We start from the raw sequence: 43,026 nt of genomic DNA, 5'->3' as shown, positions 1-43,026 counted from the left end.
CTACGGCGGCGGCAGACCTCCCGGTCCCGGTGGACCCGGCGGTAGAGGACCTGTAGCGCCCCCAGCTTTTGAACCAAGCCGAGGTGATAGACGAGCATCTGACCGTGAGCGTGACCAAGCTCGCGAAAAAGCGCGTGAAACCCAATTTGAACGCGATGGCAGCGGCGCGAGACGCAATAAAGATGCCGGTGGCGCTAGATTCGGTGTGGGCGGCAGAGCGGGTGTAATGAACGCTACGACTGCACCTAAGCAATCCCGAACTGGTATTCGCCGCATGGTCGAAATCTATGAGCTTCCTCCTACCCTAACCGTAAAAGAACTAGCGGATGAGTTGGGGGTTGGACCTAACGACATCATACGCGAGCTTATTAAAAACGGCGTAATGGCGAGCATCAATCAGGTGATTGATTATGATACCGCCGAGATTGTTTCGGGTGAACTTGGCTTTGAAACCCGTGAGGTTGTGCCAATTAAAGAAGATTCTCAGGAATTGCATATTCCTACCAAAGAGGAAATAACGCAAGACCCTGAAGCCGAATTGCGCCCACCGGTGGTTACAATCATGGGTCACGTTGACCATGGTAAAACCAAATTGCTCGATGCGATACGTTCTACCAACGTAGCGGCAGGGGAAGCCGGCGGTATTACTCAACATATCGGTGCGTATCAGGTTGAAATTAGCGGTAAAAAAATCACCTTCCTAGATACTCCCGGTCACGAAGCCTTTACCCAAATGCGTGCGCGTGGCGCACAAGTCACCGACATTGCCATTCTGGTAGTGGCGGCGGATGACGGCGTAATGCCCCAAACGCTAGAAGCATTAAGCCATGCTAAGGCGGCGGGTGTCTCGATTATTGTTGCTATAAACAAAATCGACCGTGAAGGCGCAAATATTGATAGGGTAATGAGCCAGTTGAACGAAGCTGGATTGATACCGGAAGAATGGGGCGGTGAAACGCCTTTCGTAAAGGTATCTGCTAAAAATAGAATCGGTATTGACGACTTGCTGGAAATGATTCTAATGGTATCCGAGTTGGCAGAATGGAAAGCCAATCCCAATAAAGATGCAATTGGAACAATTATCGAGGCAGAGTTGGACAAGAATCGGGGACCTATCGCTACCGTACTGATACAAAACGGTACGCTCAACGTAAAGGATTACGTGGTAGTAGGCACTGTAATGGGGCGCGTCAAGGCATTGATGGATGACAAAGGTCGCCGTATTAAACGCGCCGAGCCAAGTACCCCTGCCGAGATTCTAGGTCTGGAAGGCGTGCCTATCGCGGGTGATATTCTAATAGCAGTTGGCGATGAAAAGACTGCCCGTGATTTGGTAGAAATGCGCTCTCGCCAGAAATCGCAGGACAGCCAAGAAGTCACTCAGGCTATTACCTTGGATGACCTGTTCAGCCAGATTCAAGCGGGTAAAGTCAAAGAATTACGCATTATTCTCAAAGCAGACGTGCAGGGTTCAGTGGAAGCTATCCGAACTTCGCTGGAAAAACTCTCCAACGAGAAGGTCAAAATTAAAATCCTGTTCTCCGGTACAGGCGCAATTACAGAGTCGGACGTTATGTTGGCAGCGGCAGACCGCAGCGCTATCATTATCGGCTTCAATGTGCGCCCGGACGTAGCCGCCAAACGTGCCTCCGATAAATCTAAGGTGGACATCCGCTTCTACAACATCATTTACAACTTGATTGATGAGGTGAAGCTGGCAATGGAGGGTATGCTCGAACCGACCTTCCAAGATGTCACCGATGGTTATGCCGAAGTGCGACAGGTCTTTAAGGTTGGCAAGAGCGACGCTTTCGCCGGCTTGTTTGTTACCGATGGCAAATTGTTGCGCGGCGACAAAGTGCGGGTATTACGCAATGGTACTGTTATGTACGATGGCGGCGTATCCTCGCTCAAACGCTTCAAAGATGACGTGCGTGAAGTGGCAGCCGGGTACGAATGCGGTATCGGTCTGGATGACTTCAACGACTTCCAAGAAGGGGACGCTTTGGAGTTTTACCACAAGGAACAGGTCAAAACCCTGCTCAATTAAACCGATACGGGCGAGGTTTGCCCTTCTTCTGATAGAGAAAAATCCTCTAGCTTCCGGGTTAGAGGATTTTTGATTTTCACTACTCCGCCCCTACGGGAACGGGTAGCGGGGGTTCTGTAGGAGCAACCGCTATGTTGCGACAAAATACGCCCCTACTATTTTTTATGGTAAAATGGCAAACAAGCTGAAAAAGCTAACGCGCGTTTTATAAGTGAAGAATGCGCTGCCATCAAAAAAGAGGTGTCATGAGTTATTACGTAATAGAAGGCGGCAAGCCGCTCAAGGGGCGCGTGCGAGTAGCCGGCGCAAAAAATGCCGCTACCAAGCAAATTGTAGCAAGCCTCCTGACCGGAGAAGATGTAGTATTGAGCAATGTTCCGCGCATCGGAGATACCGATGTAACCCTCAATGTTTGTAAAAGCATTGGCTTGAAATATAAATGGCAAGATACTACTACTCTAAAGCTTTCCACCCCCCAAATACTAACCCCCGAAGTGCCGCTTGCCTTTAGCGGGCTTAACCGTATCCCCATACTATTATTAGGACCTTTACTGCATCGCTACGGCAAAGCGGTAATACCTATGTTGGGCGGTTGTAACATCGGGGAACGCCCGGTAGATTTTCACGTACAGGCATTGGAAAAACTTGGGGCGAAAATCGTTTACCAAGAAGGGCGCTATTACGCCGTTGCCGATAAATTACAGGGTACAATGCTAGAATTGCCCTATCCGAGCGTGGGCGCAACCGAAAATATCTTGCTCAGTAGCGTATTGGCGCAAGGGCGAACTGTAATTAAAAACGCTGCCATCGAACCGGAAGTGATTGATTTGGTAATGATGCTCCAGAAAATGGGCGCAATCATTTTCGTGGATACCGCTCGAACCATCGAAATCGAGGGGGTAGATGAATTACATGGAGCGTCACACACCGTTATCAATGACCGTATCGAAGCAGCCAGTTTCGCGGTAGCCGGTGTCATAACCGGAGGTGATGTAATTGTGGAAGGCGCAGAGCAACACCATATGCTCACCTTCCTTAACAAATTACGGCAGGTTGGCGCAAACTTTGAAGTTTTGGATAAAGCCATTCGCTTTTACCATCCCGGCGGCGCTCTTAAACCGATTGCCCTCGAAACCGATGTGCATCCCGGCTTTATGACCGATTGGCAGCAGCCAATGGTAATGTTGATGACCCAAATTGAAGGGCTTTCGGTGGTGCATGAAACCGTTTATGAAAAACGCTTTGGCTACACCGAAGACCTAAAGCGGATGGGCGCAGAAATTCAGCTTTATAAAACCTGTCTTGGCGAAAAAGCGTGCCGTTTCAAAAGCCTTGACCATGCTCATAGCTGTGTAATAAAAGGCTCTACGCCCTTGCACGCCGCCGATATTACTATCCCTGACCTTCGCGCCGGTTTCAGTTACCTGATTGCAGCCGCGGTGGCAAAGGGCGTGTCAAAGGTACGCGGTATCCAGTATGTAGAGCGTGGCTATTCCAACATCCTGAGCAAATTCCAATCGCTAGATGCTAATATGCGTCTGGTAGAGGAGTAAAAATCTAAACTGTAACGGCGGCGGGTGTGGCATTGCCCGCCGTTTTTATATTGGGGAAAAGAAGCTACTCAAGCATCCGCCGCATAGTTGGTAACGGCGGTTTCCTCCCGCGATTCGCGCTCTCCGGCATCCAGCGCATCTTTCTGTTTCTTCAAGCCAAATACGATAAGACCGTTTACAATGGTGAGCGCTCCTTCTGCAATTCCATGCAAGTAATCAACATGCGCCAATGTAGAGGCATTGATTACTTTTAGCGCAATTGCGCCCGCCACTGCCGTTACCATGATAAAGCCTATCATCGAGCAGAAACCGATGAAAGTAAACTTATTAATTAAGCGGGGGTCATGCTTACGGATTCGCCAAATGAGAAACAGGAACAGCATATAGGGAATGAGAGAACCCGACATGAAAATTTTATCCACGAGATGCCCCCTTGCTTTTTGAAGTATCCGTTACCGAGCGCAAGAACAGGAACGCCCACAACGCGAAACTACAACTCCCGAAAAATGTTAGATAGCTCTGCAATTCATTCAAGCCAACCCATGTATCTTCTGTTATATGATATATGAGGGCGCAAAAGCCGCTCAGCATGTAGGGTATCATCACAAGGGGCATGCGCTTGAACCATACATTATTCATGCGTTTCCCTATCGTATAGAAAAGTATCATAGCAAGCGACCACTCTATCACGCTGCTAAAGTGGACTATCCACGTAGGGATGGAAAGCAAACCAATCATACATAAACTCCATAAAAAGCCCTGCTCGGTAGCGAGCATAGGAACAAGGATTATTGTTTAACCTTCCAACGCCAGAGTCGGGCTAGGCTTGGGGCGCAATACCGGCACGTACCAACGCGCAAAGTTGAAAGCCATTTTGCCGAATATTCTCAAACCGCTGGTAACGGGCAGTTTTGCCATCTCTTTGTGTAGGTAGCTATCAAAGGTAAGACGCTGCACATCCACATCACGGCACATCTGAGTAAAAACCTCAAACTTGCGATTATCTCCAAAATAAATATTCTGCAAGCGGTCGAGGAAGCGATACATTGTGCCGTATTGCTTTTTCCAAATTTTCTCGTATTCGCTCAGGTTTGCGGCAACCGGATTATCCTGAAACTTGAGCAGCGTTTCGGCAGCGATTTTGCCGCTTTTCATCGCCCAATAAATACCCTCGCCGCTGGTACTAACCACCATACCGGCGGCATCGCCAATCAGCATTGCGCGGTCGTAAGCAAGTTTTTTCTGGTGGCGCATCGGCAAAGCGTGGGCTTCAGTGGCATAGATTTTGCCATCCTTTAGCTTAGTTCCGGCACGTTCTACCAGATTATTCAGATAGCTGCGAACTTTGGTGGAATGTTCGGGTCCTGCGCCAACCCCAACCGAAAGATGGTCATGTTTGGGGAAAATCCAGCCGTAGAAATCGGGCGAAACCTCATCGCCAAGATACAATTCGGCAGTTTCGCGCCATTCCTGCATCTGGCTTTCGGGCAAGCGGATACGATATTGCATCGCCACGCATTGCGGGACACGCGGAGCGCCCAACGCCCGCGCCACCATCGAATATGCGCCATCCGCGCCGATAACGGCAGCCGCTTCTATTTTCTTCTCCACCCCTTTTTCTTCGTAAACCGCTTTCACGCCCTCCGGCGTTACCTTGATAGAGAGCAACTTAGCTTCAATTACTTCCGCGCCCGCTTTGGCAGCCTGTTCCCGCAAATAATTGTCGTAAACTTCACGGCGCACCATTCCGATAAAATCCTTATCAGTGGGCTTGCTACCAAGCACCGCTATATCGGTTTCGCGCCCGGTAGGGGAATAGATGGTGGTATATTTCATGCGGCAATCTATAATTTCGGGGGGGATACCAAACTCATTGATTACCAGTGGGGGAATTGCGCCGCCACAGGGCTTGGCTCTGCTAAAGCTTCTTTCCAACACCAAAACGTCCGCGCCGCCTTCCGCCAAGGTACGCGCTGCCGTTGCCCCACCGGGCCCACCGCCTACCACCAAAATCTTTGGCTTCGCCATCGTGCCGAACCTCCCAATCTATTTTTCCAGCATAAAAAAAACACGCTCCACCGCTTTAACAGGATTATAAAGAGTGGCAACCATTCCCTCAGTAGCCCTAACTACAGCTAACCCGCAGGCTTTAGCTTTTGGGGGAAGGGCATCTCCAGCGTCGCCCCTACGGGTTAATTCTCTTGATATTGGTTCGAGGGTTTTAATTCGTAGGGGCGCAGCGGAATGCGCTCTCGTTCGATGGGGGCAATCGGGGGGGAAATTGGAAAGGGCGTATTCAAATACGCCTCTACGGGAACGGGTTCGGGGCGTTGGCATGACTCTAAAATGTTACGAAAAAGAAAAGAAAAGTAGCTAGATTTCCCCCTTATTTTCTCATATTATATAATATTGGTATAATCCTAAAGCGGAAAATATACCAATGCGCCTCCGCTTGACTCCATATCTCTGGCGAGCTACTTTCCCTAATGCGAGGGGTCTTTTATAATAAATAAGGAAGTTATTTGATGCCACATCGTTTTACTACTACAAATTCGGATGCCACCTACAGCGATATTTTCTACAACGCGCCTTATTCTATGTTTATCATTGACCGGGATTTCAAGCTAACCGCGCTTAACAATCGGGCAACCGAGTATATCCAGTTGGTATTGGGCTATGTACCCGCGCTTGGTGTGGATGTGCGCCCCATCGGGGCTTTCTTTAATCTCACGGATTTTGAAAAGCATATGGAAGAAGCTTTCGCCGGCAAGCTCCTTACGCTGGAACAGCCCTTTAGTAGCCCGCTTGTTAGCTGGAATTGGCTTGAGACTAGCTATATTCCCCTAAAAAATGGGCAAGGCGCTGTTACTTCGGTTTGTTTTGCTGTTCGTGATATTTCGCAACGTAAATATACAGAAGCTGCGCTGAGTAAGAGCCTTTCCTTCAATCGCGCTTTTGTTAACGCCATCCCGGATATACTTTTGCGAATAGACCGGGATGGGAGCTTTGCAAACTATCATGCGGAAGAATCGGACAGCCCCTTACAAGCGAAACATGTTGAAAATGCAAAGGCGTATCTAACGCTAACCTTGAATAGCGGCAAGCCCCAAGTGTTTGAAAGCAAACTGGAGATTGACGGTAGCCCCTACTATTTTGAAACCCGCCTGATAGCCAGCAACGAAAATGAAGTGCTGGCGATTGTGCGGGATATTACCGAGAGTAAAATTGGCGAAGAAAAACTTAAACTATATATTCAGGAAGCGTATGACCTGTACCAACACGCGCCCTGCGGTTATCATTCGCTGGATAAAGACGGCATATTTATCAATATCAATGATACCGAATTAGGCTGGTTGGGCTACACCCGCGAAGAGGTGATTGGCAAACTCAAAATAAGCGACCTGTTTACCCCCCAATCTCTGGAAACCTATCTAACAAATTATCCCCTACTTATGAAGCAGGGTTGGCTTAAAGACGTTGAGATTGAAATCATTCGGAAAGATGGGCGACCTCTCCATGTGCTGGTAAACAGTACCGCTATAAAGGATGAGGCGGGAAACTTTCTCAAAACCCAAACCGTGCTGTATGACATTACCGAACGCAAGGAGGCGCAACAAGCCCTACGCGAAAGCGAGCAACGCTATCGTATGCTGGCGGAAAACATCAGCGATATGGTAGTGGTCTTAGGTTTTCAGTCAAAATACCTCTACGTTTCTCCTTCTTGTGAAGGGGTTCTCGGCTACACCTCAGAAGAATTGCTTGGGAAAACCGGCTTGGATTTTATTCACCCTGATGACAGAGCTAATGCACGCAACGCGCTTACTAATGTTCGTGAAAAACATGAGCGTGACGACCAATTATTGGCGCGTTTCCGGCATAAAGCGGGGTATTATGTTTGGCTGGAAGGGCGGGGGCAAACTCGCTTCTCCCCAGAAACGGGAGAGCCGCTAGAATTCATTGGTAGCATGCGAGACGTAACCGCGCAAGTTGAAGCGGAAACAGCCCTGCGCGAAAGCGAGCAACGCTATCGTTTGCTGGCGGAAAATATCACCGATGTGATAATGTCGCTAAATTTCAAAGGTGACTACACCTATGCCTCCCCCTCCGCTAAAATGGTTCTCGGCTATACCCCAGAGGAGTTGCTTGGGCAAAACGGTTTGGCTTTTATGCACCCTGATGATACCCCCAAAGCAATTGCCACTCTCAGAGATTCGCGGGACAACCACGAGGATTATAATAACGTAGCATTTCGCTATCGGCATAAAGCGGGGCATTATATTTGGGTGGAAGGGCGGGGGCAAACTCTTTTCTCCCCAGAAACGGGAGAGCCGCTGGAGTATATTACCAGCGTGCGAGACGTAACCGCGCAAGTTGTGGCGGAAACAGCCCTGCGCGAAAGCGAGCAACGCTATCGTTTGCTGGCGGAAAATATCACCGATGTAGTAACTATAACAAACGGTTTGGGCGAATACATCTATATTTCCCCCTCCGCTAAAGCGGTTATCGGCTATGACCCTGTGGAACTGCTCGGAAAAGCTTCAGGGGATTTCCTCCATCCCGAAGATTTGCCGCTCGCGATTGCCGCTACTAGGGAGTCGAACGCTGAAAACACAGCCTATACTGACTTAGTGATACGCTACCGACATAAAGCGGGGCATTATATCTGGGTGGAAATACAAGTATTAAAACAGAAGAGACATAATGCTGGTGAGGACATCCATAAAGCGGGGCATTATATCTGGGTGGAAATACAAGGGCAAAAAAGCCGCGTAACCGACGAAACGGGGGAGCCGCTGGAGTATATTGCCAGCTTGCGGGATATAACCCAAAGGGTTGTGGCGGAAGCAGCTATGCGCGAAAGCGAGCAACGCTATCGCTTGCTGGCGGAAAATATCGTTGACGTGGTTATAGCCTTAGATAAAGATAATATATACAACTACGCCTCCCCCTCTTGCGAGAAAGTGCTAGGCTACACTTCGGATGAGCTAAAAACGCTTTGGGGTCCGGGCTTGATACATCCCGATGACGTGCCAATACTGCACGCTTCAATAGCAAGAAGCCGGGCTTCCCAAACTGTTTATGAGTCGATTTCTGTCCGCTTTCGGCATAAGCAAGGGCATTATATCTGGCTTGAGCTTGGCGGGCAGTCGGTATTTTCAAAGCTAACCGGAAAATTAGAAAGCCTAATTATTACCCTACGCGATGTTACGGCGCGTAAAATGGCGGAAACAGCCCTACGCGAAAGCGAGCAGCGCTATCGTTTGCTGGCAGACAACGTCATTGATGTGGTTATAGCTCTAACGAAGGATAGCCAATACCTCTACGCTTCCCCCTCTTGCAAAAGGACGCTAGGCTACACTTCGGATGAGCTAAAAACGCTTTGGGGTCCGGGCTTGATACATCCCGATGACGTACAGATAATTGCTACCTCAAAGTTGAGTAACCGGGTTTTGCCTGCCGATTACGAGCTAATATTTGTCCGCTTTCTGCACAAGCAAGGGCATTATATCTGGCTTGAGATTGGCGGACAGTCGGTATTTTCAGAGCTAACCGGAGAATTAGAAAGCATAATTATTACCCTGCACGATGTTACGGCGCAGAAGATGGCGGAAGATACGCTAAAGCGCAGTCATGCGTTTGAAAAGCTTGTCGCTGACATTTCTTCCAAATTACTGAGGGCTAACTTTGAAAATACTGAGGCTGAGATAAGCCAAGCCCTTAGCGAGGTCGGGCAGTTTCTGGAAGTAGAACGCAGCTACATTTATATTTACACCGATAATGGCAATAGTATAATCAGAAGTTTTGAATGGCACGCCGAAGGTATCGCTTCGATTGATAAAAATCGGGTAAAAATTAACCGCCCAATAGAATCATGGGCTGATTTCCGCACCAAAAACGGGAAAGCTATACGCCTGAACACTCTGGCAGATTTGCCCGAAGAAGCAAACGTGTTCCGGGCATTGCTGGAACATGCAAGTATCCAATCAATTGTGCAGTTTCCCTTGATGCTAGAACAGGAAGTTATAGGCTTCATCACCTTTGAAACCGTAACTAGGCAAATGTCTTGGGGCGAAGACGATATAGTGTTGCTACAAGTAGTGGCGGAAGTTTTCGCAGGCTCATTTAAACGCCGGGAAGTGGAACGCGCCCTAATCGAGCAACGCGATTTCGCGCAGTTGGTGATGGACAATATGGGGCAAGGGTTAGCGGTTTCGTGGAAAGGAAGCGACCTTAGCTATATTAATCCGGCTTTAGTCAAACTTATGGGCTATTCAGCCGAAGAAATGAAAGGCAAATCCCCGCTGGGATACACCAGCCCGGACTACCTACAGGAAGTGCAGGAAGTTCGGCAACAGTGGTTTAACGGTAAAGCCGCTACGGTTGAATGTAAGTTGCTGACAAAAGGTGGGTCAAATACCTATGTTTCAATCTCCGGCAACCCTTTCTATAATAAGGGCGAACTGGCAGGGGTTATCGCCGTTATCACCGATTTGACCGGACGGCGCAAAGCCGAAGAAGCCTTGCGAAATAGCGAGCGGCTTTTGAGAACGGTGGTTTCAAACGCGCCGCTGATTCTGTTTGCCTTTGACACTAACAGTACGCTCACTTTTGTAGAGGGCAAGGGGCTTTCCTACTTTGGGATTGAACCCAAAGAGCTTGTGGGGGGAAATGCTCAGCGTTTGCGGGATGACATAAGCTCCTATCTATTGGATAAATTCACCGAGCTTGTAGCGCGAGCCTTGCGCGGGGAAGTTGTGCAAAGCGTCACGAAAATAGGAAGCCGTTATTTTGAAGGGGTCTATACGCCGGTTAAGGATGCAGAAGGGCGCGTAAACGGCGTAATCTGCGTTAGCTTCGACATCACCGAGCGGATGATAGCAGAGGAAGAACTCAAGAAGAGCCTCAAAAATGAACGGGAACTGAGCAACCAAAAATCACAGTTTATCGCCACCACCTCGCACGAGTTCCGCACTCCGCTCACTATCATCAACTCTTCGGCGCAACTGCTGGAGTATTACGGGCATAAATGGACAGATGAGCGCAAGCAGGAATTATACCAGCGCATTTATTTTTCAGTGGTAAATATGACCGACCTGTTGGATGATGTGCTGCTGCTAAATAAAGCGGATGCCGGGAAGCTGGATTTCAACCCGGTTGCGCTGGATTTCAGCCAATATTGCGCCACGCTGTTGGAGGAAATCCAGCTTGGAGTTGGCACAAAGCATCAATTCGACCTGCAAATTGAACCCGCGCCGTCGTTGATGCAAGGGGATACCAAGCTACTCCGGCAAATTATCTCAAACCTGACAACCAACGCCATCAAGTATTCGGCGGAAGGCAGCACAGTATATTTCAGGCTGAAATATGAGGCAACTAAGGCATATGTAGAAATAGAGGATGAAGGTATCGGGATACCGCCGGAAGGATTAGAGCATCTATTTGATGTGTTCTATCGGGCGAAAAACGCGCATCAAATAGAGGGAACGGGGCTTGGTATGCCGATTGTAAAGAAATGCCTAGAAACGCATAATGGCAACATCGAGGTGGAAAGCGAATTGGGCAAGGGTACGCTGTGCCGGGTGTGGATACCGTTAGGGTAAGGCGTGGGTGTGCAAAGAAAGATAGCAATGGATACAAACATTCTAATAGCTATAGCAAATTTTATGGAACAGCCTATCTCAAAAGTAAAAGAATATAGTAAAGCTAAAACAGGCATAAATATAGTGGGTGAGCCATTAGAGTATTATATTAAAGACCTCTTTTGCAATACATTAGCCATAACAGACCGAAACGAAAAAGACCGAAGGTACTCGGATTATTTCTCTTATCTCGGAAATCAGAATAATCCGCCTGATTTCGTTATCAGGAATGGGGATGCGGTAGAAGTTAAAAAAATCGAGTCTTTAAGCGGAGATTTAGAATTAAATAGTTCCTATCCAAGAAATAAACTGAATAGCGATGACCCAATGATTAGCAAAGGCTGTCGCAAGTGCGAGGAATGGAGTCAAAAAGATTTAATCTACATTATTGGTACGGTAAATAAAGGTAGTCTCAAATCAATCTGGCTTGTTTACGGCGATTGCTATGCTGCCGATAGAGCAATATATCGGCGTATAGCTAACACCATCAGGCAGGGGATAACAGAAATTCAAGGGGTACAATTTACCGAAACAAAAGAGTTGGGTAGAGTAAATAAAGTTGACCCAATGGGCATAACCTACTTACGAGTGCGTGGAATGTGGGGTATAGCGCATCCGGCAAAGGTTTTTCAATACCTTTGTGATGATGCTAAACCTGAACTTTCTCTCAACGCAATAATGCTCAAGGATAAATATTTGTCTTTTCCACAAAGCGATAGAGCTAGATTGGAAAGTATAGAAAAAGAAGGATATAGTATTAAGGATGTCGAAATAAAATATCCTGACAACCCTGCAAAATGGTTAGAGGCAAAGCATATTAGTTATAAGGTCAAGTAATTGATGAAAATAGCGTCTTTGTTTTCGGGAGCCGGTGGACTTGATATAGGATTCGAGCTTGCAGGATTCGATATTGCTTGGGCTAATGAATATGACAAGTCAATTTGGGGAACATTTGAATATAATTTTCCAGAAACTACTCTTGATAGAAGAAGCATAACAGAAATAGATTCCCGGGATATTCCTTTTATAGATGGAATTGTGGGAGGGCCGCCTTGCCAAAGTTGGAGTGAGGCGGGCGCAAGGCGTGGTATTGATGATAGAAGGGGGCAATTATTCTTTGAATATGTCCGAATTTTAAGAGATAAAAAACCTCTGTTTTTCCTTGCAGAAAATGTTTCAGGTATGTTATTTCTTAAAAATCGAGACGCGCTAAACTATATAATCAGCCTTTTCAAAGAATTAGACTACAATGTTTCCTATTATTTACTTAATTCGATGAACTATGGAACGCCTCAAAGTAGAGAGCGATTGATAATAGTTGGGTATCGTTCTGATACTAACAAAATATTTTACCCGCCAAAACCTGATAATAAGCTGGTAACTCTGGCGGATACAATATGGGATTTGCGAGATAACGCAAAACCTGCCTTGGCGAAAAACAAAACTAATGGTAAAGATTTGGCTATACCCAACCACGAATATTTTATTGGCGGATTTTCCACGATTTATATGTCCAGAAATCGTGTGAAGAATTGGAACGAGCAATCGTTTACTATTCAAGCTAGTGGTAGGCATGCGCCAATACATCCGCAAGCCCCAAAAATGGAGTTGGTAGGTAAAGATAAAAGGGTGTTTGTAGCTTGTCAGGAACACTTATATCGAAGGCTGTCTGTACGTGAATGTGCCAGAATCCAGACATTTCCTGATAGTTATATCTTTAAATACGAAAACCTTGATGATGGTTACAAGATGGTAGGCAACGCTGTTCCAGTCGAATTTGCCAGACAATTAGCAGCGCAAATTTATAATGACCTAAAAGAATTTCTAGGAAAAGATACCATTAATATTGCTGCTAAAGACGATATTAGGAATAAAAATCTAAATGATGCTTGGTATCAGCTAACCTATTAAACCTCCAACGCGCCCGCTTTCTCCGGCACATCGGCGGGTTTTGCGGCTGCCCTTAACGATAGGGACAGCCCTAACGCCAGCAGCATTACCACGCTACAGCACATAAACGGCACGACCTCGCCAAAGGTGTTGAAGATGAAGCCGATTCCCAAGGGACCCAGCATACGCGCCAGACTGCCCACCCCTTGCGAAATGCCCAATACTTCGCCCTGTTCTTGCGCTCCGCTGGTGATGGAGATGACGGCGGTACTTGTGGGCGTGGCGATGCCCTGCCCGACTGCCAGAAAGAATAGCGCGAAAAACATCAACGGCAAGATGTTGCCAAGCGGGATGAATATCATCGAAATTGCCAGAATCAGCAAGCCTAGCCTGAGCGTTTTGTAATCGCCCAAGCGTTTGACCACTACGCCCACGAAACCGCCCTGCATGATTATCACCAACACGCCCATATAGGCGAAAAGGTAGCCGTAATCTTGGCTGGTAAAATTATAGCGGCGTTGCGCGAATAGCGGCATTAGCACCTCGAAACCGGTAAATGCTACGTTGAAGAAGAAGAATACCAGAATCGGAAGGCGCAATTCGGCTCTTTGCAAGGCGCGATAGATGTTTTGCAACACGCTGAGGGGGCTACTTATGCGCTTGTTGCGCCGGGCGATTTGCCGCAATTCCGGCGATAGCGATTCGGGCAACATGAACCAGCCCAAGCCTAGATTGATAATAGTAAGAGTCGCTGCCACATAGAAGGGCAAGGATTGGTTGATGCTGCCGAGCGTGCCGCCTATCGCGGGTCCAATAACGAAGCCCAGCCCGTATGCCGCCCCTAGCATGCCCATCCCTTTTGAGCGGTTCTCTGGCGTGGTAACATCGGCGATGTACGCGCTTGCCGCCCCCATCGAGGAAGAGCCGAAGCCGTTTATGGCGCGTCCGAGAAACAGCACCCACAACGCCCCGCCGATGCCCGTCACCGCAAAAGCGATGGAGTTCACCAGCAAGCCAAGCAAGATGATAGGTCTCCGCCCAAGCCGATCCGACAATGCCCCCATCACCGGCGTGAATATTAGTTGGCTCAACGAGAAGGTGGCAGTAAGCGAACCTACCGTGAAAGCGTCCGCGCCAAAGTGCATGGCGTAGAACGGCAGCAGCGGAATGACCATGCCAAAGCCTATCAGGTTCAGTAGCACAGTCATAAAAACTATCAGCAAGGGCGATTTTTTCATCTTCCAGCATTCCTCCTTAGTGTTATCCGGTTCAGGATATAACCCGAAGGCGCGAAAGTATAGGGTTTAAACTACAAAAGGGGTAAAAGAAGGGCGGTTCGGGTTCTGTAGGAGAGGGCTATTGCCCTCGATGATGCGCCCTCGATTGGTGGCGCAATTCGTTGGATTGGGGCAACGGACGAAGGGCGCATCGAGCCACGCCCATATAAGAACAGAAGTGCTTATTTCCTGCGTTTGAGCAAAAGCTATGTTATAATAGCGCGGATTAACTTAGCAAACATAACCAAAGGTACAGGTCGCTGTTTAAATGAATAAGGTATTAGATGAGTTCAGGAACGGTCCAACGGATATACTATGCCCTGAATGTCGTGAGCTTAACCCGATAGATGACGAAAAGTGCTTTAACTGTGAGACTGAACTACTAAAACCTGTGTCCCTGTGGCGCAATTTTGCAGATGTAATTATTCGCCCGCTAGTTGCAATGAAGCGAATCGCCGCTACAATGCCTTACTGGCAAGGCGCGTTTTTGTATTTCTTGCTTATTGCGATTGTAGCAGTGTCTCAGGTTGCCAGCCTTTTGAGTTACGGTCAGAATGTGCTGGACAAAAAAATCGAGATGAGCCGCTTCCAAGTGGTGCAGGTGCTGGATGACCGAAACGGCGAAGTGCCGCTCAGTACAGACCAACGCGCTGCGCTGACTAATAATTCCACAGACTCGACCTTAAACCTAACCGATGCTCAGCTTACAGAACTGAATGACGTGGATGACCAGCGCATCCGCTTAACCGAAAAGCAATTTGTTTATCTGCGCGATAACACCGATTCTAAGGTTAAGCTGAACGATAAACAGATTGAGCTAAATAACCCTCAGCCTGACCAAGTTCCAAATATTGATTCTAGCTTTATCGGTTCCTTCCTGATTAATGCCATAATCCGAGTTGCTTTCACGGCGGTTTTTGCAATGGCTCTATCGGTAGTCGCCCGTCTCTTTTACAAAGAAGAGTCGCGTACTAACTTCAAGAGCTTGTTCGCTATTGCAACCTTCGCACAGGTCAACCTGTTAATATTGGGGCTTCTATATTTAATCCCGATTGGCATCCCTAGCCTTCTGCCAATTTTGCATGACCCCGGTTTTAGTCGGGGCGATGTCAATATCTACGTTATAGTCATCCAATTTGCGCCCTTGTTATGGCAATTAGCCCTCCTGATTACCGGCGTTCATTTTAGTATGAAGCTGAGTTGGAACCGGAGCGCGTTGGTAGTATTAATTCCGGCTTTATTATTGAAAGTGTTCTTGCAAGTTCCGTTTTAGTGGGGAGTTTGAAGGATGTCGCAAGCGGATATGCCTGAATCTGGCAATCCTTCAGCTACCCTATCAAAGGGCAGACGTGAGCGCGTTTGGGTAATGCCAACTCCGGTTCCGCCCGAATTTTTGGAAGCGGTTTCCGCCGCAGGCTATGGAGCGCTCACCGCCCAACTTTTATATAACCGCGATTTGCGTACCCCCGAAGCAATTGATTATTTTTTCAATGCCGATTATTCCCGCTTGGCTGACCCTTACCTGATAAAAGATATGGATAAAGCGGTGAAGCGCATCCAACAAGCGCTTTCCGCCCATGAAACTTTAGCAATTTACGGCGATTTCGATGTGGATGGGGTTACTGCCTGTAGCCTTTTGGTGCAGTATTTCAGGTCGTTGGGGGTTAAGGTTATACCGCGCATTCCCCGGCGGGTTGAGGAAGGCTATGGCTTGAATCCAACTGCCCTTAAAAATTTGCACAAACAAGGCGTTACGCTAGTAATTACGGTAGATTGTGGCGTTAGCAATGTGGACGAGGTTGCGGTTGCTAACGGACTTGGCATGGATATTATTGTAACAGACCACCACCGCCCCCCCGAAGTTTTACCGCAAGCCTACGCCATTCTCAATGTGAGGCAAGAAGGCTGTCAATACCCTTATAAGGGCGTGGCAGGGGTGGGGATGGCTTTCCATTTGGTTAGGGCATTGAGCAAAGCCGGCATCAAAAGTAATGGGCTGAAGCCGAGCGACTTGCTTGATTTGGTCGCACTTGGTACTGTGGCGGATGTATCGCCCTTAAACGGTGAAAACAGGGTGTTAGTTGCCAGCGGTTTGAGGGCTTTAAACCGCACCACGCGCCCCGGCATTATTGCGTTGATTGATGCCGTAGGCTTAAAGCAGGGCGAACTTGACGCGAGTTCCATTGGCTTTAGCCTTGCCCCCCGCATAAATGCTGCCGGGCGGGTGGATGATGCGATTCTGGCGTATCAATTGCTGCTGACCGATTCCTTGCCGGAAGCCCGCGAACTGGCAAGTCAGCTAAACTCCAAAAACCGAGAGCGTCAGGATATGCTAAGTACCGTACTGGAAGAAGCGCATTATCAGGTGACAGAGAAAAAGCTGTTTGAGAAGAATAAACTGATGCTGCTTAGCGGTACAAATTGGCAAGCGGGAATTGTGGGGCTGGTAGCGGGTCGCCTTTGTGAAGAATATTATCGCCCGGTGGTGGTGGTGCAGCGCAGCGATGGTATCTGCAAGGGGTCGGCGCGTAGCATCTACGCTTTCAACATAATTGATGCGCTAAGCGAGTGTGCTGATTTGCTGGAACGCTTCGGGGGGCATCGCCAAGCTGCCGGTTTTACTGTGCTTGCTTCTAAATTAGAGGCGTTGGAAAGTCGCTTGTGTAAAATCGCTGACAGAATGCCCGACTCTGATTTACAGCCACGTTTGCTGGTGGATGCAATTATTGAACCTGACCAGCTTATGCCCACCTATACTGAGAGTTGCTTATTAGCGCCGTTTGGCAGCGAAAACTTGCAACCGCTCTATGCTTGTACCGGGCTGAAGGTGCGTGAAGCCCGTTTGGTGGGTAATGATGGGGTACACTTGCGTTTGAAATTGTTCAACCCTAATAATAGGAAAACGCTTGAGGGTATTGCTTTTCGCGCAGGGTGGCGGGCGGGGGACATCAAACCGGGAAAAACCATTGATGTAGCCTTCAATTTAGAACAAACTATGTGGCATGGGCAGAAACGGCTTGAAGTTTATATAAAAGATATGCGATTCTCTGCTTGAAAATGGAAAAATTTGTGGACTTGCCCCATAATTTTATTGCTCTTTAATAGTAATTTACCGAAATTCTGTAACTATTACGCGCTTAGCCTCAAATTGTAGTACGTAATCTGGCAAAAATTGGTTGAGTTAGTAACAAGTGCTACACCCTAACTATAAGATGTAGCATATAATTAATCAGAAACCGATTGTGAAAAATTTAATTGAAATAGGAAGAATTCAATGTCTGAACTCACCGAACTCACGATTGAAAGCGAAGAATTAGAGCTGGAACCTGAAACCAACGGGACTAGCCCTGCGCGTAAGGGTGGAAAAGAGAAAGCCGAAACGCAAGTAGAAGCCTCTTATGTTTACCCCTTCACCGCAATCGTAGGGCAGGAAGAAATGAAGCTATCCTTACTGCTCAACGTTATTGACCCCCGAATTAGCGGCGTTATGATTATGGGGCATCGCGGTACTGGTAAAAGTACCATTGTGCGGGCGCTTGCTGATTTGCTCCCCCGTATCAAAATGATTAACAACTGTATGTACAGTTGCGACCCAGATACTACTAAACGTGGCGGTCTTTGCCGGGATTGCCGCGACAAGCTCGCGCGTGGTCAAAAATTGACCGGACATATCGCCCCAGTTCCGGTAGTTGATTTGCCTCTAGGCGCTACCGAAGATCGTGTTTGCGGAACAATTGATATTGAAAAGGCGTTGAGTCAGGGCGTTAAAGCTTTTGAACCCGGCTTGCTGGCGCGAGCTAATCGTGGCTTCCTGTATATTGACGAAGTTAACCTTTTGGAAGACCATTTAGTGGACGTGCTGTTGGACGTGGCGGCTGGCGGTGTGAACGTAGTAGAGCGCGAAGGTATCAGCGTGCGCCATCCTGCTCGTTTCGTGTTGGTCGGTAGCGGCAACCCCGAAGAAGGCGATTTGCGCCCGCAATTGCTCGACCGCTTTGGTTTGCACGCTCGCATTGTTACGATTCTTGACCTTGAGCAGCGGGTTGAAATCGTAAAGCGTCGCCATAACTTTGAGATGAACCCGGCTCAGTTTATGGCAGAATATGACCCTCAGCAGGAGGCTTTACGCCGCAAGGTAAAAGAAGGGCAACGTTTGTTGCCGAAAGTTGAGTTGTCGCACGAAATCTTGATAAAAATCGCCGAGCTTTGCCTTGCGCTGAACATTGACGGGCATCGCGGTGAGTTGACCATCGCTCGTACCGCCACCGCCTTAGCGGCTTTCAACCACAAGAAAGCGGTTACAGTGGAAGATATTAGGCAGATTGCGGTGCTGTGCTTGCGCCATCGTCTCCGCAAAGACCCGCTGGATAATACCGATACCGGCGTTAAAATTGAACAGGCGGTTGAGAAAGTTTTGGGACCTGCGCCAGTCAAGAAATCTGCAAAGAAGTAACCAAGAAAATTAACCCGTAGGGGCGACGCTGGAGTCGCCCTTCTTTTATTGCTGTCAGCCGATTTTGCGCCACCGAACGAGGGCGCATTTTGTCGCAACACGGAGGTTGCCCCTACAGAACCCGAACCCTCCGAACCCGATTGTAACAAGGGGCTTAAGCCCATTGCCTGAACCCCTGCCACCCAACCCCCGAATTGTTTGCATTTTTCACACAACATACCGCATTTTTCAATCCACTTATGGTTTAACTCAGCTATGATTGTGCCACTATACAATGGTATATATTACTTTCCGGTGGCTTAGTACCCTTTTCCTCAACCGTTCAGCGTCAGGGCAGAAGGTTTTCTCCTTATTAAATGCCAGTGCAAGCTAAAAACTAACTGAACTGAATTATGTATTAAGGCACACCGGAGAGCCGCAATTATAGATTGCAGGAGTGGCTTAAACATGCGAGTAAAAATATCAGCAATCGCTTCCGCGCTACCTGAAAAGGTTGTTACCAGCGCGGAGGTGGAGCAACGGGTTATGAATTACAGTCCCAGTATTAAAGTTCCTACTGGCATATTGCAATCTCTCACCGGAATAAAAACCCGCCGCTATGTAGAAGATAATGTGAATACGTCAGACCTAGCCGCCGAAGCCTGTAAAAAGGTATTGGCACAAACAAATACCAGCCCTGACGAAATAGATTTATTTATTTTTGCTTCTGCCGGTCAAGACCTTACCGAACCTGCTACTTCCCATATTACGCAATATAAAGTGGGGAGCAACGGGGCGGTAATGGATATTAAGAACGCTTGTAACAGCTTTATCAATGGTATTCAGGCGGCAGAAGCCATGATAATGACGGGGCAGTATCGCAAGGCGTTGGTGGCGGTGGGCGAAACTCCTTCCAAGTGTATCAAGTGGCGGGTGAAGGATAAGAAAGATTTGCGCCTGAGTTTTCCGGGCTATACTTTTGGAGATGGCGGGGCAGCCGCCTTGCTGGAATTGACTGAGGAGAAAACAGGGCTATTTTATCGCAAGTTTTACGCTTATAGCCAACATTGGAACATTGGTACGCTGCTCGGCGGCGGTTCTATGCACCCCAGAGGCGAGGAATACACCTATTTTCAGGGGGATGGAACTGCTCTCAAGGATGCCTTTGTAGAGTTGGGTCCGAATTTGTTGCAGGAGGCGTTGCGCCAAACTAATACTTGTTTCGAGGATTACGCCCGTATTTTCGTGCATCAAGTGACAGTTCCTTTTCTGGAGCAGTTTATCGAAGTGTGCAAAGCGCCTGCTGATAAGGTAGTGTTGACTTTGCCGGAATATGGGAATATGGCGGCAGCTTCTTTGCCGGTTGGGTTTGCGTTGGCGGAAAGTCGGGGCGAAGTCAAAAAAGGGGATAAGGTGATGTTTATCGGGCTGGCGGGTGGCATCAGCGTAGGTTTGATGATGTTTCAGTATTAGGGCAGGTTATTGGTGAAAACAATCGCTATTACGGGAGTAACCGGCTTTATCGGCAGTAAATTGGCTGAATATTTCGCAGAGCGCGGCTACCGCTTAATCGGTTTTGGTAGGCGCGAACCGCTAGAGCCTGCTTTGTTAGACCGCTATATACGTTGGGATATTACCGAAGGTGCGTTGCAATTGGATGAGGCGGTGGATATAGTTTTGCATTGTGCGGGTAATGTTTCAGATTGGGATACACATGAGGTAATGTATCGGGTTAATGTGGAAGGTACCCGCAATGTGCTGGAAACATTTAAGGAAGCCCGCCAGTTTGTGTATGTCAGTACCGCCAGCGTGTATGACCCCCAGCAACATGACGCTTGGCTAACCGAAAACGCGCCTTATCCTTCGAGTTATCTAAACGCTTACGCTACTACTAAGATGGAAGCGGAAAAGGCAATCCGGCAGTATGGGCGTAAGAATGCCGTAATTGTGCGCCCGCATATTATTTACGGACCGGGCGATACCAGCATTCTCCCCCGTTTGTTGGAAGCCCGCCGCTTTGGGCGTTTCCTCGTAGTTGGGGATGGCAGCAATTTGCTTTCTATTACTTACATTGAGAATTTTTGTCGGGCAATTGAACTGATTATTCAAGGCGATTTTGAGTTTGAAATTTTCAATCTGGCGGACGCTTACACCGGAACGGTGGATGAAATTTTGTCGGCGTTTAAGCACGCGCTAGGGTTTAATGAGAAGATGTTGCATATTGATAAGCGTGTTGCGCTGCTAGGCGGCGCTTTGTTGGAGAAGCTTTTCCGGTTATTGCGGTTGAAGCATCCGCCGCTCCTTACTCCTTTTGTGGTGGCGCAGATGGCTTCAGGCTATCGGCTGGATATTTCTAAAGCGTGCGCTAGGTTGGGTTATTCCCCTGAGTACGATTTTTATCGCGGATTTGAGGCGTTAAAGCTGTGGTTAGGTGAGCTTGAAAATCGCAAATTTTTACAGAAGACAGCTTCACAAGCTGAATCACGCTGATTTAAGAGCGAAAATAGTTGATAAATAAGCCATTTCGGGTTACTATAAAGTTATAGAGCTAAGATTCAGGCGCTTCTAGCTGCGTTATTTCTTAAATATGTTTGGCTTTAGGGTTAAAAGTATTTATGTTGTTAGAAAACGAAAAAAGGATTGAGTATTTACGCGAGCGGATAGCGGAAGCATGCGAGCTATTGGCTAAAGATGAGCAGGCGGTTTTGTATGCCTCCTCATCAGAAGAACTTGATAAATTTGAAGCAAGTTTGCGCTCAACCCGGCTGCGTATAAATGAATGGCGTTCAGAGATAAATGAACTGGTAACACAAAACCAGCCTCTTGTTGAGCCTGAAACATTCGAGGAAAACGGGCAGTCTGAAAATGTTGGCGCGGCTTTTAAGTTGCGGGATTTAGCCAAATCAGCCTTATTTTCTTCTAATGTTGTAGCTGTTGTGCCGGAACTGCCCGAATTTATATTTGCGGAAAATTTGGATTCTGATGTCGCTACTTTAGGCGAAACTAAGAATACCCTCGCTGAGATGGAGGCGCCGGAAGTTACTGATGCGCCTCAAGAGTTGCCTTCTATCACAGCTTTAGACGAAAATACTTTTGGCAAGGTTGAAGAGGTAGAGGCGCTGCCCGATTTCGGAATGGATCCCCCCACTATAGAGAAGACTCTAACCCCGAATGCCACCAATACAAAACAGACCATCCGCCTTTTAACAGACCATTTGGAGAAAGAGCAGACTATTAGCAAAACGATTGAGACGGCTAGGATGGGTAAGGTAACCGCTTATCTGAACCGCGCTCAAATGTATGTGCGCTTAACCGAATATAGCAACGCTTTTTCTGACATGAATCGGGCGATAGATGTGATGCCCGAACGGAGTAATGGCTATCTTGAGCGTGCAAAGCTCTATTTTCAGTTGAAGGATTATTCCCGCGCTTTGGTTGACCTCAATAAAACGATTGCGCTGGATGCTACTATTGCAGAGGCATTCTATAAACGTGGGCGTTGCTATTTTATTTTCAAGGACTACCGAAAAGCGGTTGATGATTATACTCGCGCTATTAAGTTGAACCCCAAAGATGTATATAGCTATAATAATCGTTCTAAAGCGTATCTTTATCTTAACGATGATAAAAATGCCATCGCCGATGCCAGCAAGGCTATAGAACTCAATCCAAATGACCCTTATTCCTATAATAATCGGGGTAAGGCTTATTTTTATCTTGAGGATTATCGGAATGCGATGACCGACCTTAACCACGCTATTGAGCTTGCGCCCGAAGAAGCGTATGGTTATAACAATCGGGGACGCGCTTTTTTCTACCTGAATGACTATCACAATGCCATAAAAGACCTTACCCGCTCTATAGAAATAATGGGGGAAGATGCCGATGCTTATGCCAATCGGGGTATGGCATATCTAAATATTACTAACCACCATAGCGCGATTGAAGATTTTACACATGCGATTAAACTCCAACCGCGCAATATTTACGCCTATTTTAATCGGGCGCGTTGCTATATGGATATGGGAGAATATAACAAGGCGTTAGCAGATTTATCTTTTGTGATAGAATCAAACTCTCATAATGTACAGGCTTATTATTACCGCGCTCATGTTTCTTTCAAGTTAAAGAAATATTGGGACACTGTTGTTGATATGAATTTTGTGATTCAATCCAGTTCCTCTAACGCCCCCAATCTGAGCGATAATTTGTTGATGCGCGGTACTGCCTACTATAATTTGCAAGATTATGAGCATGCTTTGGTTGATTTTACGCACGTGATTGAGCTTGACCCCATTGATTCTAATGCGTACTATCGTAGAGCGCGTACTTTCTTCTATCTAAAGGATTACCCTAGCGCTTTGCAGGATTTCAATAAAGCTATTACCCTCAACCCTAATGATGTTTATGCCTATAACAACCGCGCTAAAACCTCTTTTATGCTTGAGGAGTTTATCTCTGCTATTACCGATGCCACTACTGCCATTGAGTTGAAACCAAATGACCCGTTTAGTTATAACAATCGCGGTTATATATATTTTCAAACTAATGATTATCCCACTGCGTTTGACGATTTTAATAAGGCGTTGAGCCTTAACCCCAAAGACCCGGATGTTCTAGCAAATCGTGCTTTGGTTTATCAACAACTGGATAGGCTGGAAGAGGCTCTTGCTGACCTGTCAAGCGCGTTAGTAAGTGACCCGCATAATTACGATGTCCTTTTACGGCGGGCGCGTGTTTTCTTACATCTTAAACAATTCGATAATGCACAGCAGGATTTGAATAAAGTCATTAAGCAGAAGCCCCAAGAAGCCATGTTGTTTGTATTGAGAGGTTCTAGCTATTATAAGCCACAGGATATGGTCAGGGCTTTGAGCGATTTTAATAAAGCCCTTGAGCTAAATCCAAATGACCCGGATACTTTGTACAATCGTGGGGTCTGTTATTTTCGTTTGAGCAGTTTCCAAGAAGCCGCTAAGGATTTATCCCAATCTCTGCTTCTAAAGACAGATAATCCGCTTGCTTATAAATATAGAGGCAAAGCCTTCCTTAATCTGGAAAATTATCGAGGCGCAATAACCGACTTTACCAAAGCTTTGGAACTTGCCCCGCAAGATGCCGAAATCTTTATCTCGCGTGGTATAGCCTATTTGCAAAATGGCGCTTATGAATCCGCTATCGCTGATTTTGATTCCGCTGTTAAAGAATATACCAATGACTTTCAGATTTATTACAATCGAGGTAAAGCCTTTGCTGCTATCTTTGAATTAGGCAAAGCCTTACAGGATATAGATAAAGCCCTTGAGCTAGAGCCAAATAGCCTACCCGCTTTGTTGGATAAAGCGGAAATCTGTGTTCAGTTAGGGCGTTTCTCCGAAGCAGTTCAAGTTTATTCAGAAATTCTAAAGCTCGACCCGGAAAATGCGGATGTCTATGAGGGACGGGCGTTTTGCTACGAAAAACTTCGCGACAAAAAAGCGGCACAACGCGATGTTGCAATGGTTAGAAAATTCCGCAAAGTTAAATGAGTTTGACAAGCTCGATGAAACTACTATACTACACTCTCGGTAATACAATTTTGAGCTTAATCGGGTAAGAAAAGTTGCCCGATTTGTGAATATTGTAATTCTATTTGATGCTTAATAATTTATGGAGGATTCCTAAATGGCTATACTGACTTCACAAGCCTATGCCGCCAAAGATTTTAATCTTGCCGGGCTGAATGGCATTTCCGATAAAACGCTTGAGATTCACTTCGCGCTTTACAAGGGCTATGTGACCAATACTAACACCCTTAATGAGCAGATTGCCGACTTAATCAACAACGGCAAAATCGGTACTCCCGCTTATGCTGAGTTGAAACGCCGCCTTGGCTTTGAATATAATGGAATGGTACTACACGAATATTATTTCGGCAACCTGAAGAATGGCGGCAGTGACGCGCCCACCGGCGGCAAGTTGATTGATGCTATCTCTGCCGGCTATGGCGATTATGAAACTTGGAAAAGTGATTTTGTAAAAGTTGGGGCGATGCGCGGTGTGGGTTGGGCGGTAGCTTACCAAGACCCTAGCTCCGGGCGTATTTCTAACCACTGGATTACCCTGCACGAAGATGGCAACCCCGCCGGTTATAAGCCGATTCTGGTTATGGACGTGTGGGAACATGCTTTCCTGTTAGATTATAAGCCTGTCGAACGCCCCAAATATATTGAAGCCTTCTTTAGCAATATTGATTGGGCTGCCGTAGAAGGTCGCTTACTGTAAATTATGCCGCAAGAGAATCAGCCGCTGCCGGATAATACGCTTGTTTCTGAAAATAGCGAGAACCGCCAATCCGGGGCGGCTGTTTCGATTAATGAAGAATCCTATGCCGAGCATTATGAATATACTCGGCGACATCTCCGTAAGGATGAGCTAAGTACCCGCTATACTCAGGTAGTGAATGAGATGGAAAATGCCGGTTGGGAGTTTGCTTCTCTCAAGGCTACTTATGGTTATGTTCGTACTTTTTGGGAGCAGGAAGGGCGCGGTCCCTTTCAAGGCTGCTATCTGATTTTCCGCCGTAGAGTCTCAAGAACATTGCCAAATCCCTGAGCAATCGGGGGATTGGTGGCAATAAAAGAAGGGCGACTCCAGCGTCGCTCCTACGGGTTAATTCTCATGGTATGGTAAGAGGGCTTCAATCCAAAATCGGCAATCCAAAATCCAAAATGGAAGGCGCCCTCGTTCGGTGGCGCAATTCTCATAGGTTGGGGGAAGGAACTATTAATATTCTGTTAAGGTAGTAAAGTTCTAACTATTGTACAGTTAATTACAGCAAAAAACCTGTTCATGACAGCCTCAAACACGCTAAAGTGCAAGTGTCGTAGAGCATATTCGGATAAATGCCGGTACAAGGAGCAGGAACAAAGCTGTAGCGGGGTTTGCAAAAAATGTGACCCATAGCTACCAGATTCTGAGAACTAATTTAACCCTGTTCGATTCTCCGGTAAAACAAGTATTCCCAGAGAAAAGAGGTACACTATGCACAGTATCAGTACAGGCAGTTCGAGTATTACCACCCCTCCCTCGAATGTTCCATTCCGTTTCATGAATTACATCTGGATTTCGACATACTGGTTTGCGCTTTCATTTTTATGGGGTGGCTTCCTAAGTGTAGTATTGCCGGCTTTAAACAAGCCGCTGGCAGAACCTATTTTTGGCAATAACTATGAAACGGCGCGTGGCATCCTCAGTTCAATCGGATTAATTATCGCGATGTTCGTACAGCCTTTATCGGGCGCAATCAGCGATAATTCTTCTCACCCGATGGGGCGGCGGCGACCTTTCATTATCGTGGGTAGCCTTGGCGGGTTAGCCGCGTTAGCTCTTTGCGCGTTAGCTTTTAACTGGTGGATTTTATTAATCGGTTATTGTATCTTGCAATTTACCGATAACACGGCGCAAGGCGCATATCAAGGTTTGATGCCGGATACTGTGCCGGAGAATAAAAGAGGGCGAGCTTCCGCTTCTCTGGCAATCGCGCAGCTTTCAGGTACGCTATTCGGCGCGGTTGTGCCGGGCATTTTACAGGGAATAATGGGCGAGATAGATGGCTCGCGCATGATGTTGTTGCTCAACGCGGTGATATTTGTTATTGCTATGCTGCTGACTGTAATCTTTGTTAAGGAAAAGCCCTACCACCCAACGGTTAAAATCTCGCCGATGCGTGCCGGTTTCAATATGTTTGGCGGGTTGCGAAAATATCCAGACTTTTTAATCCTAATGGTGGCGCGTTTCTTGTTCTTAACTGCGCCTGCCACGATTTCGCTTTTCGCCAAGTCTTTTCTGGAGCGCGAGGGCTTCATCAAGCCTAAAGTGAACGCTGCCGGTCTTCCGGTAGATGCCAATGGCTTAGCGCTGCTTGACCCTTCCAAGTATGTGATAGAAGCCGGCTTCACTTTGAGCATCTTGCTAGGTTTGGTGATTATCGGGGCGGTGGTGGCTTCGTTTCCTGCTTCGCTGCTCTCCGATAAAATCGGGCGCAAGAAGGTAATTTATCTGGCTTCTGTGTTTGGTCTGATAGGCGGTTTGGGGCTGTTCATTCCGCGTATGATAATGGCTAACGCAGTACAAGAGAGCCTGAAGCTTTCCGGCTTTGTCGCGCAACAAGACTATCTCGATACGGTACGCCCCGGCGCAACTATTATGGTAATTATTTTTGGGGCTTTGGTAGGTACTTCGTGGGGTTCGTTTATGTCGGTGGACTGGGCTTTCGCCACAGACCTGATACCGCTTTCCGAAGCCGGGCGTTTTATGGGCTTGAGCAATCTTGCCACCGCCGGTTGCCAAGCGTTTGGCGCATTTGTGGGCGGGTTTATCGTAGATAGCGCGTTGGGCTATAGCGGTTTGTTCGTGGTAGTGGGTTTGTACTACCTGATAAGTATTGCCATCCTGACGAAAGTAAGGGAAACTCGTGGGCGAGGGGCGCACCCTCTGAACGAGGGCGAAGTGTTAGCCTGAAATTAGAAAAGCGGGGCTTTTACACCCCGCTCTTTTTTTACTTGCCGACAACTTCCAGCATATCTGGTACACGATAGAATTTAACTCGTGGGCTGCCTTTTTGCTCACCTCGCGCTATTTCGGCTTTGTTAATTAAATGCCAATCAGCGTAAGTGACATATTTAATGCTGCGTTCTTGTAGTAGCTTTTCTATTAGCGCAACATCGCGGTTTTCGTCAGAGATACCGGCAAGCTCCGGCACATCCTGTACCGCCGAAACGACAGTAGCAGCCGAGTCAGGCTTGTTAGTGCCGATGATGCCGGAGGGTCCGCGTTTCGCCCAACCAACTACATACTCGCCCACAACAACCGCGCCGCCTGCGCTATCGGTTACGCGCCCGGCAACATTGGGGATAACGCCGCTTTTCGAGTCGAAAGGAACATCCGCCAACGGTGCGCCTTTGTAGCCTACCGAGCGGAAAATCATGCCAACTTCCAGCGTTTCATATTCGCCGGTGCCGATTGCCTTGATGCTGCCGTCCGCGCCTTTTTCAAGGCGGTTCTTCTCAATCTTGACTGCCGATACCTTGCCATCCGTGCCGATAACTTCTACCGGAGAAACGAGATAACGGAAATCAACCTTGCGGTCGCCTTTTACTTGCGGGTTGGCGGCGTATTGGCGCATAGTTTCCACGTTTTTAGTGGCAGCCTTATCGCCGGGAAGAGCCGCCGCGCTGTTTTCGTCTAGTTCGAGGGAAGCCGGGTCAATCACTACGGTCACGTTCGGGAGTTCGCCAAATTCCTTGAGTTCAGGGTTGGTGAAAGCAGCTTGCACGGGACCACGCCGCCCCAACAAAATAACCTCTTTTACTTTGCTTTGGCGCAATTTTTCGATGGTGTAATCGGCAATATCGGTTTTTGCCAATTCGTCCGGTTCGGTAACAAGGATACGGGCTACGTCCATTGCTACGTTACCGTTACCAACTACCGCGACCCGCTCGCATGAGAGGTCAAATTCGAGGTCACAATAATCAGGGTGAGCATTGTACCAGCCTACAAAGATGGTGGCGGGATAGCTATTTTCTAAATCCTCGCCGGGAATACCCATTTTACGGTCAGATTGCGCCCCAACCGCATAGATAATCTGGTCGTAATATTTTTTCAAATCGGCGTGGGTAACATCTTTACCTAAGGTTACGTTGCCAAAATAGCGGAAGTTAGGGTTTTCCGCCGTTTTGTCGTAAATACGGGTGACGGCTTTAATGGATTGGTGGTCGGGCGCAACGCCTTCCCGCACTAACCCATAGGGAGTGGGAAATCGGTTGAACATGTCGATTTGAACAACTAATCCGGTTGTTTTGAAAAGCGCTTCGGCTGCGTAAAAGCCTGCCGGACCTGCCCCAATGATAGCAACCCGCAACGGGCGCGATTCTGTACCAAGCTTGTGTTCCATTGGCTAATCCTCAATTTTCTTCCTTGTAGGTGCAAATTATAGTCAAAAAGCTCTTTGTTAAGGATATAATACCATATTGTGAGAAATTGCACTTTATGGTTTTTTGGAATTAATGATAGAAAAATAAGGGCTTTAATGCTCGGAAAAACCCGGCAATTGCCCTCTTTAAATAATCTTAGCAATTGGAAGGAAGGCGTTAATTCTGGTTGTTGCTACGCAAAAATTCGGTGGTAGGGTCTGGGTACGCGGTGTAAAAGTCAATCGCGCGTAACAATAGGTGCATGTTATGGTCGTAAATCATGTGCTGACGCAAGGCAATTTTGCGCCCATCCTCTGCTTTAATTACCAGCAAGCCGCGTTTACCGCCGGAAGTAGTTTGCGGCAGCATTATGTAATAGGTAATTAGCAATTCAAGACCGGGCAGGGCTTCGCGCAACTCGTCTGCTTTATTCTGAGTCTCGTACACGTCCACTATTTCAAACCAATTTATTTTGGTTTCGCCGCGTTTGTGGCTGTAAACGGAGAGATATTGCGGGGTAATAGTTACGCGCTGGCGGGTACTGTACGAGTACCAGCTATAGTAAATCAAGCCTATTTCGAGCAACGCTACCAGCAGGGCGGGGAAAACCCACCAGAAATTATCGGCGACTTTGAGGAAAAGGGCGACAGTTACTGCCCCGCCCATTAGGATGAAGAAGCCGGAGAAAAGGATACGCGCCAGCAGAGTTTCGCTGAAAGTGCTAGTTTCCATTGGTTATGCCACCGTAAGCTGACCGTTAAGCCGGGTTATTTCCAGCACGATTGAGGCAGCGCGGTACAAATCGCGCACATCTAGCCACTCGTTGACGGTGTGGATAGAGCGCATTCCCGTACCTAGATTAGCGCAGGACAAGCCTTTTTTGTTGAAAATATTAGCGTCACAGCCCCCCATCATTTCCATCGGTTGCACCTGATATTCCAGATTACGGGCAGCGCGTATCACCAACTGCACAATGGGCGAATCTTCGCTGAGGTTCATGCTGTCATAGCTACGCTCGATGTGAGACTCCACGCTGGCGTTGAGTAGCTTGCCATCCACCTCAACCTGATAACGTGCCGCCGCCGCTTTAAAACACTCGTCCATATGCGCCACTTGCTCATCGAGTTTCGCTTCGTTTAGGCTTCGCGCTTCGCCATGCAATACCGTTTTATTGGGGATAATATTGGTGGGACCGCCACCCTGTATAAAGCCGATGTTGGCAGTGGTTTCGCGGTCTATTTTCCCAAGCTTCATATTAGCTAATGCTTCGCCGGCAATTTTGATTGTGCTGATACCCTTTTCAGGAGCCATCCCCGCATGCGCCGCCACCCCGTTAATTGTCCATTCCATATGGGCGCTGGCGGGGGCTTTGATGAATAGATAGCCCACGTCATCGCTATCTAGCACAATGCCGTATTTAGAGTTAAGCCGGGTTGCATCCAGAAATTTCGCGCCTAGCAAGCCCACTTCCTCGCAAATAGTAAAGACTGCTTCGATTTCGCCATGCGGTATATTTTTTTCGACTAGCGTACGGATAACTTCCACGATGATAGCGCATCCGCTCTTGTCGTCCCCGCCTAGAATAGTTGTGCCATCGGTGCGAATGATGTTGCCCTCAATAACAGGCTTGACCCCTTCTCCCGGTACAACCGTATCCATATGCGCGGCGAGAAAAAAAGCCGGAGCAGCGGGATTATTGGCAGCTAGGCGACAAATCACATTCCCGGTATTTCCGCCCGCAAACTCACCGGCAGCGTCAATTTCTACGCTTGCGCCCAATTCTTCCATCACCGCTTTAAGTTTCAAAGCTACTTCGCGCTCTTTGCGGCTGTGGCTATCGGTGGTAATTAAATCAAGAAAATGTTCTTTAAGGCGGGCTTCGTTTATCATCGTAATCGTTTTCCTCGCTAGGACGTATTTATTATCGGTTTTTAGACAGGCGTAACCCAGATTTTGCTGGCAATTTTGATACCTATTGTCACTTCATGCCCATCATCGGTCATAGCTGAGAGTGTTTCGCGAAAGGGCGAACTGCTTTTGATGGTGAGTAGCGCTCCGGGCATCAAATGGTGTTCTTGTAAATAGCGCAATAAGCCCGGTTCATGTTCGGCTTCTTCGGTTATACGCAATAGCGCTACTTTTACGCCGATGCGCGTTTGGTCGAGCGGATGCGCTTCTTCCGGCAGTATAAAGCCGCTACCGGGAATTGGGTTGCCATGCGGGCAGGTTTTGGGATTGCCCAAAAAGCGGGTTAGGGCTTTTTCTACACTTGGCGAAATAGCATGTTCAAGGCGGCAGGCTTCTTCATGGGCGGCTTCCCAATCAAATTCTAGCACATCCACCAACAAGCGTTCCAGCAAACGATGGCGGCGCGAGAGTGACAGCGCCACTTCTTCGCCCATTTTGGTTAGGCGAATACCCTTATTTTTCTCATCCAACATTATAAAGCCATGTTCTCTGAGGCGGTTTATGGTAGCGTTTACGGTGGGCGGCGATACATTCATGCGCTCGGCAAGACGCGCCGCAATTACGGGCTTGCCTTCTTCCAGCGTCATATTATGGATTGATTCGCAATATTCTTCTACTACTTCTGTGACCTTGTGGTCTTTATTTTGGTCGTGTTGTGCGTGTAATGTCATTATTTTCTCCTGAACAACCTGAGAGATACAAACCCAGCCTTATTTTAACAAATCTGGCAAGGTTTATAAAGAAAAAAGCGGGGCGGGATTCGGGTTCGTAGGGGCGTGTCCAGCCACCCTCATTCGGTGGCGCAAATTCTGGGGATTTGTAGGAGCAACCTCCGTGTTGCGACAAGAACCGCCCCTACGGGTTAATTCTCATGGATTGGGCGAGAGGGCTTCAATCCAAAATCGGCAATCCAAAATCCAAAATGGAATGCGCCCTCTTTGTTTGGCGCAAATCTCATGGGATTGGGGCTTAATTAAGAATATCCCTTTTCCAGAAGCGGACGGTGGCAATCGCAACAAATCCGGCACAGATAAGCAGCAGCAGACTTTGCGCCGTCCAATCCGCGCCATTGATTATTGGTCGTCCGTATTGGCGGAAGATGGACATTTGCGCCACCCAATTTGGCAATTTGAAAAGGTCGGAGAGCAAATCGGCTAAGAAGCTCAATAATATTAAACCGCTCAAAATTCCAACCGCTACCTCTGCTTTTATGGCTGATAGCAAATAGCCCGCCCCTGCCACCACCGCGCAAATTACCCAAAGCCCAAAGAAAGCCCCTGCCGCCTTGCCTACGTTGACCGGAACATTGCTAACCAACGTTACAAGCCCGAAAATTACCGCCTGTATGAGTACATAAAGGGTTGCGGCTACCAACGTTGCCGCGAAACGCTCTAGCAATAGGCGCGGGCGCGACTTCGGCGTACTGAGCAGCAACTCTAAGTGTCCCTCGTTTTCCTCGCCCGACCAAACCGCAACTTGTGTGATGGCGTAAATCGCTGCCAATACCGAGAGAATCAGGAAAAGCGAAATTGCCAGAATCCCTTCGTTGGTCATTTCAACGTTAAAACCGATGTTTTGAAGTATATCCGAGCTTTTAAGAAGGTCGGCAAATATTTGGCGATAGCTGTCGGTGGCGGGTACAATTAGCAGGATATAAGCGGTTATAGACAAGCCCCAAATTATCGTTCCCGGCAACAATTCCCCTAGCATGAAGGTAAAATTATTGCGTAGCCAAAGCGAGCGCGTGGCGGTTGTGTTTTGATAGCTTTCTGATTTGACCGCAGCGCGGCTTCTGAAAAGCTCAAAATATGCGCCGTGGTCGCGCTTAATGTAGCTTACTACTGTCGGAACGAGTAGCACAAGGTTTAGCCCTATCAATACCGCTAGAGCTACCGCGCTAGTTCCAACGCTTCGGGCGAGCGGTTTGCTCTCGTCATAATAATAGAAGGGCGAAATATATTTCAGCCATTCAAAGGTTGGTAGCTGATACGCGATATTTTTTATAAAGTAGGTGAATGCCATAATGCCGATTGTCCAGCTTGAAGCGGCTTTGCGCGACATAAAATTGCCTAGCAGCAACCCCAACGTGCCGAATACCATCGCGGTAATGCCAACATTAAAGGCAGTCAGCATGGCAGAGGCAGCGTTAACCCCTGAGTTCGCCGCAGTTGCGCCGCCGCCTAGCGTTCCCAAGCCCCACAACGCTACTATAATAAAGAGCGATACCAGCATCCCGCCCCATTTTTGGAGGATGACCGAGACTCGCGTTTTAGGGGTAGAGAGCAACACATCTAGCGAACCGCGCTCCTCCTCGCCCCGAATAAGCATTGTTCCCATGAGCAGCATAAAGAAACCGAGCAGCGCGGGAACCATATAAAGATATTTGGAATGAGCGTAGCCACCCGCCGTATCCACATCGGCGGCTTTGCCCGTCAGAATAATAAAAGAGTTAAAAGCTTTATAGGCTTCATCTATTAACTGAGCTTTGTTAGCTCCATTCGGGAACACGCCGTCATACGCCTTTATTACGCCGAGCATCAGCAACCCGCCGAGAATGCCCCAAATCAGGATGGCGCGGGTGTTGTCCCGGATAGTTTTCAGGAAGATATTGCGTAACATCATTCCCACCCCCTACTTCTGTTCGCGATAATAATCGAGAAAGGTTTCTTCCAGCGAAGGCTCACGGCTGACGAAGTTTAGCACCGTATAGCCCGCTAACACTTTCAAAACCTTATCCAGAGATTCGGCGCGTGCCACACAGCGGACAGTCTGGAGGTGGTCGTTGGGCGCAACCTCGAAACGGCTCAAGCCGGGAATTGCGTTCAAGGCTTCCAGCGGTACTTGCCCGTTAAAGGTAATTTCAAGGCTATGGGCTTTAATATCGGTGAGTTCGCTAATCAGCCCTATTTTTACCAACTTACCCTCGCGGATGATGGCTACCCGGTCACAGACCTTTTCCACCTCGCTCATGATGTGTGAGCTTAAAAAGATGGTGGAGCCGCTCGCTTTTGTCTCTTGGATGAGCTTGTAAAATTCTTGCTGATTGAGGGGGTCAAGCCCGCTGGTGGGTTCGTCCAGTACCAATAGGCGCGGTTTGTGCATCAACGCTTGGATTACGCCCACTTTTTGTTTATTGCCCCGCGAATATTGCTTGAACTTTTTACTCATATCGAGGTCAAGGCGTTGCGCCAATTCCTGCACATATTTCCAATCCACGCCGCCGCGCAAATTGGCGAAATATTCCAGCGTTTTTACGCCTGTGAGGTTGCTATACAGCGTGAACTCTCCGGGCAAATAGCCGATATGCTTGCGGATTTCCACAGTATCGCTTTGGCTGTCTAGCCCAAAGATACGGGCTTTCCCGGAAGTTGGGTAGATAAGGTTCAGGAGCAAACGGATAGTAGTGGTTTTGCCCGCGCCGTTTGGTCCGAGAAAGCCGAATATTTCGCCCTGCTCAACCGTCAAATCGAGTTCAGTAATGCCCCGACTCGAACCGTAGTTTTTGGTGAGTTGGTTGAGTTCGAGGGCGTACCTGCTTTGCTTTATATTAACCGGGCTTTCTGCTTGCTGTGTTGTGCTACTATTTACCATTTTCTTTCCTTCTGATTTTCAAATCTTGTTATCGCTATTCATAAGCCTTCTTAGCCTAACAATAACACAGAAAATGCCTTATAAACCGTTATAACTCTTTTTGCGATTATTGTAAATACTGAAGCGTATTTGAATACGCCCTTCCCAATTTCCCCCAAATTTACCCACCCATCGAGGGCAATAGCAACCTCCCACAGAACCCGAACCCTCCGAACCCGTTCCCGTAGGGGCGACGCTGGAGTCGCCTTTCCCCCGATTGCTCTGTCTTGCAACCGCCTTGATTTACATCTGCGGCAAGTGCGGTTATTATTATGAGGCTTAGAATCAGGAAAGAAGGAGTAATAAATGGCTTCAAGCTACGAGTATATAGAACCGATTGAAATTGAACTTAAACGCGCTGATAGCTGTATGGTGGTGCAGTGGAATGACGGTCATGTCGGGCGTAACACCTTTTTGACCTTGCGCTGGAATTGCCCATGCGCCGGATGCGCTGGGGAAATGGGGTCTAAGGGTCGGCTTGATATTGTGCAGGAGCTAAAAGCTGATGAATATGTTTTAGAGAGCCTTGCCCCAATCGGACTCTATGCGTTGCGCCCTGTCTGGAAAGATGGGCATGATACGGGGTTATATACCTACGATTGGCTACGCGCTTTGTGCGAATGTGACAAATGTATGGCGGAAAATCCCGGAAAGTTCCAGAAGCGCCGCTTGTTGCGTGGCTAAGCTGAACTAACGATTGAGCATTGTTTCGAGGGTGGCTTTGACTGCCGCCCATTCACTATCCAGAATGCTGTAATAGACCGAATCTCTGATATAGCCGTTATATAGTACGCTATGATTTCTCAAGATGCCCTCTTTTACTCCGCCAATCCGTTCAATTGCGGCTTGCGAAATCAGGTTGCGTTTATCGGTTTTTAGGCAAACGCGGATGGCTTGCTGCACTTCAAAAGCATGCTGCAATAATAGATACTTGCATTCGGTATTGCGGGGACTGCGCCAGTAATCCCGCCCTATCCATGTCCAGCCTATTTCCAGATTGCGGTTAGAGGGCTGAATATCGAGGTAGCGGGTGCTGCCGATTGCTCGATTAGAAGCGCAGTCAATGATGGCGAAGGGCATTTGTGCGCCGCCAACTTTTAGGGCAAACGCGCTCTCGATTAGGCTGTTTATTTCCTCCAAACGGGTTGGGCGTGGCGAGGGCAAATATCGCCAGACTTCATCGCTTTGCGCTGCCTCGAACAAATCCGCCGCATGAGCATGCGTCAACGGTTCTAGCCTTACATGCTTTCCTTCAAGGATAACGGGCAAAATCTTCAAAATAACCTCTTCTAAGAATAAATTAATCGGTGATTAATATAACATGAGGTTCTTTTGAGATGCAAGCGCAATCGAGGGCAAAAGCAACCTCCCACAGAATTAAAACCCTCTCACCCAAACCAACGCCCCGAACCCCGTTCCCGTAGGGGCGTATTTGAATACGCCCTTCCCCATGATTGCCCCCATCAAACGAAAAACGCCACCGAACGAGGGCGCTTGCCCTCGATAAAATAGTTACAAAGCCAATTCAATTGTTATATTTTGCGCCCCTTGCCATAGGATTATTTGACCCATTTCTTTTAGCCATTGGCGACCTTCTATTATAGAAGCAAAATGATTCCCGGCAAGCTGACCGAGTTTACTGGAAAACATACAAGCGCCATAGGGAAATAAAATCTCGGTTTCGCTCAAATTGCCGGTATAAATCAGAAGTTCGCCGGGCATGGGGTGGCTGGTATGGTTCTCGTAGCCCACCCCAACCGGAAACGCGCCCATCGGAACCCATGCCGCTTCCCCGCTCCACCGCGCCTGAATCAGTTTACTGCTGAATGGCAACATTTTACGTAGGGCTGCACAGGTCTGAGGGGCGTTTTCTTCTTCCAACGTAGCGGTAAAGTTGAAAGAACCGACCTTGATATTGAGCAAAGTGTTCGCCATAAATCCCCTTTTATCTTATTGCGACCATTCGGTAGTCGGGCGCTTCCAACGATGCGCTTTTAGCTGTGTCATTAGCGCGTCAGGGAGTGGGGCGGTGCCGCTGGCGGCAAAGTTGGCGCGTACATAGGCAGGGCGGCGCATTCCCGGAATGATGGTATGCACATCGGAATTGGCGAGGATGAAACGCAACGCCATATCAGTCATGGAAGAACCATTCGGCACGAGGAGGCGAAGGGCTTCGGCACGCGCCACGCTTGGAATCAGGTTTTCAGGCACAAAATAGGTGTTACGCCAATCGCCTTGGGGCCAGTGCGATTCGGTGGTAAGCATGCCGGTGAGCGTGCCTTCATCAAAGGGTACTCGCGCAATTACGCCGATGTTAAGCTCACGGCACAGCGGGAAAAGCTCATCTTCTGGGTTTTGGTCGAAAATGTTATAGATTACCTGTACCGCATCTATGAAGCCTGTACGCAAAGTACGCAGCGCGTTCCACGGCTCCCAACGGTTGATGCTGATTCCAAAGTTGGAAACCAACCCTTCGCGCTTGAGGTCATCCACAGCGCGTTGCCAGCGTTCGTCCTCCGCCCATGCGTCTTCCCAGACATGGAATTGCATGAGGTCGAGATGGGACAAGCCAAGATTGGTTAGGGTTTTTTCGGTGTACTCACGGATGTGTTCGGGCGGGAAGCAATCTTCCAGAAGGTAGTCCCGCTGCGAGGGCCACTTAAAGTTTTTGGGCGGGATTTTAGAGGCGGTATAAAGCCGCTTGCTGGGGTTAGAGCGTACCAAATCGCCAAGAACACGCTCGCTTGCGCCTGCTCCGTAGCCCCATGCGGTATCAAAGAAGTTACAGCCCAGTTCCACGGAGAGTTCCAGAGCAGCGCGGGTTTCGTCTTTATCAGAGCCGGTCCAACCTGCCAGCCCCCACATGCCGTAGCCGATTTCGCTAACTTCCCAGCCCGTTCTGCCAAAAGTACGGTATTGCATATGCTATATTTCCTTCTATTTTGTATGGTCTTCCCGACCACTCTTTTTTGGTATTACATAACAGAATAATACAAAAGAGGTAAATATGCCAATACGTTCGATTATTGGCAATCGGGCAAAGGGCGTATTCAAATACGCCCCTACGGGAATGGGTTCGGATTGGTAGGAGCAACCTCCGTGTTGCGACAAGAAGCGCCCTCGTTCGGTGGCTTTTAAATTTAAGTTGACAATACCCCCAAATGCTGGCAGGATGCGCCCATCGGGTTTTAAGCAAAGCGCCGGAAATTTGGATAAACCCCCCGACAACTGCTGAATATTGAAAAAGAGCGTGCTTGGAGAAAAGAAAGGCAATGAGTAAGTGACCGATAAACAACTGAGCGAACCTACCGTCGCAATCCCCAAACCGCATAACGCTTACGCTACAAGCAAAGTAAACTTTTGGGAGATTTTACGGATTTGGCTATTAATTGGGGTACAATCTTTTGGCGGCGGTTCAGCCACCATGTTTTTAATCCGGCGGGAACATATCACCAAACGCAATTGGCTCACTGAAGATGATGTTAACGAATTTTGGGCTTTATGCCAGCTAACGCCGGGAATGAGTATCATAGCGCTCTCTATTCTTATCGGGCGAAAACTTAAAGGCTGGAAAGGTATAGTGGCAGTATTGACTGGCTTGCTCTTCCCTAGCGTTATAATTACCACGATATTAGCGGCAGGCTTTAACGCAGTGGGAAGTTTGGCTCCGGCGCAAGCTATGCTCAAGGGCGTAATTCCCGCCACCGCCGGGCTAAGTCTTGCCGTCGCCCTGCAATTTGCTATCCCGCTACTCAAGAAAGGCTGGAACGAAAAAGTCGCCAGCTTTAGCTTTAGCCTGTTAGTAATCGGGGCTTGCGCTACGCTGTCCGGTATTTTCAAATTTTCGGCAAGTTTTCTCCTAATCGGTTCGGGAACGCTGGCAGCGTTAATTTTCCCGCGCATCTGGTGGAGCATTCAGCAGACACAGGAGCAAAGCAAATAGATGAACCCCCTAGAGTTTTTCCTAACCTTTCTCAAAGCGTCCCTCTTTTCTACCGATGGTCTTGGCAACTTGCCGAGTCTGCATCAAGATTTGCTGGCGAATGGCATTGCCACCGATACCGATTTTAGTCGTTCGGTTGCGTTGGGTCAGATTAGTCCCGGTCCAAACGGACTGTGGGCGTTGGCTCTCGGCTATTTCACCTACGGCATATTGGGTGTAATCCTTGCCTTTATCGCGATTATCATCCCTCCCTTCATCGTTCTGCTATTGGCAACGGTGCATCGGCGAATCGAACATCTAACGTGGGTAAAAGGTCTGATGCGCGGCGTATCATTGGCTGTGGTCGGGCTTTTTATTATTGTCATAATTTCACTGGTTACTAGTGTTGGGCTAGAATGGAAAACCGTAATTGTTATGATAGGCACGTTTGGTCTGAGCTTCAGCCGTAGAGTAAACATCCTGCTCATTCTCGGTCTCGCTGCTCTGGGAGGTTACCTGCTGTACTAGCTTTGGGAAGGGCATATCGCGTTCGGAGGGGTTCGGGGGTTCTAGTAGGAGGCTGCTCTTGCCCTCGATGTTGCGCCCTCGTTCGGTGGCGCAATTCCCATGGGATGGGGGCAACACACAAAGGGCGACTCCAGCGCCCCTACGGGTTAATTTTCTTGGCGTGTTGACATTGGAATACCGACCTGGGTTGCTGTTTCACAAAGTTGCAAAAAGGAGAAAAACTTAGTAAACTTAGAGCATTAGAGAACCAAGGCTGCCAACCGAAATAATCAAGGAATTGCCATTTAACAGAGTTTATGGCGCAAGCTCTACGCGCTAAATAGTTTGGTCTAAATTCAAGCTTGAACCTAGAATTTACGTTTACGTCAAACTACTTGTAAAAGAACATACTCATGTTTTATTATCGCTATGGCTTAATCCTTAAAACAACAATAATCGTACTTGTCGTATTTGTTCTGGTAGCTATTCCTTCCAGACCTGCTGTTCACTCTGCAAAAACACTACCTTGCGCGGAATTTATCGGCTTTACCGGACCGGAAACCACCTCCGCTAATATTCCCTTTACATGGGCTAAACCTGCAGCATCTCTGAATTACCCTCAAATTCCACGCTATGCCGATTTAGATTTGAGGTTACGCCTAGATTTGCGCCGTCCCCCCGGTATGGAACCGGCAGTAATTGAAATATTCGAGAATACCCAAAACCCTGAAGTTGAACCGCGTCTTATTGCTACGCTTAAAGCGGTAGAGAGCAACAATGATGTGCAGGATTACTACCTGAAAATCCCGGCGCGTCTTTCAGGCAAAGGCTTGTCGCTTGATTTCCACAGCAACTTTTTTAAAGCGCCCTCTGACCCTCGTAAGCTCTCATTTATTTTTTTTGAATCTGAGTTAAGCCTTCCCCGAACCCATATACTTAAACTATTTTTCCCCTACCCCTTCTGGATAGCGGGACTAGCGCTACTCTGGCTTGTTAGCGGGTGGTGTCTGCGTGCTGGCTTGCGCGTACCTGAAGTGTTTTTGCTGGCTGGAATGCTCGGTTTTGTACTTGCCACAATAGCCCCTTCTACTTTCCAAAGTTCTTGGTGGCTATTATTGGTAGCAGCAGGAATGGGTCTGCTTTATACCGTTGATTGCTATCTTCAGAGATTGGGCAAAACTTCGGCATGGCTGCTTTTTGGCGCGGTGGGGTTGCTGATACTTTTTTTCCTTTTCGCTCCCGATGGACATCGTTCTGACATCAGGACTTACCACATTTGGATCGAATCAATCCATAGAAATGGTCTTTGGAACATTTATAATAATACCCCCTCTCTTGATTATCCCCCTTTGATTGTCTATTTACTTTGGCTATATAGCCTGATAGTTTATCCGCTTGGGCTGGAATGGAATGATGTGGTATGGCGGGGCTTTAGTGGTCTGCTTTTCTTACTAATGCTCGCTATCTTGTATCAGTTTATCCGGCTAAAAAGAAAAGAGCCTGCTAATTTATCCATCCCTCCTACCCGGTGGCTGTTATTGGTCGGGTTTAATGCTGCACTATTCTACAACTCGGTAATTTGGGGTCAAACGGATATTATACCGACTCTGTTATTGGTACTAAACTTCTACTATGCGTGGCGCAAAAAGCCAATGGCAGGGGGCATTACGGCAGGGCTAATCCTTATTTCCAAACCCCAAGCATGGTTTGTTTTACCGCTATTAATTTGGATGCTAGTGCAGCGGTGCGGGTGGAAAAAAGGGATACTCTCTCTTTTCTTGGGAGGAACTATCGCTTTTGGAATGTCAGTTTTTGCTTTTGGGCTAGATTTCAAAGCTGTTTACAACTATTTTAGCAGCCCGGAACTGGCAGGAGAATATCAGGTTTACGGGCATGCCTATAACTTCCAATTTTTGATGCTAGGGGCAGCGCGGGTGGAACTGCCCTTCTGGTTAAGTCTGGCGGGTTTTGCGGCGGTAGGTCTAATATTAGCATTAATCTTGTGGACCACCAGAGGACAGAAACAGCCCCTTAAAAAGTATGCGCTAGGGGCAACGCTACTTGGCACCGCCTGCTTCACCTTTTTAATCAAGATGAAAGAGCGTTACCTGCTATACAGTTTGCCGATAATGTGGCTGGCTACTTGGCAAGAACGCAAATATAGACTCCCCTTTCTTGCTTTGTGCTGGCTACAACTGGCGCACTTGATATTTTCCTTGCAATATAAAGGGCTTATATACAGTTTCTATTTTTGGAGTGATATTTTTGCTCAGGATTGGACGCAACGAATACTTGCGCTAGGGACACTTGGGGTTTTTATCTGGCTGAGTTACCTTTACTGGCAAGAAATTCAAAATAAGCCTGCAACCTCTAAAATGGAAGAACCAAGTTTGCCAACCGAAATAACAGAGCGGTTGCCGATAGAAGTCTAAAATTGACCGCATAAAAAAAAGCCCCTACTTAAAGGGGCTAAAAACGAGCTTACTCAACCACCATGGAAAAGAGATAACCTCTCATGCCTAGCTTTTCCGCCGAAAGCAAATAGCGGGGATTATTGGGGTCATCTTCTAGCTTACATCTAAGCCGATAAAGATGGGTATCAACTGATTGCGTCTCACCGATTAAACCGCATCTATGCAAGGTAAGGTACAGTTTTTCGGTAGTTACGACTGTCCCGGCTTTAGACATCAAACATTCCAGCAATTTTGATTCAGGCTTAGAAAGTTGAATGGCGGGTTTATTGGGAATAACCAAACGCTGTTCAGTAATAAGCAACTCAATATTGTTCACCACCAAGCGAGGCAGAGAGGGAGCTTTACGAGGAGAATTTTTATTATCTCCTATCATTAGCTTAACTCTTTCTACCAAATCTTTCAACACAAAAGGTTTGCGGATGGTATCTCCGGGATAACGCATATACTCGCGTTGTCGGTGGGGGCTTTCACAGGTGAGCAATATTACAGGCAAACTGGGATGTTTCTTAGCCAGCATTTCGCAATATTCAGCGCCGTTACCATCGGGCAGAATCTTGTCAACAATTGCCAACCATGGTTGGCTTTGGCGCAAAACTTCGTTAGCTTCCTCTATATTAGTCGCTTTTGCTACTTTAAAACCACTACCTTTTAATAAGTATTCCACGACCTTTAAGGTTAAAGGCTCGTCTTCCACAACTAGAATATTCATGCCTACTCCACATAAGGGTTTTACTAGGCTAATTTAAGCATGAGCGTAAGTTATCTGTACCCTATGTCATAAATCTAAAAGAACACACATAAAATAATAGCACAAAATATGACAATGAATATGACAATAATAGGCTAGAATATGACAAAAACATTTCTTTTTCTTATAGTTTTTTAATGTATCAACCGCCCTGTATAGGCGTTTGTAATGTACGTTCCAGCAATTTTACCGCTGCATAAACCGCCTCAAGGTGCGGAGTTGGTACGCTCACCAACCTGCCCAACTCTACCACCGCCCCCACGATAGCCTCAATTTCGGTGGGTCGCCCGCTCTCAATGTCCTGCAACATCGAGGTTTTGTGCGCCCCTACTTTCTCCGCCCCCGCGATGCGCTGCTCCAGCGTTATGCCAAAATCTACCCCCAATTTCTCGGCGATAAGTTGCGCTTCATACATCATGTCGTGTGCTAGTTGGCGGGTTAACGGATAGCGGCAAATGTCCTCCAGCGTGGCGCGAGTCAGAGCGCTGATAGGGTTAAAGGCGAGGTTGCCCCACAGCTTAACCCACAACTCGGAGCGAATGCGCGGACGAATCGGCGCTTTCAAGCCCGCTCTATTAATCGCTTGCGCCAGCCTAGCAATACGCTCGGTTTTTGCGCCGTCCAGTTCGCCCAACGAAAACCTATCCCCCTCCAGATGACGCACCACGCCCGGTTCTGCCAGTTCTGCTGCCGGGTACACCACACACGCAACTACCCGCGCAAGCTCGATATTGGCTTCTATCAGCCCGGCGGGGTCAACCGCTTCCATGCGGTACTGCTCATAGGGGCTGTTCTGCTTGCGGAAGTACCACCACGGCACGCCGTTTTGCGCCAAAACCACCATCGTATCGGGGCGATACATTGCCCGCATAGCGGGGGCAATTGCCGCCAAACTATGCGCCTTGAGCGTCACGATAACCGCGTCTTGCTTATCGGCTTCGCGCATATCGGCGGTGGCATAAACATTCTTCGCCAGATATTC

Annotated in this window: 33 protein-coding genes and 1 pseudogene; 18 read left to right on the top strand and 16 right to left on the bottom strand. The window is 47.8% G+C overall.

Annotated elements, in window-relative coordinates; genetic code table 11:
• Together infB and murA are read left to right on the top strand one after the other, a co-directional pair.
• On the top strand, nt 1-2,050 hold a 2,050-nt coding region (gene infB, locus WCK19_RS13805), incomplete at its 5' end, for a translation initiation factor IF-2 (RefSeq protein WP_342397971.1).
• 245 nt (nt 2,051-2,295) lie between these two features.
• Nucleotides 2,296-3,603 (top strand): UDP-N-acetylglucosamine 1-carboxyvinyltransferase, encoded by a 1,308-nt coding sequence (gene murA / locus WCK19_RS13800; protein ID WP_342397970.1) that lies wholly within the window; start codon nt 2,296-2,298, stop codon nt 3,601-3,603.
• A 68-nt stretch (nt 3,604-3,671) separates the two neighbouring features.
• Here the strand turns inward: murA and WCK19_RS13795 are convergent, their stop codons facing one another.
• The 4 genes from WCK19_RS13795 to WCK19_RS13780 are packed head-to-tail and all read right to left on the bottom strand — an operon-like array spanning nt 3,672 to nt 5,940.
• Nucleotides 3,672-4,025: a DUF3593 domain-containing protein gene (locus tag WCK19_RS13795; RefSeq protein WP_342397969.1), complete on the bottom strand. Its 354-nt coding sequence runs from the start codon at nt 4,023-4,025 to the stop codon at nt 3,672-3,674.
• Nucleotides 4,018-4,341 carry a DUF2499 domain-containing protein gene (locus WCK19_RS13790; protein WP_342397968.1) on the bottom strand — a complete coding sequence of 108 codons (324 nt, stop codon included), beginning with the start codon at nt 4,339-4,341 and terminating at the stop codon, nt 4,018-4,020. The genes WCK19_RS13795 and WCK19_RS13790 overlap by 8 nt, the downstream gene beginning before the upstream one ends.
• Before the next feature lie 57 nt (nt 4,342-4,398).
• Nucleotides 4,399-5,631, bottom strand: coding sequence for a geranylgeranyl diphosphate reductase (locus WCK19_RS13785; protein ID WP_342397967.1), 1,233 nt, complete (start codon nt 5,629-5,631; stop codon nt 4,399-4,401).
• An 18-nt stretch (nt 5,632-5,649) separates the two neighbouring features.
• On the bottom strand, nt 5,650-5,940 hold the full coding sequence (locus tag WCK19_RS13780; protein WP_342397966.1) for a hypothetical protein: 291 nt from the start codon (nt 5,938-5,940) through the stop codon (nt 5,650-5,652).
• Nucleotides 5,941-6,128: 188 nt separating this feature from the next.
• On the opposite strand from WCK19_RS13780, the gene WCK19_RS13775 reads away from it, so the two are divergent.
• The 3 genes from WCK19_RS13775 to WCK19_RS13765 are packed head-to-tail and all read left to right on the top strand — an operon-like array spanning nt 6,129 to nt 13,154.
• Nucleotides 6,129-11,204, top strand: a complete 5,076-nt coding sequence (locus WCK19_RS13775; RefSeq protein WP_342397965.1) for a PAS domain S-box protein — start codon at nt 6,129-6,131, stop codon at nt 11,202-11,204.
• A 27-nt stretch (nt 11,205-11,231) separates the two neighbouring features.
• Nucleotides 11,232-12,080, top strand: coding sequence for an NgoPII family restriction endonuclease (locus tag WCK19_RS13770; protein ID WP_342397964.1), 849 nt, complete (start codon nt 11,232-11,234; stop codon nt 12,078-12,080).
• A gap of 3 nt (nt 12,081-12,083) precedes the next feature.
• Nucleotides 12,084-13,154, top strand: a complete 1,071-nt coding sequence (locus WCK19_RS13765) for a DNA cytosine methyltransferase (protein ID WP_342397963.1) — start codon at nt 12,084-12,086, stop codon at nt 13,152-13,154.
• On the opposite strand, the pseudogene WCK19_RS13760 reads toward WCK19_RS13765, so the two are convergent.
• Nucleotides 13,151-14,383: pseudogene (locus tag WCK19_RS13760) on the bottom strand (MFS transporter); the annotation flags it as partial. The gene WCK19_RS13765 and the pseudogene WCK19_RS13760 overlap by 4 nt on opposite strands.
• Nucleotides 14,384-14,678: 295 nt before the next feature.
• On the opposite strand from WCK19_RS13760, the gene WCK19_RS13755 reads away from it, so the two are divergent.
• The 9 genes from WCK19_RS13755 (at nt 14,679) to WCK19_RS13715 (ending at nt 27,344) form a co-directional block, all read left to right on the top strand.
• Entirely contained in the window at nt 14,679-15,683 is a 1,005-nt protein-coding gene (locus tag WCK19_RS13755; protein WP_342397962.1) for a Yip1 family protein, read from the top strand.
• Between the two features lie 15 nt (nt 15,684-15,698).
• Nucleotides 15,699-17,465, top strand: coding sequence for a single-stranded-DNA-specific exonuclease RecJ (recJ, locus tag WCK19_RS13750; RefSeq protein ID WP_342397961.1), 1,767 nt, complete (start codon nt 15,699-15,701; stop codon nt 17,463-17,465).
• 219 nt (nt 17,466-17,684) lie between these two features.
• Nucleotides 17,685-18,863, top strand: a complete 1,179-nt coding sequence (gene bchI / locus WCK19_RS13745; protein ID WP_342397960.1) for a magnesium chelatase ATPase subunit I — start codon at nt 17,685-17,687, stop codon at nt 18,861-18,863.
• Between the two features lie 447 nt (nt 18,864-19,310).
• On the top strand, nt 19,311-20,315 hold the full coding sequence (locus WCK19_RS13740; RefSeq protein ID WP_342397959.1) for a ketoacyl-ACP synthase III: 1,005 nt from the start codon (nt 19,311-19,313) through the stop codon (nt 20,313-20,315).
• Between the two features lie 12 nt (nt 20,316-20,327).
• Nucleotides 20,328-21,332: an NAD(P)-dependent oxidoreductase gene (locus WCK19_RS13735; protein ID WP_342397958.1), complete on the top strand. Its 1,005-nt coding sequence runs from the start codon at nt 20,328-20,330 to the stop codon at nt 21,330-21,332.
• 125 nt (nt 21,333-21,457) lie between these two features.
• Nucleotides 21,458-24,370, top strand: coding sequence for a tetratricopeptide repeat protein (locus WCK19_RS13730; protein ID WP_342397957.1), 2,913 nt, complete (start codon nt 21,458-21,460; stop codon nt 24,368-24,370).
• A gap of 136 nt (nt 24,371-24,506) precedes the next feature.
• Nucleotides 24,507-25,106, top strand: a complete 600-nt coding sequence (locus WCK19_RS13725; protein ID WP_342397956.1) for a Fe-Mn family superoxide dismutase — start codon at nt 24,507-24,509, stop codon at nt 25,104-25,106.
• Nucleotides 25,107-25,109: 3 nt separating this feature from the next.
• The gene (locus WCK19_RS13720) at nt 25,110-25,436 is read left to right on the top strand and encodes a hypothetical protein (RefSeq protein ID WP_342397955.1); all 327 of its coding nucleotides are present in this window, start codon (nt 25,110-25,112) and stop codon (nt 25,434-25,436) included.
• A gap of 429 nt (nt 25,437-25,865) precedes the next feature.
• Entirely contained in the window at nt 25,866-27,344 is a 1,479-nt protein-coding gene (locus WCK19_RS13715; RefSeq protein WP_342397954.1) for an MFS transporter, read from the top strand.
• Between the two features lie 37 nt (nt 27,345-27,381).
• On the opposite strand, the gene WCK19_RS13710 is transcribed toward WCK19_RS13715, so the two are convergent.
• From WCK19_RS13710 to WCK19_RS13685, 6 genes are all read right to left on the bottom strand, one after another.
• Complete coding sequence (locus WCK19_RS13710; RefSeq protein ID WP_342397953.1) at nt 27,382-28,776, bottom strand: FAD-dependent oxidoreductase; 1,395 nt, start codon at nt 28,774-28,776, stop codon at nt 27,382-27,384.
• Between the two features lie 196 nt (nt 28,777-28,972).
• Nucleotides 28,973-29,527 (bottom strand): hypothetical protein, encoded by a 555-nt coding sequence (locus tag WCK19_RS13705; protein WP_342397952.1) that lies wholly within the window; start codon nt 29,525-29,527, stop codon nt 28,973-28,975.
• 3 nt (nt 29,528-29,530) lie between these two features.
• Entirely contained in the window at nt 29,531-30,685 is a 1,155-nt protein-coding gene (locus WCK19_RS13700; RefSeq protein ID WP_342397951.1) for a M20/M25/M40 family metallo-hydrolase, read from the bottom strand.
• A 41-nt stretch (nt 30,686-30,726) separates the two neighbouring features.
• Nucleotides 30,727-31,434, bottom strand: coding sequence for a metal-dependent transcriptional regulator (locus WCK19_RS13695; RefSeq protein ID WP_342397950.1), 708 nt, complete (start codon nt 31,432-31,434; stop codon nt 30,727-30,729).
• Nucleotides 31,435-31,732: 298 nt separating this feature from the next.
• Nucleotides 31,733-33,385, bottom strand: coding sequence for an ABC transporter permease subunit (locus WCK19_RS13690; protein WP_342397949.1), 1,653 nt, complete (start codon nt 33,383-33,385; stop codon nt 31,733-31,735).
• 9 nt (nt 33,386-33,394) lie between these two features.
• Nucleotides 33,395-34,354 (bottom strand): ABC transporter ATP-binding protein, encoded by a 960-nt coding sequence (locus tag WCK19_RS13685; protein ID WP_342397948.1) that lies wholly within the window; start codon nt 34,352-34,354, stop codon nt 33,395-33,397.
• Between the two features lie 345 nt (nt 34,355-34,699).
• Between WCK19_RS13685 and WCK19_RS13680 the strand changes: the two genes are divergently transcribed.
• The gene (locus tag WCK19_RS13680) at nt 34,700-35,077 is read left to right on the top strand and encodes a DUF971 domain-containing protein (protein ID WP_342397947.1); all 378 of its coding nucleotides are present in this window, start codon (nt 34,700-34,702) and stop codon (nt 35,075-35,077) included.
• Nucleotides 35,078-35,083: 6 nt separating this feature from the next.
• Here the strand turns inward: WCK19_RS13680 and WCK19_RS13675 are convergent, their stop codons facing one another.
• From WCK19_RS13675 to WCK19_RS13665, 3 genes are all read right to left on the bottom strand, one after another.
• The gene (locus tag WCK19_RS13675; protein WP_342397946.1) at nt 35,084-35,671 is read right to left on the bottom strand and encodes a GNAT family protein; all 588 of its coding nucleotides are present in this window, start codon (nt 35,669-35,671) and stop codon (nt 35,084-35,086) included.
• Nucleotides 35,672-35,905: 234 nt separating this feature from the next.
• Nucleotides 35,906-36,328, bottom strand: a complete 423-nt coding sequence (locus WCK19_RS13670) for a DUF3830 family protein (RefSeq protein ID WP_342397945.1) — start codon at nt 36,326-36,328, stop codon at nt 35,906-35,908.
• 15 nt (nt 36,329-36,343) lie between these two features.
• Nucleotides 36,344-37,315 (bottom strand): aldo/keto reductase, encoded by a 972-nt coding sequence (locus WCK19_RS13665; RefSeq protein ID WP_342397944.1) that lies wholly within the window; start codon nt 37,313-37,315, stop codon nt 36,344-36,346.
• Between the two features lie 358 nt (nt 37,316-37,673).
• Between WCK19_RS13665 and WCK19_RS13660 the strand changes: the two genes are divergently transcribed.
• The 3 genes from WCK19_RS13660 (at nt 37,674) to WCK19_RS13650 (ending at nt 41,254) form a co-directional block, all read left to right on the top strand.
• Entirely contained in the window at nt 37,674-38,336 is a 663-nt protein-coding gene (locus WCK19_RS13660; protein WP_342397943.1) for a chromate transporter, read from the top strand.
• Entirely contained in the window at nt 38,337-38,843 is a 507-nt protein-coding gene (locus WCK19_RS13655; RefSeq protein ID WP_342397942.1) for a chromate transporter, read from the top strand.
• Nucleotides 38,844-39,235: 392 nt separating this feature from the next.
• Nucleotides 39,236-41,254, top strand: a complete 2,019-nt coding sequence (locus WCK19_RS13650; protein ID WP_342397941.1) for a glycosyltransferase 87 family protein — start codon at nt 39,236-39,238, stop codon at nt 41,252-41,254.
• A gap of 49 nt (nt 41,255-41,303) precedes the next feature.
• Here the strand turns inward: WCK19_RS13650 and WCK19_RS13645 are convergent, their stop codons facing one another.
• Together WCK19_RS13645 and WCK19_RS13640 are read right to left on the bottom strand one after the other, a co-directional pair.
• A complete protein-coding gene (locus WCK19_RS13645) occupies nt 41,304-42,005 on the bottom strand; it encodes a response regulator transcription factor (RefSeq protein WP_342397940.1) in 702 nt (233 codons plus the stop codon).
• A 181-nt stretch (nt 42,006-42,186) separates the two neighbouring features.
• The coding region (locus WCK19_RS13640) for a 2-dehydropantoate 2-reductase (protein WP_342397939.1) at nt 42,187-43,026 on the bottom strand (840 nt) is incomplete at its 5' end.

The sequence above is a fragment of the Candidatus Chlorohelix sp. genome, assembly GCF_037138995.1.
Lineage (GTDB): Bacteria > Chloroflexota > Chloroflexia > Chloroheliales > Chloroheliaceae > Chlorohelix.
The sequence above is the reverse complement of the archived record's forward strand: the minus strand, read 5'-3'. Positions and strand labels throughout refer to the sequence as shown.

Excerpts from the sequence above, each read along its gene's own strand:
- WCK19_RS13790 (WP_342397968.1), bottom strand. The coding sequence starts at position 4,341 with ATGATTGGTTTGCTTTCCATCCCTACGTGGATAGTCCACTTTAGCAGC.
- WCK19_RS13670 (WP_342397945.1), bottom strand. The coding sequence starts at position 36,328 with ATGGCGAACACTTTGCTCAATATCAAGGTCGGTTCTTTCAACTTTACC.
- WCK19_RS13705 (WP_342397952.1), bottom strand. The coding sequence starts at position 29,527 with ATGGAAACTAGCACTTTCAGCGAAACTCTGCTGGCGCGTATCCTTTTC.
- bchI (WP_342397960.1), top strand. The coding sequence starts at position 17,685 with ATGTCTGAACTCACCGAACTCACGATTGAAAGCGAAGAATTAGAGCTG.
- WCK19_RS13700 (WP_342397951.1), bottom strand. The coding sequence starts at position 30,685 with ATGATAAACGAAGCCCGCCTTAAAGAACATTTTCTTGATTTAATTACC.
- WCK19_RS13690 (WP_342397949.1), bottom strand. The coding sequence starts at position 33,385 with ATGATGTTACGCAATATCTTCCTGAAAACTATCCGGGACAACACCCGC.
- WCK19_RS13665 (WP_342397944.1), bottom strand. The coding sequence starts at position 37,315 with ATGCAATACCGTACTTTTGGCAGAACGGGCTGGGAAGTTAGCGAAATC.
- WCK19_RS13740 (WP_342397959.1), top strand. The coding sequence starts at position 19,311 with ATGCGAGTAAAAATATCAGCAATCGCTTCCGCGCTACCTGAAAAGGTT.
- WCK19_RS13645 (WP_342397940.1), bottom strand. The coding sequence starts at position 42,005 with ATGAATATTCTAGTTGTGGAAGACGAGCCTTTAACCTTAAAGGTCGTG.
- WCK19_RS13685 (WP_342397948.1), bottom strand. The coding sequence starts at position 34,354 with ATGGTAAATAGTAGCACAACACAGCAAGCAGAAAGCCCGGTTAATATA.
- WCK19_RS13725 (WP_342397956.1), top strand. The coding sequence starts at position 24,507 with ATGGCTATACTGACTTCACAAGCCTATGCCGCCAAAGATTTTAATCTT.
- WCK19_RS13765 (WP_342397963.1), top strand. The coding sequence starts at position 12,084 with ATGAAAATAGCGTCTTTGTTTTCGGGAGCCGGTGGACTTGATATAGGA.
- WCK19_RS13710 (WP_342397953.1), bottom strand. The coding sequence starts at position 28,776 with ATGGAACACAAGCTTGGTACAGAATCGCGCCCGTTGCGGGTTGCTATC.
- WCK19_RS13655 (WP_342397942.1), top strand. The coding sequence starts at position 38,337 with ATGAACCCCCTAGAGTTTTTCCTAACCTTTCTCAAAGCGTCCCTCTTT.
- WCK19_RS13695 (WP_342397950.1), bottom strand. The coding sequence starts at position 31,434 with ATGACATTACACGCACAACACGACCAAAATAAAGACCACAAGGTCACA.
- recJ (WP_342397961.1), top strand. The coding sequence starts at position 15,699 with ATGTCGCAAGCGGATATGCCTGAATCTGGCAATCCTTCAGCTACCCTA.
- WCK19_RS13780 (WP_342397966.1), bottom strand. The coding sequence starts at position 5,940 with ATGCCAACGCCCCGAACCCGTTCCCGTAGAGGCGTATTTGAATACGCC.
- WCK19_RS13770 (WP_342397964.1), top strand. The coding sequence starts at position 11,232 with ATGGATACAAACATTCTAATAGCTATAGCAAATTTTATGGAACAGCCT.
- WCK19_RS13715 (WP_342397954.1), top strand. The coding sequence starts at position 25,866 with ATGCACAGTATCAGTACAGGCAGTTCGAGTATTACCACCCCTCCCTCG.
- WCK19_RS13775 (WP_342397965.1), top strand. The coding sequence starts at position 6,129 with ATGCCACATCGTTTTACTACTACAAATTCGGATGCCACCTACAGCGAT.
- WCK19_RS13730 (WP_342397957.1), top strand. The coding sequence starts at position 21,458 with ATGTTGTTAGAAAACGAAAAAAGGATTGAGTATTTACGCGAGCGGATA.
- WCK19_RS13650 (WP_342397941.1), top strand. The coding sequence starts at position 39,236 with ATGTTTTATTATCGCTATGGCTTAATCCTTAAAACAACAATAATCGTA.
- WCK19_RS13755 (WP_342397962.1), top strand. The coding sequence starts at position 14,679 with ATGAATAAGGTATTAGATGAGTTCAGGAACGGTCCAACGGATATACTA.
- WCK19_RS13785 (WP_342397967.1), bottom strand. The coding sequence starts at position 5,631 with ATGGCGAAGCCAAAGATTTTGGTGGTAGGCGGTGGGCCCGGTGGGGCA.
- WCK19_RS13680 (WP_342397947.1), top strand. The coding sequence starts at position 34,700 with ATGGCTTCAAGCTACGAGTATATAGAACCGATTGAAATTGAACTTAAA.
- murA (WP_342397970.1), top strand. The coding sequence starts at position 2,296 with ATGAGTTATTACGTAATAGAAGGCGGCAAGCCGCTCAAGGGGCGCGTG.
- WCK19_RS13720 (WP_342397955.1), top strand. The coding sequence starts at position 25,110 with ATGCCGCAAGAGAATCAGCCGCTGCCGGATAATACGCTTGTTTCTGAA.